The sequence below is a fragment of the Variovorax sp. Varisp41 genome (assembly GCF_047325085.1).
Taxonomy (GTDB): Bacteria; Pseudomonadota; Gammaproteobacteria; order Burkholderiales; family Burkholderiaceae_C; genus Variovorax.
Genome location: NZ_CP168540.1, coordinates 560,870 through 617,235, shown reverse-complemented (window position 1 = coordinate 617,235; position 56,366 = coordinate 560,870). Strand labels below are relative to the sequence as shown.

At 70.6% G+C, this 56,366-nt stretch carries 46 protein-coding genes and 1 riboswitch (2 of these 47 running past the window's edge); of the genes, 27 read left to right on the top strand and 19 right to left on the bottom strand.

Going from position 1 to position 56,366, the window contains the following annotated elements:
• The 3 genes from ACEN9J_RS02660 to ACEN9J_RS02650 all read right to left on the bottom strand — a co-directional run.
• Positions 1–1,139 carry the 5' portion of a flavin-dependent oxidoreductase gene (locus tag ACEN9J_RS02660; protein ID WP_413763216.1) on the bottom strand. 157 nt of this gene lie to the left of the window's left edge, so 1,139 of the gene's 1,296 nt are visible here — the first part of the coding sequence; its start codon is at positions 1,137–1,139; its stop codon lies beyond the left edge, outside the window.
• Positions 1,140–1,242: 103 nt separating this feature from the next.
• A complete protein-coding gene (locus ACEN9J_RS02655) occupies positions 1,243–4,101 on the bottom strand; it encodes a DUF349 domain-containing protein (protein WP_413763215.1) in 2,859 nt (952 codons plus the stop codon).
• A gap of 225 nt (positions 4,102–4,326) precedes the next feature.
• On the bottom strand, positions 4,327–8,199 hold the full coding sequence (locus tag ACEN9J_RS02650) for a DUF748 domain-containing protein (RefSeq protein WP_413764536.1): 3,873 nt from the start codon (positions 8,197–8,199) through the stop codon (positions 4,327–4,329).
• Positions 8,200–8,797: 598 nt separating this feature from the next.
• On the opposite strand from ACEN9J_RS02650, the gene ACEN9J_RS02645 reads away from it, so the two are divergent.
• The 3 genes from ACEN9J_RS02645 to nrdR all read left to right on the top strand — a co-directional run bounded on the left by ACEN9J_RS02645 (position 8,798) and on the right by nrdR (position 11,597).
• Entirely contained in the window at positions 8,798–9,664 is an 867-nt protein-coding gene (locus ACEN9J_RS02645) for a lytic transglycosylase domain-containing protein (RefSeq protein ID WP_057594473.1), read from the top strand.
• A 44-nt stretch (positions 9,665–9,708) separates the two neighbouring features.
• Positions 9,709–9,843: riboswitch (ZMP/ZTP riboswitch) on the top strand.
• A 41-nt stretch (positions 9,844–9,884) separates the two neighbouring features.
• A complete protein-coding gene (gene glyA / locus ACEN9J_RS02640) occupies positions 9,885–11,129 on the top strand; it encodes a serine hydroxymethyltransferase (protein WP_057594474.1) in 1,245 nt (414 codons plus the stop codon).
• Between the two features lie 24 nt (positions 11,130–11,153).
• The gene (nrdR, locus tag ACEN9J_RS02635) at positions 11,154–11,597 is read left to right on the top strand and encodes a transcriptional regulator NrdR (RefSeq protein ID WP_057594475.1); all 444 of its coding nucleotides are present in this window, start codon (positions 11,154–11,156) and stop codon (positions 11,595–11,597) included.
• Positions 11,598–11,615: 18 nt separating this feature from the next.
• On the opposite strand, the gene ACEN9J_RS02630 is transcribed toward nrdR, so the two are convergent.
• The 6 genes from ACEN9J_RS02630 to pilV all read right to left on the bottom strand — a co-directional run bounded on the left by ACEN9J_RS02630 (position 11,616) and on the right by pilV (position 18,421).
• Entirely contained in the window at positions 11,616–12,164 is a 549-nt protein-coding gene (locus ACEN9J_RS02630; RefSeq protein ID WP_413764535.1) for a GspH/FimT family pseudopilin, read from the bottom strand.
• Complete coding sequence (locus tag ACEN9J_RS02625; protein ID WP_261212816.1) at positions 12,161–12,589, bottom strand: type IV pilin protein; 429 nt, start codon at positions 12,587–12,589, stop codon at positions 12,161–12,163. Before ACEN9J_RS02625 ends, ACEN9J_RS02630 begins: the two co-directional genes overlap by 4 nt.
• On the bottom strand, positions 12,586–16,149 hold the full coding sequence (locus tag ACEN9J_RS02620) for a pilus assembly protein (protein ID WP_413763214.1): 3,564 nt from the start codon (positions 16,147–16,149) through the stop codon (positions 12,586–12,588). The genes ACEN9J_RS02625 and ACEN9J_RS02620 overlap by 4 nt, the downstream gene beginning before the upstream one ends.
• Before the next feature lie 112 nt (positions 16,150–16,261).
• Positions 16,262–16,912 (bottom strand): pilus assembly protein, encoded by a 651-nt coding sequence (locus tag ACEN9J_RS02615; protein ID WP_413763213.1) that lies wholly within the window; start codon positions 16,910–16,912, stop codon positions 16,262–16,264.
• Positions 16,909–17,823 carry a PilW family protein gene (locus ACEN9J_RS02610; protein ID WP_413763212.1) on the bottom strand — a complete coding sequence of 305 codons (915 nt, stop codon included), beginning with the start codon at positions 17,821–17,823 and terminating at the stop codon, positions 16,909–16,911. The genes ACEN9J_RS02615 and ACEN9J_RS02610 overlap by 4 nt, the downstream gene beginning before the upstream one ends.
• Positions 17,816–18,421: a type IV pilus modification protein PilV gene (pilV, locus tag ACEN9J_RS02605; RefSeq protein ID WP_413763211.1), complete on the bottom strand. Its 606-nt coding sequence runs from the start codon at positions 18,419–18,421 to the stop codon at positions 17,816–17,818. Before pilV ends, ACEN9J_RS02610 begins: the two co-directional genes overlap by 8 nt.
• A 159-nt stretch (positions 18,422–18,580) precedes the next feature.
• Between pilV and ribD the strand changes: the two genes are divergently transcribed.
• The 6 genes from ribD to ACEN9J_RS02575 all read left to right on the top strand — a co-directional run bounded on the left by ribD (position 18,581) and on the right by ACEN9J_RS02575 (position 23,934).
• Positions 18,581–19,708 (top strand): bifunctional diaminohydroxyphosphoribosylaminopyrimidine deaminase/5-amino-6-(5-phosphoribosylamino)uracil reductase RibD, encoded by a 1,128-nt coding sequence (gene ribD / locus ACEN9J_RS02600; protein WP_413763210.1) that lies wholly within the window; start codon positions 18,581–18,583, stop codon positions 19,706–19,708.
• 110 nt (positions 19,709–19,818) lie between these two features.
• A complete protein-coding gene (locus ACEN9J_RS02595; RefSeq protein ID WP_057594483.1) occupies positions 19,819–20,466 on the top strand; it encodes a riboflavin synthase in 648 nt (215 codons plus the stop codon).
• A 37-nt stretch (positions 20,467–20,503) separates the two neighbouring features.
• Positions 20,504–21,658 (top strand): bifunctional 3,4-dihydroxy-2-butanone-4-phosphate synthase/GTP cyclohydrolase II, encoded by a 1,155-nt coding sequence (gene ribBA / locus ACEN9J_RS02590; RefSeq protein ID WP_057594484.1) that lies wholly within the window; start codon positions 20,504–20,506, stop codon positions 21,656–21,658.
• A 5-nt stretch (positions 21,659–21,663) separates the two neighbouring features.
• The gene (gene ribH, locus ACEN9J_RS02585) at positions 21,664–22,140 is read left to right on the top strand and encodes a 6,7-dimethyl-8-ribityllumazine synthase (protein ID WP_413763209.1); all 477 of its coding nucleotides are present in this window, start codon (positions 21,664–21,666) and stop codon (positions 22,138–22,140) included.
• The gene (gene nusB / locus ACEN9J_RS02580) at positions 22,137–22,706 is read left to right on the top strand and encodes a transcription antitermination factor NusB (RefSeq protein ID WP_057594486.1); all 570 of its coding nucleotides are present in this window, start codon (positions 22,137–22,139) and stop codon (positions 22,704–22,706) included. The genes ribH and nusB overlap by 4 nt, the downstream gene beginning before the upstream one ends.
• Before the next feature lie 43 nt (positions 22,707–22,749).
• A complete protein-coding gene (locus ACEN9J_RS02575) occupies positions 22,750–23,934 on the top strand; it encodes a pyridoxal phosphate-dependent aminotransferase (protein ID WP_057594487.1) in 1,185 nt (394 codons plus the stop codon).
• A 655-nt stretch (positions 23,935–24,589) separates the two neighbouring features.
• Here the strand turns inward: ACEN9J_RS02575 and ACEN9J_RS02570 are convergent.
• Positions 24,590–25,720, bottom strand: coding sequence for an IS481 family transposase (locus ACEN9J_RS02570; protein WP_413762712.1), 1,131 nt, complete (start codon positions 25,718–25,720; stop codon positions 24,590–24,592).
• A gap of 144 nt (positions 25,721–25,864) precedes the next feature.
• Here ACEN9J_RS02570 and ybgC point away from each other — a divergent pair, with 144 nt between their 5' ends.
• The 7 genes from ybgC (at position 25,865) to ACEN9J_RS02535 (ending at position 36,846) form a co-directional block, all read left to right on the top strand.
• Complete coding sequence (gene ybgC / locus ACEN9J_RS02565; RefSeq protein ID WP_093344330.1) at positions 25,865–26,314, top strand: tol-pal system-associated acyl-CoA thioesterase; 450 nt, start codon at positions 25,865–25,867, stop codon at positions 26,312–26,314.
• Positions 26,311–27,030: a protein TolQ gene (gene tolQ / locus ACEN9J_RS02560; protein WP_057594489.1), complete on the top strand. Its 720-nt coding sequence runs from the start codon at positions 26,311–26,313 to the stop codon at positions 27,028–27,030. The genes ybgC and tolQ overlap by 4 nt, the downstream gene beginning before the upstream one ends.
• Positions 27,031–27,046: 16 nt before the next feature.
• Positions 27,047–27,484: an ExbD/TolR family protein gene (locus ACEN9J_RS02555; RefSeq protein WP_413763208.1), complete on the top strand. Its 438-nt coding sequence runs from the start codon at positions 27,047–27,049 to the stop codon at positions 27,482–27,484.
• Between the two features lie 22 nt (positions 27,485–27,506).
• On the top strand, positions 27,507–28,460 hold the full coding sequence (tolA, locus tag ACEN9J_RS02550; RefSeq protein ID WP_413763207.1) for a cell envelope integrity protein TolA: 954 nt from the start codon (positions 27,507–27,509) through the stop codon (positions 28,458–28,460).
• Positions 28,461–28,617: 157 nt separating this feature from the next.
• Positions 28,618–30,348, top strand: coding sequence for a peptidoglycan D,D-transpeptidase FtsI family protein (locus ACEN9J_RS02545; protein WP_261207401.1), 1,731 nt, complete (start codon positions 28,618–28,620; stop codon positions 30,346–30,348).
• A 67-nt stretch (positions 30,349–30,415) separates the two neighbouring features.
• On the top strand, positions 30,416–31,642 hold the full coding sequence (locus ACEN9J_RS02540) for a M48 family metalloprotease (RefSeq protein WP_413763206.1): 1,227 nt from the start codon (positions 30,416–30,418) through the stop codon (positions 31,640–31,642).
• Complete coding sequence (locus ACEN9J_RS02535; protein WP_413763205.1) at positions 31,639–36,846, top strand: DUF4011 domain-containing protein; 5,208 nt, start codon at positions 31,639–31,641, stop codon at positions 36,844–36,846. The genes ACEN9J_RS02540 and ACEN9J_RS02535 overlap by 4 nt, the downstream gene beginning before the upstream one ends.
• Here ACEN9J_RS02535 and ACEN9J_RS02530 read toward each other — a convergent pair.
• On the bottom strand, positions 36,821–37,216 hold the full coding sequence (locus ACEN9J_RS02530) for a YgiW/YdeI family stress tolerance OB fold protein (protein ID WP_082321843.1): 396 nt from the start codon (positions 37,214–37,216) through the stop codon (positions 36,821–36,823). The genes ACEN9J_RS02535 and ACEN9J_RS02530 overlap by 26 nt on opposite strands.
• 124 nt (positions 37,217–37,340) lie before the next feature.
• Entirely contained in the window at positions 37,341–40,859 is a 3,519-nt protein-coding gene (gene dnaE, locus ACEN9J_RS02525; protein WP_413763204.1) for a DNA polymerase III subunit alpha, read from the bottom strand.
• A 129-nt stretch (positions 40,860–40,988) separates the two neighbouring features.
• Between dnaE and ACEN9J_RS02520 the strand changes: the two genes are divergently transcribed.
• The 5 genes from ACEN9J_RS02520 to ACEN9J_RS02500 all read left to right on the top strand — a co-directional run bounded on the left by ACEN9J_RS02520 (position 40,989) and on the right by ACEN9J_RS02500 (position 46,212).
• Positions 40,989–41,783: a sulfurtransferase gene (locus tag ACEN9J_RS02520; RefSeq protein WP_413763203.1), complete on the top strand. Its 795-nt coding sequence runs from the start codon at positions 40,989–40,991 to the stop codon at positions 41,781–41,783.
• Positions 41,784–41,798: 15 nt separating this feature from the next.
• Positions 41,799–42,506, top strand: coding sequence for a response regulator (locus tag ACEN9J_RS02515; RefSeq protein ID WP_413763202.1), 708 nt, complete (start codon positions 41,799–41,801; stop codon positions 42,504–42,506).
• On the top strand, positions 42,466–44,025 hold the full coding sequence (locus tag ACEN9J_RS02510; protein ID WP_413763201.1) for a sensor histidine kinase: 1,560 nt from the start codon (positions 42,466–42,468) through the stop codon (positions 44,023–44,025). The genes ACEN9J_RS02515 and ACEN9J_RS02510 overlap by 41 nt, the downstream gene beginning before the upstream one ends.
• Before the next feature lie 101 nt (positions 44,026–44,126).
• Positions 44,127–44,648, top strand: a complete 522-nt coding sequence (locus ACEN9J_RS02505; RefSeq protein WP_261207303.1) for a tripartite tricarboxylate transporter TctB family protein — start codon at positions 44,127–44,129, stop codon at positions 44,646–44,648.
• Between the two features lie 4 nt (positions 44,649–44,652).
• On the top strand, positions 44,653–46,212 hold the full coding sequence (locus ACEN9J_RS02500) for a tripartite tricarboxylate transporter permease (protein WP_057596755.1): 1,560 nt from the start codon (positions 44,653–44,655) through the stop codon (positions 46,210–46,212).
• 2 nt (positions 46,213–46,214) lie between these two features.
• Here the strand turns inward: ACEN9J_RS02500 and ACEN9J_RS02495 are convergent, their stop codons facing one another.
• Positions 46,215–46,628 (bottom strand): hypothetical protein, encoded by a 414-nt coding sequence (locus tag ACEN9J_RS02495; RefSeq protein WP_057596754.1) that lies wholly within the window; start codon positions 46,626–46,628, stop codon positions 46,215–46,217.
• A gap of 142 nt (positions 46,629–46,770) precedes the next feature.
• On the opposite strand from ACEN9J_RS02495, the gene ACEN9J_RS02490 reads away from it, so the two are divergent.
• A complete protein-coding gene (locus tag ACEN9J_RS02490) occupies positions 46,771–47,238 on the top strand; it encodes a GNAT family N-acetyltransferase (protein ID WP_261207279.1) in 468 nt (155 codons plus the stop codon).
• A 3-nt stretch (positions 47,239–47,241) separates the two neighbouring features.
• Here ACEN9J_RS02490 and ACEN9J_RS02485 read toward each other — a convergent pair whose 3' ends face one another.
• The 4 genes from ACEN9J_RS02485 to ACEN9J_RS02470 all read right to left on the bottom strand — a co-directional run bounded on the left by ACEN9J_RS02485 (position 47,242) and on the right by ACEN9J_RS02470 (position 50,016).
• Positions 47,242–48,171, bottom strand: a complete 930-nt coding sequence (locus tag ACEN9J_RS02485; RefSeq protein WP_413763200.1) for a pirin family protein — start codon at positions 48,169–48,171, stop codon at positions 47,242–47,244.
• Positions 48,172–48,223: 52 nt separating this feature from the next.
• Positions 48,224–48,775: a flavodoxin family protein gene (locus ACEN9J_RS02480; RefSeq protein WP_057596751.1), complete on the bottom strand. Its 552-nt coding sequence runs from the start codon at positions 48,773–48,775 to the stop codon at positions 48,224–48,226.
• Positions 48,776–48,812: 37 nt separating this feature from the next.
• The gene (locus tag ACEN9J_RS02475; protein ID WP_057596750.1) at positions 48,813–49,229 is read right to left on the bottom strand and encodes a DoxX family protein; all 417 of its coding nucleotides are present in this window, start codon (positions 49,227–49,229) and stop codon (positions 48,813–48,815) included.
• Between the two features lie 85 nt (positions 49,230–49,314).
• Positions 49,315–50,016: a pirin family protein gene (locus ACEN9J_RS02470; RefSeq protein WP_413763199.1), complete on the bottom strand. Its 702-nt coding sequence runs from the start codon at positions 50,014–50,016 to the stop codon at positions 49,315–49,317.
• A gap of 161 nt (positions 50,017–50,177) precedes the next feature.
• On the opposite strand from ACEN9J_RS02470, the gene ACEN9J_RS02465 reads away from it, so the two are divergent.
• The 4 genes from ACEN9J_RS02465 (at position 50,178) to trmB (ending at position 54,045) form a co-directional block, all read left to right on the top strand.
• Positions 50,178–51,131 (top strand): LysR family transcriptional regulator, encoded by a 954-nt coding sequence (locus ACEN9J_RS02465; protein WP_057596748.1) that lies wholly within the window; start codon positions 50,178–50,180, stop codon positions 51,129–51,131.
• Positions 51,132–51,354: 223 nt separating this feature from the next.
• Entirely contained in the window at positions 51,355–52,353 is a 999-nt protein-coding gene (locus ACEN9J_RS02460) for an NAD(P)/FAD-dependent oxidoreductase (protein ID WP_057598143.1), read from the top strand.
• A 40-nt stretch (positions 52,354–52,393) separates the two neighbouring features.
• A complete protein-coding gene (gene gluQRS, locus ACEN9J_RS02455; protein ID WP_413763198.1) occupies positions 52,394–53,308 on the top strand; it encodes a tRNA glutamyl-Q(34) synthetase GluQRS in 915 nt (304 codons plus the stop codon).
• Positions 53,305–54,045 carry a tRNA (guanosine(46)-N7)-methyltransferase TrmB gene (gene trmB / locus ACEN9J_RS02450; protein WP_261207227.1) on the top strand — a complete coding sequence of 247 codons (741 nt, stop codon included), beginning with the start codon at positions 53,305–53,307 and terminating at the stop codon, positions 54,043–54,045. The genes gluQRS and trmB overlap by 4 nt, the downstream gene beginning before the upstream one ends.
• A 12-nt stretch (positions 54,046–54,057) precedes the next feature.
• On the opposite strand, the gene ACEN9J_RS02445 is transcribed toward trmB, so the two are convergent.
• The gene (locus tag ACEN9J_RS02445; protein ID WP_413763197.1) at positions 54,058–54,537 is read right to left on the bottom strand and encodes an energy transducer TonB; all 480 of its coding nucleotides are present in this window, start codon (positions 54,535–54,537) and stop codon (positions 54,058–54,060) included.
• 83 nt (positions 54,538–54,620) lie between these two features.
• Between ACEN9J_RS02445 and ACEN9J_RS02440 the strand changes: the two genes are divergently transcribed.
• Positions 54,621–55,787, top strand: a complete 1,167-nt coding sequence (locus ACEN9J_RS02440; RefSeq protein ID WP_057597525.1) for an ABC transporter substrate-binding protein — start codon at positions 54,621–54,623, stop codon at positions 55,785–55,787.
• A 4-nt stretch (positions 55,788–55,791) separates the two neighbouring features.
• On the opposite strand, the gene ACEN9J_RS02435 is transcribed toward ACEN9J_RS02440, so the two are convergent.
• Positions 55,792–56,366 carry the 3' portion of a helix-turn-helix domain-containing protein gene (locus ACEN9J_RS02435; RefSeq protein ID WP_057597524.1) on the bottom strand. The gene runs 37 nt beyond the window's last position, so 575 of the gene's 612 nt are visible here — the last part of the coding sequence; its start codon lies off the right edge, out of view — the gene reads right to left on this strand; the stop codon is at positions 55,792–55,794.

Below are 56,366 nucleotides of genomic sequence, written 5' to 3'. Positions count from 1 at the left end.
TCGTCGACCAGGCCCAGCAGGCCGAACGGACCGGCTCCGCGGTTGCGCAGCACCAGCGCCGAGATGTCGGCGCACAGGCGCTCGTCGTAGGCGCGCAGCGCGGCCGGCGTCACGCCGTGCGAGAGCATGGAGGCGCCGAGCACGCGCGCATCGACGATGGCCTGGCTCGCGCCGTTGGAACCCACCGGGTACATCACGTGCGCGGCGTCGCCGAGCAGCGCGACATGGCCGTCGACCCAGGTCGGCACCGGGTCGCGGTCGATCATCGGGTACTCGAAGACCTCCTTCGCGCCGCGCAGCATCGAGGGCACGTCGAGCCAGCCGAAGTCCCAGCCCTCGAAGTGGTGGGCGAAGTCGCTCAGTTCGACGCGCCGGTTCCAGTCGCCCTGCGTCCAGCCCTCGGCGTTGTCGACCGTGATCTCGGCGATCCAGTTGATGGTGGCCAGGCCCGTGGCGGGATCGGGCGGCGAGATCGGATAGAGCACCACGCGATGCCGCAGCGAGCCGACGCCGACGAAGGACGCGCCGCTGCGCACCGGCACGCCCGGCGTGGTGCCGCGCCACATGATGGCGCCGCCCCACTGGATCGGCGGCTGCCGCGGATGCATCTGCGCGCGCACCGCCGAATGCAGGCCGTCGGCCGCCACCAGCAGGCGGCCCTCGACCTCGCTGCGCTGGCCGTCGCGCGACTCGACCAGCGCGGTCACGCCCTGCTCGCCGTTGCGATAGCCCGTGACCCGCTGGCCGAGCTGGATCGCATCCGGCCCGAGCCGCTCGAGCGCCGTGCGATACAGCAGCATCTGCAGCTCGCCGCGATGCAGCGAGTACTGCGGCCAACGGTAGCCCGCGCGCAGTCCGCGCGGCTCGGCATAGACCTCGTTGCCGTTGCGCCCGACCAGCGCCCATTCGCGCGCCTGGATGCCGATGCGGTCGAGCAGGTCGTTGCCGATGCCGAGCTCGTGCAGTTCGCGCACCGCGTTGGGCTGCAGGTTGATGCCCACGCCCAGCGGCTGCAGCGCGGGCACCGCTTCGAGCACGCGGCAGGGCACGCCGATCTGGTGCAGGGTCAGCGCGAGCGAAAGACCGCCGATGCCGCCACCGGCGATCAGTACGGGAGATGCGTCAGGAGTGGAGGCCATGCGGCGATCGTCGGAAGTCGGAAAAAGGAAAGGCCGCACGAAGCGGCCCGAGGAATGCCGGGCTCGCCACGGGCGCCCGGGCCCGCGGCGGCGCCTCGGCCGCTTACTTGCGCAGCAGCGCCTTCAGCGCGTTCTGCAGGCGCCGCGCGCTGGTCACGTCGTGCGCAGCGGCCAGCACCTTGCCGGCATCCTGGCCCCAGGTCTGGGCCGGCGCCGGATCGCCGCGCTTGGTCAGCAGCTTGAGCTGCAACGCACGGCGTGCTTCGAGCTGCTCGGCGGGCGTGGGCACTTCGGCGGCCATCTCGAGGCGCAGCAGCGCTTCGGCGGCCTCGTCGGCACGCGCGGCCGGCGAAGCGCCGATTGCCTGCGACCAGCTGCTGCGCACCGCGGGCGTGACCGCGCGGCCGAGTTCCTGCACGCTCGGCAGGCGCGCGGCATCGCGCTGCTCCCAGGCGCCGAGCACCTGGGTCAGCGCTTCGCCGTGGGCCTGGGCCGCCAGCTTGCGCAGTGCCATGTCGGCACGCTCGAGCGCCTCGCGCTGGGCACGGAAGGCGGTGTCGCCCAGGCGAGGACCGCGGTCCTCGCGCGGCGGGTAGTCGCCGAAGCGGCCGCCCGGTGCGCCACGGTCGCCGCGATCGCCACGGCCATCGGGGCGCGGACCGCCACGGTCGCCGCCCGGACGGCCAGGACCGCCGGGTCCGCGCCGGTCGCCGAAGCGGCCAGCGCCACGGGCCGCGGGTGCCGCGGGTTCGGACTTGCGGTTGCCCGGACGGTCGTCGCCGCGCACGGCCACCACCGGACGGGGCGCGGGCTTGGGCGGCGCGGCCGGCGCCGGGGGTTCGGCCGCGGCGGCTTCGCCGGCATCGTGCGCCGCGCTGTCGGCACGCGCCGAGGCGTCGGCACCGTCGGCCGGAGCCACCAGGTCGGGCGCGGCGGCGGATTCATGGGCCGGCACGGCCGCGGGCGAAGCCTCGGCATCGCCGGGCGACGGCGCCTGCTCGGCGCTCTCGCCGAATTCGGCGGCCGCCTGGTCCGGTCCAGCCACCTCGGTCGCGCCGACTGCCGGGCCGTCGCCCGATGCGGCCCGTTGCGGCGCCGGTGCCGGAGGCGGCACCTCGCCGCGCAGCGCGGCTTCGAGCTGGGCGATGGCGGCGCGGATCTTCTGCGCGTCGCCGCTGGCATTGGCCGCATCGAGCGCCTTCGAGGCGTTGAGCACGTGGCGATCGCGTTCGCTCATCGCGGCGGACGCCTTCTCGCGCTCGGCCGACTTGCGGTTGAAGGCTTCGTCGATGGGCGCGCGGAAGGCGTCCCAGAGCTTCTGTTCCTGGCGGCGGTCGAGCGGCACGCCCTGCGCCTCGGCCTGCCAGCGCTGCTGCAGCGCCTTGACGGCGTCGATGCGCAGCACGGGCTGGGCGCCCAGTTCGGTGGCTTCGGCGATCATGGCCTGGCGGCGTTCGATGCTGGCCTTCTGGGCGGTCTCGAACGGCGCGCGGGCGGCGCCGAAAGCTTCGTTCCATTGCGGCTGAAGCTCGGCGAACACCTTCTCGCCCACGTGGCCGGCGTCGCGCCAGCGGTCGGCGAACTGGTGCAGCGCGCGGTTGTGCGCCTTCAGGTCGGTGGCGCCCGCGTGTTCGGCGGCCCAGGCCTTGACCTCCTCGATCAGGGCCACGCGCAGCGCGCGGTGCTCGGCCGCGTCGGCGCGCACCTTCTCGAGCCAGGCCTCGACCACCTTGTGGGCCTCGTTGCAGGCTTCGTCGAAGCGCTTCCACAGCGCATGGTTCGGCACGCCGCCCTGGTCGGCCTGCTTCCACTGGTCGCGCAGGGTGCGCAGGGTTTCCTGCATCTTGCGGCCGCCCAGGGCCTGGCCTTCGGGGCGCTTGAGCAGGCCCTCGGCTTTGGCCACGAGGTCCTCGCGCACCTTGTCGGCGCTCCAGCGCTGCCAGCCTTCGAGCTCGCCGGCCGCCACCAGCGCGGCATGCACGCGCGCCTCGAGCGGGGCCTCGACCAGCTTGCCGTGTTCCTTCAGCACCGCGCGCAGCGCGGCGGCGGCGCCGGCGCTGGCCTTGCCATGGCCTTCGGCGGTTTCCTGCTCGAGCTTGGCCAGCGCGGCCTGCACGGCCTCCTGCGCGGCGGCGCGCACCGCGGGATCGATCTTGGGTGCCGGCGGACGCGCGGGTGCCGCGGCCTTGGGCGCGACGGCCTCGCCGCGCGCGGCGCGCAGTTCGTCGGCCCAGACGGGCACCGGCGGCAGCGGCGCGGCGGCATCGGCCGCGGCGGCGATGGCCTGCGCCAGCGCGCTGTGGAAGGCGTCCGACACCACGAGCAGCTGTGCCTTCGAGGCTTCGAGCTGCGGCGCGAATTTGGCGTCGAGGCTGGTCCAGTTGGCGTCGGCGGCGATGTCGGCGGCCTGCTGCTGCCAGTGCGTCACGTCGGTGCGCAGCGATTCCTCGGCGACCTGCGCATCCTTCCAGCCCTTGGTCGACAGCACCTCGAAGCGCTGCGCCAGCAGCACGGCGGCCTCGCGGTGGACCTGGGCGCGGTGCTGCAGGTCCTCGATGCCCTTGATGCGCTCGGCCAGCCGTGCCTTGAGGCCGGCCAGCGGCTCGCGCGACAGCGGCGCGCCGGCCTTGGCGGCATCGCGCTGCCAGGCGAGCGCGTCGGCGATGTTGAGCTTGGACTGGCCCAGCAGGCCCTCTGCCTTCTGCGCCCATTCGGCGGCGATGGCCTCCTGCCCCTTGGCGCGCTTGAGCTCGTCGAGTTTCTCGCGCAGCAGGCGGGCGGCGCCCTTGTCGCGGCCGCTCAATTCCTTGAAGACTTCCTGCATCTGCTCGGGTGCCGGATTGCTCGCGAGCCAGTCGCGGATGCGCGAGGCACGTTCGCCCGAAGTCGGCGCGGTGAAGGCGCCGCCGGTCAGCGAATCGAGGGCCTGAAGGTCGTGTGGCTTGGAAGAATTAGAGGTCACGTGCGCGAGATCGTTGTCTGAAGAGAGAAAGCGAAGGCGCCGGCAGAGGCCGGCGCAGACCGCCATTTTGACCCACTTGCCGCGCGCCGTCGAAATCCGCCTTGCGACGCGACCCGGCGATGCGGCGAAACGACGCCGGGGCCGGGGGCGCCGCGGGGGAAAACGGTGCCTGCATATATAGCAATGCACCGCAGAAAACCAAGGGCCCCGGGGCCCCGCCGGCGCTCAGCGCATCGCGAGCTTGAGCTCGGCGCCCGGCTTCCAGTCGTCGCCGCTGGCCGTGGTGCGCACCGCGCCGAGGAACAGGCGCTCGCTCGTCAGCTTCTGCGAGAGCAGATAGTCGCGCACGGCGGCCCCGCGCTCCACCGCCAGCTGGCGCATCGACTCCTCGTCGACCGGCACGCTCGCGAGCAGCAGGTTCTCCATCTCCTTGAGCGGCAGGTCCTTGGCCAGGCCGACCATGTTGCGCGGCTTGGTGATGTCGGCGCGCTTGTAGACGGCGGTCAGCAGCGCGGGGTACTCGGCGTCGGTGACCGGCGGCACGTCGGTGCCGGCCTGGCCGCCGCGCACCGCGGCGCGGCGCTTTTCGGCCAGGGCCATCTGGCGCACGCGCTGGCGCTGGTAGGCATCGCGCTCCTTCTCGAGGCTGGAGGTGCCGATCACGGTCATCTCGAGCGTCGGCCGGTCGACCAGCGCCTTCACGACCTTGTCGAGGCTCTCCTTGGCCGAGGCGCTCAGCACCGAGCTGCCGGCCTCGAAAGTGATGGTGCTCGACTCGCCGCTGCCGCCGCCGCCCAGGCCGCCGGTCAGCAGGCTGAACGGCGCGGTGACGGCCTTCACGATCAGATTGACCACCGCCTTGAAGATCAGCGGCCCGATGCTGAACTGCGGATCGTTGAGCGAGCCGCGCAGCGGCAGGTCGACGTCGATCACGCCGTTGCGGTCGGCCAGCAGCGCCACCGCGAGCTTGACCGGCAGGCTGTTGGGCGCGCCGGCGACCTCCTCGCCGAACTGCAGCTGGTTGAGCACCAGCTTGTTGGTGGCGGTGAGCTGGCCGTCGGGCGCGATCTTGTAGTTGACGTCCATGCTCATCTTGCCGCGCTCGATGCCGTGGCCGGCGTAGCGCACCGAGTACGGCGACAGCGGCGCGAGGTCGAGGTCGCGCATCTTCGCGGTGATGTCGAGCTCGAGCGGCTTGGCCAGCGGATTGAGCTTGCCGGTGATCTCGAGCGCCGCGGTCTGCTGCGCCTTGCCGCGCAGCTCGAGCTCGGCGAGTGCCGGCCGGCCGCCCTGCCCGTTCGGCGGATTGGACGAGAAGGAACTGAGCTTGCCGGTCAGCTCGCTGAGGTCGGCCGAGTAGTTGGGCTTGACGAACAGGTCGGTGAAGTCGATCTTGCCGTTGACCAGGCTCATCGGGCCGAAGTTGATGACGGGCGCCGGGCCGCTCGGTGCTGCGGGCGCGGCCTGGGCCACCGCGGCGGGCGCGGAAGCCGGTGCCGCCGGCGTCGAAGGCCCGCCGACCATCAGCTCGGCCGGCACCGGTGCGCCGCCACCCGCGGGCCGCTCGGATCCGCGCGTGGTGGTGGTCATGCCGCCCAGGCTGCGGCGCGAACGGGTCTCGGCCGTCGTGGCGGCGGCGGCCTTGGACTCGGCCTCGCCCTTCTTCGTGAGGCTCAGCAGGTTGAGCTGGCCGCTGGGATCGATGATGACCCGGGCGAAGAAGTCGGTCAGCGTGGTCTCGCGCACGTCGACCGTGGGCGCCGCGTTGGGCTCCAGGCCCACCTGCAGGCCGCGCAGGCTCAGCGTCTTCCAGCTCAGCAACTGGTTGTCGTTGCGGTCGAAACCCGGCGACTGGGTCAGCGACACGCTGTTGGCGCGGAAGTCGTCGAGCGCCGTGTCGCCCGCGAGCTTCACGCTCATGCCGGCCGGGGCGCTCGCGTAGTTCACGCTGCCGCGGTAGCTGACGAAGGCCCGGCGGATGTCGACGTTGAGCGCGTCGGCGTAATAGGCCTTGAACGCATGGGCCGGGAACGAAGCCACCTCGAGCCGGCCTTCGGCGGCCAGCGGCTTGAGCACGACATGGCCCTTGTAGTCGAAGCGGCCCGGATCGGCGCGGCGGCCCGAGCCGATGCGGCCCGACACCTGCAGCGGCGACTTGGTGGCGGTTTCGGGGGCGAGCTTCTGGGCATTGAGCTTGAAGGCCGTGATCTCGACCGCGACCGGCGTGGCCCCGGCCTTGTCGGCGTAAGAGAGGCTGCCGTTGTCGACCGCGAGCGTGCCGACCGTGAGTGCCCAGGGCCTGGTGTTGGTGCCCGGCGGCGCCGATTCGGGGCCGCTGCCGGCCGGCTTGGGTGCCGCCACCTTGGCTTCGGCTTCGGGCTTGCCGCTCGCGCCGGCCGGCGTCTTGAGCCAACGCTCGAACATCCAGCGCTTCTCGCTGTCCCGCTCGATGCTGAGCTTGGGATTGGTGGCGGTGAAGGTGCCCACGGCCAGCGTGTGCTTCGCCATGTCGACCTCGGTATCGAGCAGCTCGAAGCGGCCGACGCTCGCGAGCGCGGTCTTGGCCTGGGTCAGCGCGAGGTTGTCGGCCGCCACCCGCCTGGCCTTGAAACGCAGGTCCGGCGGGGCCCAGGCGATGTCGATCTGGCCGCTGAGCTTGCCGTCGAGCGTGGGCTCGAGGCTGTGGGCCAGGTACGGCGCGGCCAGCGACAGCGGCAGCGCCTCGACCTCGGTCTGCACGTCGGCCGCCTTGTCGGTACCGCTGCCCTTGAACTTGAGCGTGGCGCCGCCGACCGCGGTGCTGCCGCTGAACTGGGCCGGCTTCTCCATCGGCCAGGTGATGGCGGTGACGTCGAGGCCCAGATCGGTGACGTCGATGGAAGCGCCGGGCTGCACGGTCTCGTCGCGCCAGCCGATGCGCCCGCCGCTGAGGGCGACCTTGTCTACCTGGACCTTGAGCACGGGCTTGGGCGCCGCCGCGCCCGCGGCACCGCTGGCGGCACTGGCAGATGAAGCGGGCGGTGCCGGCGGCTTGGCCGCGACCACCTTCTCGGTCTGGCCGGTGGCCGGATCGCGCGCCATCAGGTTGAGCTGGCCCGAGGCATCGCGCGCCACCACCAGTTGCGGGCTCGCCAGCGCGACCTCGCTGAGGTGGAACACCGACTCGAGCGGCCGCACGTCGGCCAGCGCGAGCTTGAGCGAGTCGAAGGCCAGCAGGTCGCGCCCGCGCGCGTCGGCCAGCTTGGCGCCGTGCGCCTCGACCGTGCCGGTGACCTTGAGGCCCACCGTGGCGGCCTGCTGGAAGTCGATCTTCAGGTCGGCGTCGAGGCTGCCGGCCTGCAGTTGCACCGGCATGCCGCCCGGGATGTAGCCCAGGTAGGGCACGAGATCGAGCCCCTTGAACTGCACGTGGGCATCGGTCTTGCGGCTGGCGGCGAAGGGGGTCGACTGCGCGGCCGAGTCGAACTTGCTGCCGTTGAGCGCGAAGGCCAGCTTGGGCTCGGTATTGACCTCGCGCTGCGAGGCCAGGTTGCTGAGGAACGGCACCTTGAGCACGAAGTCGCGCAGCTCATGGCGGCGCTTGACGGTCTGGTCGTCGAAGTCGACCGCGCCCTCGGTGATCGCGATGTTGTAGATGGCGAAGCGCGCGGGCTCGGCCTTGGGGTCGGGCGGCGGGCCGGAGGCCAGCTTGGCGAGGATGTCGTCGATGTCGTACTTGCCGTCGGCCTGGTGGGTCAGCAGGATGGCCGGCGCCTCCACGCTCACCGCATCGATCACGGGCGCGAGGCGAAAGATCGACTGCAGCTCGGCATCGGCATAGATGCGCCGCACGGCGAGCTGGGTGCCCTTGCCGTCCGCGGTGGCGATGCGCAGGTTGTTGAGCGTGAGCTCGAGGGTCCAGGGCTTGAAGCCGATGCGCTCCACCGTGACCTGGCGGCCCAGCTTCTCGCTCGCGATCTTCTGCAGCTGGCTCTTGGCGATCGGCGGCACCGCCAGCCAGGCCAGGACCCAGAGGCCCAGAAGCACCAGCGGTGCAACGATTCCGCGTCGCACCCATTTGTTCTTCCTTAAGCTTTGTATCGAGGCGGCTGCATTCATTCGCGCGAGTGTGCCCCAAACAGATGCCAAGCCAGAAACAAGAAAGCCCGGCGACGCGACGAATGTCATGTCACCGGGCTTGATGGCGGGCATACGACCCATTGCCATCGTTTCGCTCGACCGGAAGTCGATGGTTCCTGTCGTGCTGGCGGCAAGAGATTGCCGCCGTGGTTCCTCCGCCGTGCGGCCCCGGCTCGCACCGTGACCGGCTGGCTTCGGAAAGCACCTGAAAACCTCAGGCCCGTTCAGCTTAGGCGGCCTTCCCCGGCTTTTCAAACCCGATGTTGCAAGGGATTTCCCTTAAGAAAGACGCCGTCTCGCGGGTCGGTTTGAAACATTTGTTCGACAGTTTTAAGAATTAAGACGGAATTCCTTATGCTTGACCGGGTATTTAGCAACGATAGAATCCCGCCTGCTCCGGACGCCCGACGCGACGGAGCCACCCTGTATCCGCTGCCGACTCCCCCCGGCTTGATCAGGCGGCCGCGCACCTTATCCCCCGAGCGCGGAACCTGATTGGTACCAATCCAAGCGCCGCTGCCTCCATCCCATCGCCCTTCCCGGCGCTGCGACAGGTGCCGCACAGAAAGGAAGAGCGATGAACAAGGCGTTTGATGCCACGGCCCGCGGGCTGAGGACATTCGTGTCCGATGTGGCAGACGGCTTTTTTGAAATCACGCACAACGGTTTCGCCCTGCTGGGCCTGGCCATCGTGTTCGCGGCCCTCGCCCTCGTGGCGCGGCCCGACCTGCGCCATCAAGGCGAGGAACAGCTCATGGGCTGGCTGCAGTCGCGCAAACCCGCGCCCGAAGCCACCGACCTCGAGCCGACCGCGATCGAGCGCACGACGGCCGCGAGCCCCGGCGACCTGCCCAAGCAGCAGGCCGCCGTGGCCTACTGGCTCAGCAAGAAGTACCGCGTCGCGGCCGAGCCGCTGAGCGTGCTCGTGGCCGAGGCCTACAACATCGGCAAGCACACCAAGCTCGACCCGACGCTGATCCTCGCGATCATGGCGGTCGAGTCCAGCTTCAACCCGTTCGCGCAGAGCCAGGTCGGCGCGCAGGGGCTGATGCAGGTCATGACCCGCGTGCACGGCGACAAGTACGAGCCGGCCGGCGGCACGCTGACCGCCTTCGACCCCGTCACCAACATGCGGGTCGGCGTGAAGGTGCTGCAGGAATGCATCGCCCGCGCCGGTTCGCTCGAAGGCGGCCTGCGCTACTACGTGGGCGCGGCCAACCTCGAGGACGACGGCGGCTACGCCGGCAAGGTGATGGCCGAGCGCGAGCGCCTGCTGCAGGTGGCCAGCGGCCGCGCGCCCTCGCCGTTCGCGCCGACGCCGCCGGTGCTGCGCCCGCAGCCGCTGCCGATACCGGTGGTAGCCCCGGCCAAGCCCGACGAGACGACCGAGCCGGCCAACGGCCCGACGCCGCCCAAGGTGGCGCTGCTGTCCGCCGTCTCCTGAATCTCCTTTCGCGCGCCGCCGGGCCAGCCCGATCCGCTACACTCGGCCCGGTACGCGACTGGCGATAGGCGCGGTGCCGACGAGGCACCCGCGCTGACGTGGACTACCACTGGGAAGCGTACCGCCCGCGACGTCGCTCCAGACGCACGGGCGATCAGCCGTTCGCCTGGGCAGCCCTTGTTTGGTTGAAGAACAAGGACCTCGTCTTCAAAGGACTGCCATGTACCAACGCAACATCCTGGTCGAACAGACCGATCCCGAAATCTGGGCTGCCATCCAGGCCGAAAACGCGCGCCAGGAACACCACATCGAGCTGATCGCGAGCGAGAACTACGCCTCGCCGGCCGTCATGGCCGCGCAGGGCTCGCAGCTCACCAACAAGTACGCCGAGGGCTACCCGGGCAAGCGCTACTACGGCGGCTGCGAGCACGTCGACGTGGCCGAGCAGCTGGCCATCGACCGCGTGAAGCAGATCTTCGGCGCCGAAGCCGCCAACGTGCAGCCCCATTGCGGCGCCTCGGCCAACGAGGCCGTGCTGCTGGCCTTCCTGAAGCCCGGCGACACCATCATGGGCATGAGCCTGGCCGAAGGCGGCCACCTGACCCATGGCATGCCCCTCAACATGAGCGGCAAGTGGTTCAACGTGGTGAGCTACGGCCTGGATGCCAACGAAGCCATCGACTACGACGCGATGGAGCGCAAGGCGCACGAGCACCAGCCCAAGCTGATCATCGCGGGCGCCTCGGCCTACTCGCTGCGCATCGACTTCGAGCGCTTCGCCAAGGTGGCCAAGGACGTGGGCGCGATCTTCATGGTCGACATCGCCCACTACGCCGGCCTGGTGGCCGCGGGCGTCTACCCGAACCCGGTGCCGCACGCCGACATCGTGACCTCGACCACCCACAAGAGCCTGCGCGGCCCGCGCGGCGGCATCATCCTGATGAAGTCGCAGCACGAGAAGGCGATCAACAGCGCGATCTTCCCGGGCCTGCAAGGCGGCCCGCTGATGCACGTGATCGCCGCCAAGGCGGTGGCCTTCAAGGAAGCCCTCTCGCCCGAATTCAAGGCCTACCAGCAACAGGTGGTCAAGAACGCCCAGATCGTGGCCGAAACGCTCACGCAGCGCGGCCTGCGCATCGTGAGCGGACGCACCGAGAGCCACGTGATGCTGGTCGACCTGCGCGCCAAGGGCATCACCGGCAAGGAAGCCGAGGCCGTGCTGGGCAGCGCCCACATGACCATCAACAAGAACGCGATCCCCAACGACCCCGAGAAGCCGATGGTGACCAGCGGCGTGCGTGTCGGCACGCCGGCCATGACCACGCGAGGCTTCAAGGACGAAGAGGCCCGCATCACCGCGAACCTGATCGCCGACGTGCTCGAGAACCCGCGCGATGCCGCGAACATCGAGGCCGTGCGCGCCAAGGTCCATGCGCTGACCAGCCGTTTCCCGGTCTACCGCTGATCTCGAAGAAGAAGCCCTGACCGCATGAAATGCCCTTTTTGCGGTCATCTCGAAACGCAGGTCGTCGAGACCCGCGTTTCGGAAGACGCCGACTTCGTGCGCAGGCGCCGCCAGTGCGGTGCCTGCGACAAGCGCTTCACCACCTACGAGCGTCCCGACGTCAATTTCCCGGTCGTGGTGAAGAAGGACGGCAGCCGCGCCGACTTCGACTCGACCAAGGTCCGCGCCTCGATGATGCTGGCGCTGCGCAAGCGGCCGGTGAGCATCGAGCAGATCGACAACGCGCTGCTGCGCATCGAACAGAAGCTGCTCGCCAGCGGCCTGCGCGAGATCGAGTCGACCAAGGTCGGCGAACTCGTGATGCGCGAACTCAAGAAGCTCGACAAGGTGGCCTATGTGCGCTTCGCCTCGGTCTACCGCAGCTTCGAGGACGTGGACGAGTTCCGGCAGCTGCTGCGCGACATCTGAGCCGTGGCCGGCGAAGGCCTACCCGCCGCCCCGCCCGCACACCCCCGTTCCGCATTCCCCCGCCTGGTCGGGATTGCAGCTGCGCGCGCGCCCCGACGCCGAGAGGACGATGGCCGCGCGCCGTCTTGTCTCGGCCTTGAACACCAGGCAGCCCGCGCCGAAGCCCGCATTGCGCGCGCGCCGCGAGAAGCCGTTGCCGTCGTAGTGCACGCCCTGCACCAAGCCGTCGCCCAACCCCGGGTCGACGGCGATGCCCGGCGGCAGCCTGTCGAAGCGGCGCAGGACTCGCGGCGCGCCTTTGCCGTCCGGGTCAGCGACGACCGCCCAGCCCCCGTTCCACCCGGCGCCGCCTTCCGCCAGCACGCTGACCGGCTCGCCGCGCCGGATCGCTTCGACCCGTGCCATCCCGAGCGCGGCGACGAAGGCCTGCGAGGCGGCCTCCAGCCGCTGGTGGAGCAGCAGCGCGCGAAAGCCCGGCACGCCGACGGCGGCCAGGATGGCGACGATGGCGATCACGGTGAGCAGCTCGATCAGCGTGAGCCCGCGTGCCCGTCCCGCGCGCTTCATTGCCAGCACCGCTCACGCTGCGCGCCGTCGCAGCCGCGGCCGCCCGTGCTGTCCAGCCACAGGTTGCCGACCGGCGGGTCCGAGAAGCCGGGCTTGAGCCGCGCCGAGAGCCGCAGGCAGTCGTCGAGGCTGCGCTGGCCGTCGCAGTGCTCGCTGCGCACGAGGTACTTGCCGCCCTGCCCGTTCTCGGCGGAATCGCCTTCGTAGCGCCGGTAGCGGCCATCGACGGTGAAGTGGCGCTCCTGCTGCTGCATCTGCGCGAGCAGCGCCGAACGCGCCTCGGCGCGCCAACTGCGATGCGCCGCATCGAGGTACGAGGGGAAGGCGATGGCCGCGAGGATCGCGACGATCGCGAGCGCGATCAGCAACTCGATCAGGCTCCAGCCGAGGGCCGCGCCCGCTCGGTGGCAGCGGCGGGAGATCATGGCCGCGTCCTTTGCGGGTCCGGCACCTGCCGCCAGCTGAGGCGGCCGGCCCGCCGCGCTGCCGTGGCGTCCTCGAGCGGCTGGGCCACCGACACCGCCTTGTCCCGGCGGGTACCGGGGCTCAGGACCGCGAGCCGCCGGGTCTCGGTCCTGCGCCCGGTCGGATCGGCGGCGCCGTACGAAGCATCGCCCTGCTGGACCACCAAGGGCGCTCCGAGCAACCCCGCCTCGGAAGGCACGCAGGTACCGCCCTTCGACAGGCCGGTCATCGCATCCACGGCACAGCTGCGGCCCCCGCCGTCGTCGCAGGCCGCCCGCGGCGGGATCAGCGTGTTGAAGAACAGGCGGCCGTCGGCGAGCACCGGCCGCTCGACCTGGCGCTCGCCCTGGTCGCGCGACGCGGGCAGGTCGAGGTACCAGCCACGCCGCTGCGCCGTCGTGCGATCGAAAGCGCCATAGACGAATGGCGGGCCTTCGATGGCCGTCAGCCCGCCCTCGACGGAACGCGCCCGCCGCGGCGCCAATTGCCCCCGCGCCTCGCCCGCGCGGATCGGCGTGCCCGTGTCCTGCACCGCGTACACGGTCTGGAGGCCGCGGCGCGAGGCACCGAGGTCCGTCGGCTCGACGAACTTGCCGGTGCCGAACAGCACGATGCCGCCGCCGCCCGGACCGAGCCCCACCTCCGGCGGCACCGTGATCGGCTGGCGCCGGCTGCCCGCGTCGCCGTCCGTCGCGACCATCAGCGGCACGCCGCCGAAGCCCAGCGCCTGGGCCTCGCTCCACGGTGCATCGCGCTCGAAGTCGAACTTCCACAGGTTGCCCTGGGTATCGCCCGCATAGAGCCAGCGAACCGTTCCGTCGTCGGCCGCATGGTCGCCGGGCGCGCTCGCGAGTGCATTGACGAGGCTGGCGTCCGCGGGCCGGGGCAACAGGATCTTGTGATAGTCGAGGCCGCGCCGCCAGGGCGTGCCGGCCGGCTTGTCGAGCGACAGCAGGAACAGCGCGGCCCGCTTCTCGGGGTTGCGGTTGTTGAAGCCCGAGGGCACGACCGCGAACCAGGCGTGGGTGGCCGGATGGCCCATGGTCGCGGCCCTGGTGCGGAACTTCAGGATGCGCGGCGGCTGCATCAGGTGGCCCATGTCGGGGTCGTCGGCAGCGCCGAACTCCCACAGCACCTTGTCGGCCGAGAAGGCGCCCGGATCGCTGACCTCGAGCGCGAAGACCCCTGCAGCGCCCGCGCCCAGGCCCGAGACCAGCACGCTTTTCCACTGACCGCTGGCCATGCGTGCCTCGGCCACGGCGGGCGTGCCGTCGACATGGGCGCGATGCGGGCCACCGGCCAGTGCGAGCGTGCCGAGCACCGGGAACAGCAGGCGCGGGACATAGCCGAACAGCTCCTCGCCCGTGCGCGCCGAGAAGGCATGCAGCATGCCGTCGTTGGCGCCCAGATAGACGGCGGGCTCGCGCTGGCGGTAGGTGGCGAGGAAAGCCGGGTAGCCAGCCTCGCGCGAAGCGGGATCGGGTGCGCCCACGTACACCGGCGCCGCATGCGCGATGTCGCCCATCACCGAGTCGCGCACGCGCAAGCGGCCGCCCGCGAACGAGGCTTCGTTCCGGCGCTCGCCGCGCAGGTAGTTCAGGCGATCGCGGGCCAGGGTCTCGACCGATGCCGCCGACGCGGGCTCGGCCGCCGGATCTGGATCCGCGCGCAGCGAGCGCCGCAAGGGCTCGTCGAGCGCCTCCCATTCGAAGGGGATGCCGAGGCCGGCGGTCGACAGCGTGAAGAGCCTCCGCGAGGCCGCCGCACCGGGCTTCTCCAGGCGCGCGTCGAGCAAGGCACCCGCATCCCACGACGGCTGGTCGGCCACGCGCAAGGCGCCGGTCTCCGGCGCCACGAACAGGCGAAACGACTGCAAGGTGCCGGACCAGCGCCGGCTGTCGGAACGAGAGCGGTAGAGGCTCGCGCCGGCCGCTCCCACCGTGTCCGAGGAGATCGCGGCCGTGGCATTCGCGCCCAGCGACGGCGCGGTGGCACGGCGCAGCACGCCGCGCAACGCATCCGCCGTCGATCGCGCATCGCTGGCCAGGAAGTAGTTGGCCGGCATCGGCCGCCCGTCGTTGTCGAGCCCTTCCGCCCATTCGGCGTTACCGAACCATGCCGGCTGGCCCGCCGCGTCCGGGGCGCCGAAAAGCGCGGTGCTGCGGAACGGATCGCCATCGCCGTTGCGGTCCACGAATCCGCCGTACTTCGCGGCCAGGTAGAGCGCGCTGCCGCGCTGGCGCGCGCCCACCGAGGCACCGCGGCCGGCATCGAGGTCGATCGCGAAGGTCTGCACGCGCGCATCGGGATGGTCGGCGCGGATGCGCTGGATGTGCGCCCAATAGGCGAGTCCCGCCATGCCGAAGGAACCATGGGCCGCGCCGACATCCCGGTTCTCGAACGCAGCGACGCGGTGGGCCCCGTACGCGATATCGGGCTCGAAGGCCGCGCCCGGCCATGGACGTTCCTCGCGGGCATCGAGGCCGCCTATGCTCAGGACATGGTTGCGCTGGCAGTTGCCAAGCACCGGATCCACGGCTGCCGGCGGCTTGGCCTGCAGATAGCGCAGCGATGCATGGAACAGCTCGCCCGCGGCATCGGCGCGCGCGTACTCGCCCGAACGTCCGAAGCGGTTCACCGCCGCGACGATGCCCTGCGCGGTGCCCGCGGGGTCGTCGCGAAACACGCCCGTGCGCGCATCCCACTCGGCCCGCGGGTTCGCAACCCGATCGAAGCCGACATCGGTCTTCTCCGGCCCGATGGACTTCATCGCTTCGCGCGGCACGCCGCCATGGCGCCCGGGATCGCCGCCGAACACGGCGAAGCGCGCATCGCCCGCGTTGACCTGCAGGGCTCCCACCGGTTTGTGGTGCCCGCCGGGATACGCGACGCACAGATCGCGGCGCACGACCGCCTCGTCGGCGGCGCAGACCTCGACGCGCGCGAAGTGGATATCGGCCCCGGCCGCCGAGACGCAGCCACGGTCCGCATCGGCGCGGGCGTCCGCATCGACGACCAGCCGATCCCCGCAGTTGCGGATGCGCAGCGTCCCGTTCGCGCGAAGCCTGCCGGGCGGAACCAGCCACTCGAGATGCCCGCGCACGGTCTTGACGGGAAGCTCGAGGCCGGCCTCGATCGGCCAGGTCGCGCGCTGCAGCACGGTCCGCTCCGGCGTGTCCGCCACGCGGTCGCCGCCGGTCAGCGCCATGCGCAGATGGTCGAGCGGCGATGCCGTGGCCCAGTTCAGCAGATTGCCGCTCCATTGCCCGTTGCAGACGAGCTCGCCGCCGGCGAGCGTGGTGGCCGTTGCCGTGCGACGGAAATGGCCTTCGACGCGCAGGTAGTCGTAGCAGCCCTTCGCATCCCAGTAGCCGCCGTAGACCCTGGCGGGTTCGAAGCTGCCGAGGTACGCCGGTCCCGCGTTCCGGCCCCGAATCGACAGGTCGATCACGACGTTGGGGTCGGGCTGGCCCGCCAGCGCGTGAAGCGGCACGCTGGTCAGCAGCGCATCGGGCGGCATGGCGGACGGTATGGCGGACGACGCGCCGGCCCATGCCGGCCCCCTCCATGTCGTGCAGCAAAGCAGGACGATGCACACGATGAATGTTCGAAGCGAGGGCATGGCGGTCCGATCAGGAAGAAGGAGAAGAAGCGACGGAACAACCGGGACTCGCCGATGGCTTGGCCAGCGTGGTCTGCAGCAGCACCCGTGTCTCCTCGCGCGGCCCGTAGCCGATGGCGGTGATGCGGAAGACATGCGGCGCCGCGGCGGCCGCGCTCGCGCTGTGCAGCACGCCCTGCGCCCCGCCACCGCGGCTGCGCAACGCTTCGACGACATAGCGCGGCGCGCGTGCCGACAGCCCACCGGCACCGGTGGCATAGACCTGCCCCGTGAAGCGGCCATAGGCGACCGACCGGCCGGCATCGGGTGCGAAATCGACCCGCATCCACGCCGGCTCGGCGCCCACCGGCGCGGCCGCGCAAAGCCCCAGCCGTGCACCGGTGCCGGCGCAATCGGCAACGAAGGCCGAGACATCGCGGCCATCGAACAGGCACAGCCGCCGGGCCGCATGGTCGTTGGGCCCGAGCACATCGCGCTCGGCATCGAGCAGCGCGGCCTCGGCGGCCTGGAACGCCACCTCGGCATCGCGCTCGTTGCGCACGATCCGCTCGCCGACCAGCGCGTTCTGCGCCGCGGCCAGGCCGAGCACCGACACGACGAGCAGCAGCATCAGCACGACGATCAGCGAGAAACCCCGCGAGACGCGCGCGCTTCGGTTCATGGCGCGTCCTCGCGCTGGCTGTTGCGCAGCGCCACCGTGAAGCTCATCACACGCCGCAGCCGCCCATCGGCAGCGGGCCGGAAGCGGGCCGAAGGGAACTCGGGGCCGAGCGGATGAAGCTGCGCCTCCTCGGGCGGTGGCCAACGGCCCGGCCGCGCGCTGCGCGCCACCATCCCGATGCGCAGCGCCACCACCTGGCGCCAGGCCGCGTGGCCCAGCGACGAGGCCGAGGCCAATGCGTCGAGCTGCGCGGCATCGAGCCACTGCTCGGGCGTGCCATCGCCGTCGAGGTCGCGCCCGAACAGCACGCGAAACACCTCGATGCCGCGCGCCAGCGGTTCGGACCGGAAGCTGCCACCCCGGTCCCCGCGGTACTTGCAATAGAGCTCGGGCTCCCCGTCGGCGGCCTCGGCCACGTGGAAGATGCTCCAGGCGCGGTCGGCCGGCGTGGCGTTGCCGGCGCCCGGCGCGGACTGCGCGAAGCCCATGCAGTCGACCATGGTGCCGTCGGCCTCCGTGGCGTTGCCGTCGTCGTCGGTGCGCGAGCTGCCGGCAAAGCGCACGAGCAGCGAATCGCTGTCGTTCACGCCACGGGCGCCGTGCCTCCCGTAGCTCTCGCCGCTGGCGCCGACGCGCGTGTTGCGCGCGCCGACGATGTCGAGGTCGAAGGGGTCGTTCCCGGCGGCCACGGCCGAATCGCCGGCCGCGCGATCGGCATAGCCGGCCTGCCGCACCGTGCGCCGCACGACGAAGGCCGCGAAGCGCAGCGACTCCTCCACCGTGCGGGCCTCGGACTCGGCCACGAACAACTGCCGGTTGCCGCCGAAGGCCAGCATGGCCATGAGCACGACCACCAGGCCGAGCGCCAGCGCGACCATCAGTTCGACCAGCGAGATGCCGCGCTCAGCCACCGCGCGCGCCCTCGACCGCCTGCACGGGCATCAGCGGCAGCGCGAGCCGCGGCGCTGCCGATGCCCCCGCGCGGCGCTGCGCCTCGCTCGCGTTGCGCGGCAACCAGCCGAGCTTGACGACCAGCAACGGTCCGTCGGCCTCGCAGGCCCAGGCATGGGCGCCCGATGCGTCGTTCCATGGATTGCCGTCGAAGCAGACCGTGGCGCGCGCGCCGGGCAAGGCCTTCGCGGCGCGGCGCTTCCACGCCTGCATGTCCCAGCGCGCGAGGTCCTCGGGCTTGCAGGCGGCGGAGGCCGCCGCGCAATCGGGACCGCCGGTCTCGCCCGTGGCGGAGGCCGCGGTCCAGCTCGCCACGAGGTAGCCATTGGCCGCATCGCGCCGCGCCGCCACGCTCCGGTTGAGCCGCGTCTTCTCCGACAGCTCGCGCACCAGGTTCAGTGCCGCGCCGAAGTTCGCGGCCTCGCCGCTCGCGCGCACCGCGTGCAGCAGCATCGCCGCCGCGCCGAGCAGCCCGAGGCTCAGCAGCGCGATGGAGACCAGCACTTCCACGAGCGAAAAACCCGAGGCGGCGCGCGCCGATCGATTCGACCTTTTCATGTCCGTCCCTCCCCCGTTCTCTTCTTGTGTCGCGTGTCTCGCGATCGAACGGCAAGCGTACGAGCGCCCCATGCGCGGACGCCGCGCCGTCCATCCGCATTCGCGCGCCGCTCGTATGATCCCGGCGCACCCCTGTCAACTTTTCCTCGCGAAGCCTCCATGCCCTCCCCCCAACACGACGCGCAGCACATGGCGAGCGCCCTGCGCCTGGCCGCGTCGGCGCTGCTGATCACCGACCCGAACCCGCGCGTGGGCTGCGTGATCGCCGATGCGCAGGGCCGCGTGCTCGGCCAGGGCCACACGCAGAAGGCCGGCGGCCCGCATGCCGAGGTGATGGCGCTGCGCGACGCGGCGGCACAGGGGCATTCGGTCGCGGGCGCCAGCGCCTACGTCACGCTCGAACCCTGCGCCCACCATGGCCGCACCGGCCCGTGCTGCGATGCGCTGATCGCGGCCGGCATCGGCCGTGTCGTCGCCTCGCTCGCCGATCCCAATCCGCTGGTCGCGGGCCAGGGCTTCGAGCGGCTGCGCGCGGCGGGCGTGGCGGTCGAGGTGGGCCCAGGCGCCGAGGAAGCGCGCGAGCTCAACCTCGGCTTCCTCTCGCGCATGGTCCGCAAGACCCCCTGGGTGCGCATGAAGGTCGCGGCCTCGCTCGACGGCCGCACCGGCCTCGCCAACGGCGTGAGCCAATGGATCACGGCCGAGGCCGCGCGCGCCGACGGCCACACCTGGCGCGCCCGGGCCAGCGCGGTGCTGACGGGCGTCGGCACGGTGCTCGAGGACAACCCGCGGCTGGACGTGCGGCTGGTCGAGACGCCGCGCCAGCCGCACCTGGTGATCGTCGACAGCCACCTACAGACGCCGCCTGACGCTCACCTTTTCATAGCAGGCCGCGCGGTCTGGATCTACGCGGCGGTGCGCGACGAAGCCCGCGCCGCGGCGCTCGAGGCGCGCGGCGCCACGGTCAGTTGCCTGCCGAATGCCCACGGCAAGGTCGACCTGGAGGCGATGCTGCGCGACCTCGCGGCGCGCGGCGTCAACGAACTTCACGTGGAATCGGGCCACAAGCTCAACGGCTCGCTGCTGCGCGAGGGCTGCGTCGACGAGCTGCTCGTCTACCTCGCGCCCAAGCTGATCGGCAGCGGCCTCGACATCGCGAGCCAGATCCACGCCGGCGGCCCGCTGGTCTCGCTGGCCGGGGCACTGCCGCTGGCATTCCGCTCGGTCGACATGATCGGGCCCGACCTGCGGATCGTGGCGCGCGTGGCCGGCCGGGACGCTTTCTGACGCCGCCCGCGGCGCGCCGGCCGCCGTCCAGAGCCGCCCACGCGACCGCGCCAGCGGTCCCGAAGTGCCAGGAAATGCCGCGGGCCTTCCGGACCTGCGAAAATGCGCGGATGTTCACCGGAATCATCACCGGCGTGGGGCGCATCGCCGCCATCCACGACCTCGGCTCCTCCTCCTCCCACGGCAAGAGACTCGGCATCGCGGCGCCCGACGGCTACCTCGACGACGTCGGCCTCGGCGACAGCATCGCGCTCAACGGCGCCTGCATGACCGTCACCAGTTTCGACCCCGCGCAGAGGCTCTTCACCATCGACATCTCCGCCGAATCGCTCGATAAAACGGCGGGCCTGACCGAGGAAGGTGCGCGCATCAACCTCGAGAAGGCGCTGCGCGCGAGCGACCGCCTCGGCGGCCACATCGTCTCGGGCCACGTCGACGGCATCGGCACCGTGAGCCGCTTCGAGCCCGTGGGCGAGAGCTGGGAGCTGCGCGTGGTCGCGCCGCAGGCGCTGGCGCGCTTCCTGGCCTACAAGGGCTCGATCACCATCAACGGCGTGAGCCTGACGGTCAACACCGTCGCCGACGCGGCCGACGGCAGCAGCGAGATCAGCATCAACCTGATCCCGCACACCGTGCAGAACACCTCGCTGGGCGACCTGCGCGCCGGCTCGCGCGTGAACCTCGAAATCGACACCGTGGCGCGCTACGTGGAGCGCATGCTCCAGGCGGGCGTGCTGCAGCCGGCCCGGCCGGCCTGACACCGACATTCCCCGCATCCAAGGACCCCGCCCCATCATGAACGCATCCGTCACGCCGATCGGCGCCTCGCGCGCCAATCGGACGCCCGCGCCGATCTCCCCGGTCGAGGAGATCGTGGCCGAACTGGCCGCCGGCCGCATGGTCATCCTCGTCGACGAGGAAGACCGCGAGAACGAGGGCGACATCGTGGTCGCCGCCGACCACATCACGCCCGAGGCCATCAACTTCATGGCCCGCCATGCGCGCGGCCTGATCTGCCTCACGCTGTCGCGCGAGATGTGCGAACGCCTGCAGCTGCCGCCGATGGTGGCGCGCAACGGCACCAAGCACGCGACCGCCTTCACGGTCTCGATCGAGGCCGCCGAGGGCGTGACCACCGGCATCTCGGCCGCCGACCGGGCCCGCACCGTGCAGGCCGCGGTGGCGCGCAACGCCGTGGCCGCCGACCTGGTGCAGCCCGGCCACATCTTCCCGCTGCAGGCGGTCGACGGCGGCGTACTGATGCGCGCCGGCCATACCGAGGCCGGCTGCGACCTCGCCGCCATGGCCGGCTGCTCGCCCGCCTCGGTGATCTGCGAGGTGATGAACGAGGACGGCACGATGGCGCGCCTGCCCGACCTGCAGCTGTTCGCGGCCGAGCACGGCCTCAAGATCGGCACCATCGCGGCGCTGATCGAGCACCGCAGCCGCACCGAATCGCTGATCAAGAAGGTCGGCTGCCGCGAGATCCAGACCGCCTGGGGCGCGTTCACCGCCCATGCCTTCGTCGACCAGCCCAGCGGCGGCGTGCACCTCGCGCTGGTGCGCGGCAAGTGGGCGCCCGAGGACACGGTCGACGTGCGCGTGCACGAGCCGCTGTCGGTGCTCGACGCGCTCGAGATCAACCGCTCGCTGCACTCGTGGAGCCTGGACGCCAGCCTCTCGCACATCGCGCAGCTCGACCGGGGCGTGGCCGTGCTGCTGAACTGCGGCGAGACGGCGCACGAGCTGCTGGCCCAGTTCGACGGCACCGCGCGCCCCGCGCAGGCGCCCGAGCGCGGCCGCATGGACCTGCGCAGCTACGGCATCGGCGCGCAGATCCTGCGCGAATGCGGCGTGCAGAAGATGAGATTGCTCGGCACGCCGCGGCGCATGCCGAGCATGGCGGCCGGCTACGGCCTCGAGATCGCCGGCTATCTGGCAAAGGACTGAACGACATGCAAGGTGCAAACCAGGGCGCGACCGACAAGCCGCTGGACGGCAACAGCGGCAAGGGACTGCGCATCGGCATCGTGCAGGCACGCTTCAATGCCGACATCACCGATGCGCTCGCCAGCGCCTGCCTCGACGAGTTCGCGGCGCTGGGCGTGGCCGCCAACGACATCCACCACGTGCGCGTGCCCGGCGCGCTCGAAGTGCCGGTCGCGCTGCAGGCGCTGGCCGAGCGCGGCGGCTACCACGCGCTGGTCGCGCTGGGCTGCATCATCCGCGGCGAGACCTACCACTTCGAACTGGTGGCCAACGAATCGGGCGCGAGCGTGAGCCGCGTGGCGCTCGACTACAAGCTGCCCATCGCCAACGCCATCCTCACCACCGAGAACCTCGAGCAGGCCGTCGCCCGCCAGACCGACAAGGGCCGCGACGCGGCCCGCGTGGCGGTCGAAATGGCGCGACTGCTGGCCGACCTTTCATGACCGACGACACCAACCAAGAAGACCAGGGAGGCGCTGCGCCGCAGCGTTCCGCACGACCGGACAAGGCGCGAGCGACGCGCACCGGCCTGACCGCCACCGGCGCGCGCAAGGCCTCGGCCAAGTCCAACCGCACCCGCGCGCGCGAGTTCGCGCTGCAGGCGCTCTACCAGCACCTGGTGGGCCGCAACGAGCCGGCCGCCATCGACAGCTTCACGCGCGACCTCGCGGGCTTCCACAAGGCCGATGCCGCGCACTACGACGCGCTGCTGCACGGCTCGATCGAAGGCGCCGAGCAGCTCGACGCGCTGATCGTGCCGCTGCTCGACCGCAAGCTGGCCGAGATCTCGCCGATCGAGCATGCCGTGATGTGGATCGGCGTCTACGAGTTCCAGCATTGCCTCGACGTGCCGTGGCGCGTGGTGCTCAACGAATGCATCGAGCTCGCCAAGGAGTTCGGCGGCACCGACGGCCACAAGTACGTGAACGCGGTGCTCAACGGCCTCGCGCCCCAGCTGCGTCCGCTCGAGGTCGAGGCCGACCGCGCGACCGGCAAGGCGCGGCCCTGATCCCTTCCCCTCTTCCTCCTTCTTCTTTCGCGAAGCACCCCGCATGAGGATTTCGACCCGGGCCGAGCGCATCGAGCCCTTCTACGTGATGGAAGTGGCCAAGGCCGCCGGCAAGCTGGCGCGCGAGGTGGCCCACACCGACCGGCCGATGATCTTCCTGAACATCGGCGAGCCCGACTTCACCGCGCCGCCGCTGGTGCAGGAAGCCGCGGCACGCGCGGTGCGCGCCGGTGCCACGCAATACACCCAGGCCACCGGCCTCGACCATCTGCGCGAACGCATCAGCCAGTGGTATCGCGACCGCTTCGGCGTCGACGTGCCGGCGCGCCGCATCGTGGTCACGGCCGGCGCCTCGGCCGCGCTGCAGCTGGCCTGCCTCACGCTGATCGAAGCCGGCGACGAGATCCTGCTGCCCGACCCCAGCTATCCCTGCAACCGCCACTTCGTGAGCGCGGCCGAGGGCAAGGCGGTGCTGATCCCGACCACCGCCGAGGAGCGTTTCCAGCTCAGCGCCGACAAGGTCGAGGCCGCGTGGACCGACAAGACCCGCGGCGTGCTGCTGGCCTCGCCGTCGAACCCGACCGGCACCTCGATCGCGCGCGACGAGCTGCGGCGCATCCACGAGGTGGTGAGTTCGCGCGGCGGCATCACGCTGATCGACGAGATCTACCTGGGGCTGTCCTACGACGATGCCTACGGGCAGACGGCACTGGCGATCGACGACAACGTGATCAGCATCAACAGCTTCAGCAAGTACTTCAACATGACGGGGTGGCGGCTGGGGTGGCTGGTGGTGCCCGATGTGCTGGTGCCCGTGGTCGAACGGCTGGCGCAGAACCTGTTCATCTGCGCGAGCACGGTGGCTCAGTACGCGGCGCTGGCTTGCTTCGAGGCGGAGAGCATTGCGGAGTACGAGCGGCGACGCGGCGAGTTCAAGGCGCGGCGCGACTGGTTCATTCCGCAGCTCGAGGCGTTGGGGCTACCGGTTCCGGTGGTTCCGGATGGCGCTTTCTACGCCTGGGCCGATTGTTCTGGGCTGGCTGCTCGGCTCGGGATTTCGGGGAGCTGGGATTTTGCGTTCGAGGCGATGAAGCGGGCGCATGTGGCCGTGACTCCGGGGCGCGACTTCGGGACTGCTGATACTGCTCGCTTTGTTCGGTTCTCTACGGCTAGTTCGATGGCGCATCTTGAGGAAGCTATTGGTCGGTTGCGTGGTTTGGCTGGATGAGGGGTTCGGCTTTCTGGTTTGAAGCTGCTTTTTTGTTGAGGCCGTTGGCCGGGATTTCGCCCCGGCGGGCGACCTACTTTCTTTTGCTTCGCCAAAAGAAAGTAGGCAAAGAAAAGGCGACCCCGCTGTCTGTGTCCCTCCGCTTCGCTACGGGCAACCTGCGGTGCTCGGGGAAAGCGGGGGTCCGCAGAACTCGCTCCACTTCGTTGCGCTCAGACAGCTGCGGCCCTGATCCCGCTTTCTCCTGCGCTCCTCGGCACAGCCAGAGGGGACTAGGGTCAACGCGCCGTGGCGCGTCCTTGTGTGGGGTGCTGGAATGCGTAGGCACTGGATCTTTCACTGAGGCCGAGCAACGCGAAGGCCCGAAGGGCTTGCTTGGCCGAGCGCAGCGATGGCCCGACCCACCCCTCTGGCTGCGCCGAGGAGCGCAGCGTTTCGCGGATAAGGGCTCGCAGCTGTTTGAGCGCAACGAAGTGGAGCGAGTTCTGCGAGACCCCGCGAAACGCGAGCACCGCAGGTTGCCCCGTAGCGAAGCGAAGGGGACGCAGACAGTGGGTCGCCTTTTCTTTGGTTACTTTCTTTTGGCGAAGTGTATGGACCGGAGACATGGGTGACACATGTGCGAGGACATGGTGGACACATTCTGCATGGTGGCTCAGGCCTCGCGCAGGTCGATCTCGCGCAGCTTGTGGTGCACGAAGTAGACGTCGTAGCAGCCCTCTCGCCCGGGCTGCGCGCGCAGCGCGATCTCGTGGTCCTTGAGTGCTGCGGACACCTTGAAGCGCTTGCTCTTGAAGCGCACCTCCCCCAGCCAGCCGACCTTCACCACCGTGTCGTTCGGGCCGTACTCGAGCGGTGGCAGCGTCCTCGGATAGGCCCTCTCGCTGGCGCGATACCGGCTCGCCGGGGTGTTCATGCCCAGCGCCTGGTGCGGGCGCTCATGGTTGTAGATACGCCTCCAGCGATCGAACTGCTGCTGTGCCTGAGCCAGATCCTGGAAGCTGCGCCCGGCCAGCAACTCCGCCTTCAGGCTGCGATGGAAGCGCTCGTCCTTGCCGTTGGTCTGCGGGTGATAGGGGCTGCTGAAGCTCACCCGCACGCCCAGGCGGATGAGCCACAGCGCGAGTTCGCTGAGCTGGCCCGGCTCGCGCGGACTGCCCCAGGGTGCGCCGTTGTCCGCATTGATGCGCACCGGCAGGCCGTAGCGGGAGAAGACGTCCTGCAACTGCTCCTTCACGCTGGCCGTTTGCTGGCGGGCACAGGCGCGCAGGGCCAGGTTGTAGCGAGAGTGGTCGTCCAGCAGCGTCAGCGGATGGCAGGGCCCCGCTGCGGTGGACACGTAGCCCTTGAAGTCGATCTGCCAGAGGCTGTTGGGCGCCTCGTGCTCGAAGCGCTGCCAGGCGGTGGCCGCACTGCTGGCCTGGGCGCTGATGAGGCCGTGGCGCTTGAGGATGGAGTTGACGGTGCTCGGAGCCAGGCAACCCTGTCCGAGGTCGCTCAGGCGCCGTGCGAGCTTGCGTGCGCCCCAGGCAGGGTGCTGCTGGCGCAGCGAGACGATGGATTGTTGAAGTTCGGGCGAGGTCTCGCCGGGGCTGTGGTGCGGGCGGCGACTGGCATCGCCCAGGCCGGCGGCACCCAGCGTGGCGCTGCGTGCGAGCCATTTGTAGCCGGTCTGCGGGCTGATGCCGAAGCGCCGGCACAGCTCACGCCGATTGGCACCTTCCTGGCGTGCCAGGGCAACGAACTCTTCTCTCAGGCTCATGGTGTCTCGGGTGCTCCAGGGCATGGTCGTCTTCCGATCGGGCGATACGCCCGATGGTGTCCACCATGTCCTCGCACACCTGTCCACCATGTGCCCGGTCCATACAGCGAAGCAAAAGAAAGTGACTCGCCCGCCGGGGCGAGACCCGGCCAACAGCCTCAAAAAAGAATGACCTACGAGTTCCCCCTACGCGTCTATTGGGAAGACACCGACGCCGGCGGCATCGTCTTCTACGCCAACTACCTCAAGTTCATGGAACGCGGCCGCACCGAATGGCTGCGCTCCCTGGGCGTCGAGCAGAACAAGCTGCGCAACGAAACAGGCGGCCAGTTCGTCGTCAGCGAGACCCAGATCAAATACCACCGCCCCGCCCGCCTCGACGATCAGCTCATCGTCACCGCCGACCTGCGCCAGATGGGCTCCGCCTCACTGATAATCGCGCAGACCGTGCTGCTGAAGCCGGAGCAGGCGGGCGCCACCCCCACCCTCCTGTGCGAAGGCACGATCCGCATCGGCTGGGTCGACGCCGCCAGCCTGCGCCCGGCACGGATTCCGGCGCAGGTTTCGGGAACCCTCGAACGCTATCGCGGCTCCATGACTCAACCCTTCAAGCCATGAATCAAGATCTCTCCATCATCAATCTCCTGCTCCATGCCAGCTTCATGGTGCAAGCGGTCGTGCTCCTCCTGGTGATCGTCTCGATCGCGAGCTGGGCCGCGATCATCCGCAAGTACTTCGCGCTCAAGCGCATGCGCGCGCTCAACGACGACTTCGAACGCGAGTTCTGGTCGGGCACCAGCCTCAACGAGCTGTTCGCCTCGGCGGCGCAGAACGCCAAGTTCGCCGGGCCCATGGAACGCATCTTCGCCTCGGGCATGCGCGAATACCAGAAGCTGCGCGAACGCCACGTGAGCGACGCCGCCACGCTGCTCGACGGCGCCCGCCGCGCGATGCGCGCGAGCTTCCAGCGCGAACTCGACGCGGCCGAACAGAACCTGTCCTTCCTCGCGACCGTGGGCTCGGTCTCGCCCTACGTCGGCCTGTTCGGCACGGTCTGGGGGATCATGCATGCCTTCACCGGCCTGGCCGCGCTGACCCAGGTCACGCTCGCCACCGTGGCACCCGGCATCGCCGAAGCGCTGGTGGCCACCGCCATCGGCCTGTTCGCCGCCATCCCGGCCGTGGTGGGCTACAACCGCTTCGCGCGCGAGATCGACAAGATCGCGATCGCCCTGGAGACCTACATCGAGGAGTTCTCGAACATCCTCCAGCGCAACCTGTCCTCCAACCCGTCCGCGGCGGCCCCGGCGGGCCCCTCGGCCACCAACCGCTGAACCGGAGCGCGCACGCATGCCCGCCGTTTCGTCCCGCGGCCGCGGTCGCCGCACGATCAACGAGATCAACATGGTCCCGTTCATCGACGTGATGCTGGTGCTGCTGATCATCTTCATGGTCACCGCGCCGCTGATCACGCCGAGCGTGATCAACCTGCCCTCGGTCGACCGCGCCAACAAGCAGCCCGACAAGCCGATCGAGATCGTCATCAAGAACGACGACGAGGTCCAGGTCAAGAAGGATCCCTCCCAGGGCACCGGTGGCGCCTCGGTGCCGATGACGCAGATCGGCAGCATCGCCAAGGCCGCGCAGAACGGCGACGACCAGCGCCCGGTGGTCATCAGCGCCGACAAGTCGGTCAAGTACGAGACCGTGGTGAAGGCCATGAACCAGCTCAAGCGCGCCGGCATCGAGCGCGTGGGCCTGTCGGTCCAGACCACCAACGCCAAGTAGCGCCAGCCGGACCCGAGAACGCATGTCACTCGCCCTCGATCGCCCCGAGTTCGCGCCGCCGCCGCAGCGCGGCACGCCGCGTGCCGTGGTGCTCGCACTGATCGCGCACGCGTTGCTGATCGCCGCCCTGACCTGGGGCGTGCGCTGGAAGAGCGAAAGCGACGACGACGCGGTGGAAGCCGAGCTGTGGTCGCCCACGCAGCAGGTGGCCGCGCCGCGCATCGCCAATCCGCCGCCGGCCCCCGAGCCCACGCCCGCACCGCCGCCTCCCCCGCCCCCGCCGCCTCCTCCGCAGGCCGTGCGGACCGATCCCACGCCGGCGCCCAAGGCACCCGACATCGCGCTCGAGCGCGAGAAAAAACTGCGCGAGGAAAAGGAACAGCGCGAGCGCGAACAGGAACAGCAGCGCCAGCAGGAAAAGAAGCGCCAGGAAGCGCAGGCCAAGAAGGAGAAGGACCAGCTCGAGGCCAGGAAGCGCGAGGAAGAGCGCCAGAAGGAACTGCAGCAGCAGAAGCAGGCCGAGCAGCAGAAGCTCGCGGAACAGAAGAAGCGCGACGACGCCAAGAAGCTCGAGCAGCAGAAGGCGCAGCTCGACAAGGACCGCCAGGACAACCTGCGCCGCCTGATGGGCCAGGCCGGCTCCACGGCCGAGCAGACCACCGGTCCGCGCTCGGGCAAGGGCGCAGGCAGCGGCGGCCCCTCGAGCGGCTATGGCGGACGCGTGGCGGCCCTGATCCGGCGCAACGTGGCCTTCGACAACACGACGATCGCCGGCAATCCCACCGCCGAGATCCAGATCCAGACCTCGCCCGACGGCACGATCGTCGGCACGCCGAGGCTCGTAAAGTCCAGCGGCAACGCGAGCTGGGACGAGGCGGCGCTGCGCGCCGTGCAGAAGACCGAAGTGATGCCGCGCGACATCGACGGCCGGGTGCCGAACCCGTTCCCGCCGATCGTGATGCAGCCCAAGCAGTAGCGGCACCGGAGAGCGCGCGCGACCTGCCCGGTGCAGCAGGCGCGCCGCCGCACTCTTAGCGCCGAATGAGCGCGCGCGCCGGCCCGGAACTCGCGGCCTCCGGGCCCCTCTACCGCCCACAACAACACGGCGGGAAGAGCGCTCCCTCACAAGAACGATGAAGCCCAACGGACACATCCGGTATGGCAGCAGCCCCCTGCTCGCGAGCAGGACACCGGTCTGGCGCAGCAAGCTCATCGTCGCGGCCGTGGCCTTCGGCTTCCTGCTGCTCGCGGTGCGCGCGGCCTACGTGCAGGTCTTCGACAACGACTTCTTCCAGCACCAGGGCGAGGTGCGCTACCTGCGCACGCTCGAGCTGCCGGCCAACCGCGGCCGCATCCTCGACCGCAACGGACTGATCCTGGCCTCCGACATTCCCGCGCCCAGCATCTGGGCCATTCCCGAGGACATCGAGCGCGACGACCCCGCCGTGCAGGCCCGGCTGCACGAGGCGGCACGGCTGCTCGGCATGCCGCAGAAGGACTTCGACAAGAAGCTCGAGGACGAGGACAAGAGCTTCGTCTGGATCCGGCGCCAGGTCGACGAGTCGGTCGCCAAGCAGGTGGCGGCGCTCGGCATCAAGGGCCTCTACCTGCGCCGCGACTACCGCCGCCAGTACCCCGAGGGCGAGGCCGCGGCCCACCTGGCCGGCTTCACCAACGTCGAGGACATCGGCCAGGAAGGCGTGGAGCTGGCCTTCGACAAGGACCTGGCCGGCAAGGCCGGCTCGCGCCACGTGCTCAAGGACCGGCTCGGCCACATCGTCGAGGACACCGAGGACCAGGTGCCGCCGACCGACGGGCGCGACATCCAGCTGAGCATCGACGACCGCGTGCAATCGGTGGCCTACGAGAAGATCCGCGACGCCGTGGTCGCGAACAAGGCCCGTGCCGGCAGCGTGGTGGTGGTCGACGCGCGCACCGGCGAGCTGCTGGCGATGGCCAACTACCCGAGCTACAACCCCAACGACCGGCGCAACCTCAGCGGCGAGCAGTTGCGCAACCGCGCCATGACCGACGTCTTCGAGCCCGGCTCGACCATGAAGCCGATCACCATCGCGACCGCGCTGCAGCTCGGCCGCGTCACGCCCAAGACCATCATCGACACCAACCCGGGACGCATCACCGTCTCGGGCGCCACCATCCACGACGACGAGAACTTCGGCGTGCTCACGGTCGAGGGCGTGATCCAGAAGTCGAGCAACGTCGGCGCCACCAAGATCTCGCAGCGCATGTCGGCGCAGGAGATGTGGAACTCGCTGACCGCGGTCGGCCTGGGCCAGAAGCCGCAGACCGTGTTCCCGGGCGCGGTGACCGGCCGGCTGCGGCCGTGGAAGTCGTGGCGGCCGATCGAGCAGGCCACCATGTCCTATGGCTACGGCCTGTCGGCCTCGCTGTTCCAGATCGCCCATGCCTACACCGCCTTCGCGCACGACGGCGAGGTGATCCCGGTCAGCCTGCTGAAGAACGACGGCACGCCGCCCACGGGCGTGCAGGTGTTCTCGCCGCTGGTGGCCAGCGAGGTGCGCCAGATGATGCACCTGGCGGCCGCGCCCGGCGGCACCGCGCCGCTGGCCCAGACCATGGGCTATTCGGTCGGCGGCAAGACCGGCACCGCCCACAAGCAGGTCGGCAAGGGCTATGCCTCCGACAAGTACCGCGCCTGGTACACCGGCATGTCGCCGATCGACAAGCCGCGCATCATCGTCGCGGTGATGGTCGACGAGCCCGGCGCCGGCAAGTACTTCGGCGGGCTGGTGGCCGCGCCGGTGTTCAGCCAGGTGGTGCAGGAGACCCTGCGCATCATGAACGTGCTGCCCGACCTCGCGGTCGCGCCGATGGCGCACTGACGAAGGACGGCGCCGCCACGGTGCTCGTTTAGGATCGTCGGCAACTCTTGTTACCGGCGATCCCGACATGGTCGACTCCTCTCCCGTCGCGCTCGGCGACCTCGTTCCACTGCCCTACCAGCAGGCGCTGGCCGCCCACCTGCAGGCGAACGAGCCCGAGGCCTGGCGCTGGGCCGCCTCGGCCGAGGCGCGCGAGGAGCATGCGGCCGCCGTGCGTGCCGAGCTGCTGCGCCAGTCGTACCGGCTCGACGCCGACGCGCATCCCGAGCTGCACGCGCATGCCGCGCTGGTCGCTCAACGGCTCGGCGTCACGGTGCCCATCACCCTCTACCAAGGACAGGACGGCGCGATGAACGCCGCCATCCACACGCTGCCGGGCGAGGCCCACATCGTGCTCTCGGGCCCGCTGCTCGAGCGGCTGCAGGGGCCCGAGCTGCAGGCCGTGCTCGGCCACGAACTGGCCCACCACCTGCTGTGGACGCGCGACGAAGGCCGCCACCTGGCGGTCGACCGGCTGCTGCAGGCGACCGCGGCCGATCCGCGCGCCGACGCGAGCCACCTGCAGACCGCGCGGCGCCACAGCCTCTACACCGAGGCCTTCGCGGATCGCGGCGCCTGCGTGGGCTGCGGCGCCCTCGAGCCCGCGGTGAGCGCGCTGGTCAAGGTGCAGACCGGCCTCGCGCAGGTCCACGCCGCGAGCTACCTGCGCCAGGCCGACGAGATCAGCGCCGGGCCCGAGGCGGCCACGCGCGGCACCAGCCATCCCGAGGTCTTCGTGCGCGCCCGCGCGCTGCGGCTGTGGAGCGAGCGCGATCCGCAGGCCGATGCCTGGCTGGCCGGCGCGCTCGAAGGCCCGCTCGACCTCGCCACGCTCGACGTGCTGGGCCAGGAACGCGTGGGTGGCCTGACGCGCGCCGTGGTCGCGCGGCTGCTGCGCGAGCCCTTCATGCAGTCCGAGGCGCTGCTTGCGCATGCGCGGCGCTTCTTCCCGGGCTTCGTGCCCTCGCTGCCGCAGGCCGTGGCGCCGCCGCCGCCCGATCCGCTGCCCGCCGGGCTGCACGACTACATGGCCAGCGTGCTGGTCGATTTCGTCGCGGCCGATCCCGAGCTCGACGATGCCGCGCTGGCCGCGGCGCTCGCGCTGGCCGAGCCGCTGGGCTGCGCCGCGCCCTTCGAACAGCGGCTCGCGCAGGACCTCAAGCTGGCCAGGCGCACGCTCGCGCGCGTCAAGCGCGACGCCGCCAGCGTGCTCGACAAGGCCCGGGCCCAGCACGCACGGAGCGCCACGGCATGACGGGCATCGCACCGCTGTTGCAGTTGCTCGACACCGCCGATGCGCACGGCGGCCTGCAGACCGACGACGTGCTGGCCCTCGCCTTGCCGCTGCTGCGCGAGGTCTCGGCGCTGCACGAGCAGGGCCGGGTCGCCGCGCTGGGCCATGCGATGGCCTACCGCGTGAACGAGGTGCCCGCGCTGGAACTGGCCCAGCCCGCGGGCGCCGAGCCGAAGCGCAACCCGCAGGCGATCGCGCCGCTCGAGCGCCCGATGGCCTCGGTGCTGCGCGTGGTGGGCGAGGAGCGCGTCACCGTCGAAGGCGGCATCGGCGTCGCGCGCGAGAACCTCGAGGTGCTGCCCGAGGCCACGCCCGACACCGTGCCGCAGCGCCCGGCCTACCTGCCCGGCTACGGCGCCTGGGAGCAGCGTTTCGCGCACCACGACGCGCTCAGCGACATGCTGTGCCTGGGCCAGGTGCTGGCCAGCCTGGCCTGCGGGCTCGACTTCACGCAGGGCGAGGAGCTCGCGCGCTTCGCCGAGCACCGCGGCAACCTGTTCGAGATCAACCGCCGGCTGCACCCGGTGCTGGCCGCGGTGATCGTCGAGATGACGGCGCTCGACCGCCACGAGCGCGCGCGCGACCTGCCCTCGGTGATCCGCCGCCTCGAGACCTACCGCGACCAGCCGCTGGACCTGGGCCTGGAACGCCTCGCGAACCCGAAGGACGGCGCGGGCCAGCGCCGCCAGGCGATCCAGCTGCACCTGCGCGACCGGCTGTTCGACCTCTCGCGGCGCAACCGGCTGCTGTACTTCAAGCCCACGCAGGCGCACGTCAACCTCACGGTGGCCAGCGTGCCGCTGGTGGTCGACCTGCAGAGCATCCGCGTCGACCAGCTCTGCGTGTGGGACGGCCGCTTCGCCGCCGAGGTCGCGAGCGGCGACCCGGTGCCGCTCGCGCGCTGGCTGCGCTTCGAGGACCAGCCCTACCTGCCCGGTGCGCTCGACCGCATCCTGCAGGAAGCGCGGCGCGACCGCGCCGAGTACGGCCTGTCGCAACTGTCGCTGGTGATCGCCTTCCTGCGCTGGCACAACCTCAAGGAGGACGCCGACGAGCGCATCGTCTCGCCGCTCCTGATGCTGCCGGTGGACCTCTCGCGCAAGAAGGGCGTGCGCGACCAGTACCTGCTCGAGGCCGCAGGCCCCGAGGCCCAGGTCAACCCGACGCTGCGGCATCACCTGCGCCAGCTCTACGGCATCGTGCTGCCCGAGAGCATCGACCTGCGCGAGACCTCGATCGAGCAGTTCCATGCCGAGCTGGCCGCGCAGATCGCGCGCACCGAGCCCGGCGTGCAGTTGCGGCTGCTGCGGCAACCCGAGATCGCGCTGATCCACCAGCGCGCGCGCCAGCGGCTCGAGCAGTTCAAGCGGCGCGTGCGCGAACGCGCGCCCTCGGCCGCGCCCATCGCGGCCACCGACTACAGCTACGCGCAGGACGATTTCCGCCCGCGCGGGCTGCAGCTGTTCCATGCCCGCGTGCAGCGCGTGCCGTTGCCGCTGGCCGGCGCGGTGGGGGCGCGCCCGACGCCACGCGCACCACAGATGGCGCCCGCCGAGGCCGAGCGCCAGACCTTCGCATTGCGCGAGAACGCCGGCAATCCCTACCAGTGGGACGTGGACCTCACGGCCGTGACGCTCGGCAACTTCAACCACCGCAAGATGTCGCTGGTGCGCGACTACAGCGGGCTGGTCGAATCGGACATGGCGAGCGAGGCCTTCGACCGCGTGTTCTCGCTGCAGCCGCGCCAGGTCGACACCGAGACGCCTGCCGTGCTGCCGCTGGCCGAGCAATGGCCGGTGGTGCAGGCCGACGCGACCCAGACCGCCGCCGTGGCGCTGGCGCGCACCGGGGCCAGCTACATCATCCAGGGGCCGCCGGGCACCGGCAAGTCGCAGACCATCACCAACCTGATCGCCGACTACGTGGGGCGCGGCCGCCGCGTGCTCTTCGTCTGCGAGAAGCGCGCCGCGATCGACGTGGTGTTCCACCGCCTGCGCCAGCAGGGGCTGGACGAGCTGTGCTGCATGATCCACGACTCGCAGGGCGACAAGAAGGCCTTCGTGCAGAACCTGCGCCAGACCTATGAGCAGTGGCTCGAGGCGCCCTCCACGCTCGAGGCCGAGGGCGGCGAACGCACGCGGCTGCTCGATGCGATGGACCTCGACCTGCGCGCGCTCGAGCGCTTCGATGCCGCGATGCGCGAGGTGCCCGCGCACCTGGCCGTCACGCTGCGCGAACTGGTGGCGCGGCTGGTCGCGCTCAAGGCCGTCGATCCGAAGCTCACGCCGCTGCAGGCCGAGGCCCTGCCCGACTATGCGGCATGGCGCCGCCATGCCGAGCTGGCCGCGCGGTTGCACTTGGCCGTCATCGAGAGCCTGGACGCACCCACGCTCGCGCAGCATCCGTTCGCGCTGCTCGCGCCCGCGCTGCTGCGCCAGCCCAAGCCGCTGGCCGCGCTGGTCGAAGGCTCGGAACGCGCCGCGGCGCAAAGCGGGGCCTGCCGCGATGCGCTGGTCGAGGCCTGGCCGCCGCTGGCCGAAGCCGGCGTGACATGGCGCGACGCGCTCGCGCTGGTGGCCGATGCGCGCCGCGTCGCGACGCTGGCCGCGCGCGGGCAGCTCGCGCTGCTCGATGCATCCCATCCCGCGAGCCAGGCGCTGAATGCCGCGCTGGCCGAACGCCGCGGCCTGCAGCAGGCGCTCGACGAGAAGCTGCAGCGCACGGCCCATTGGCGCGACAGGCTATCGCCCGCCGACACCGAGGCCGGTCTCGCGCAGGCCCGCGCGCAGCAGCACTCGCTGCTGCGCTTCCTCCAGCCTTCGTGGTGGCGGCTCACGGGCGAACTCAAGCGCCGCTACGACTTCGCCGCGCATGCGGTGCGGCCCAAGCCCGCGCAGCTGCTCGAGGAACTGCTGGCCGAACACACGGCCCGCGCCGCGCTGCGGAAGCAGGCCGCGCAGCTCGAAGCCGACTACGGCTGCACCGATCCCGAGGCCTATGCGCAACAGATGCAGGTGCTGCGCGGCCTGGACGATGCCGGCAGCCTGCGCGTGGCCTTCCAGGCCCATCTGCGCAGCGCACCCGGCGCGAGCCGCGACGTCGAACGCCTGGTCGCCACCGGCTCACGCTGCGACGCGCTCGATGCGCTGTGGCGCGACCTGGTCCACGACCCGGCGAGCCTGCCGCTGGCCACGCTCGAAGAGCTCGCGCGCACGCTGCACGACCAGGCCGATGCCCTGCCCGCGGTGCTCGCGCCGCTGCAGGAACTCGCCGATGCCGACCCGGCCGTGGCCGCCGCGCTGCGCGGCCTGCCGCTCGCGCCCGAGGCGATCGAGTTCGCGGTCGCGCGCGAGGGCCTCGAGCGCGTCTACCGCACCGAGCGCTGGCTGCCGCGCTTCGATGCAGCCACGCTCGCGCGCCATGCGCAGCGCCTGGGCGATGCCGAGCGCCAGTTGCTCGGCCGCAATGCGCGCACGCTGGCCGCCGCCGTCCGCCAGCGCTTCCGCGACCATGTGCACAAGAGCGCCCTGCCCGCGAGCCAGCTCGATGCCGAGGGCAAGGTTTTCAAGAAGAGCTACAACGCCGGGCGCCGCGAACTCGAGCACGAGTTCGGCAAGACCATGCGCTACAAGGCGATCCGCGAACTCGCGAGCGGCGAGACCGGCCAGGTGGTGCGCGACATGAAGCCGATCTGGCTCATGAGCCCGCTGTCGGTGTCCGACACGCTGCCGCTCGCGGCCGACCTGTTCGACGTGGTGATCTTCGACGAGGCGAGCCAGATCCCGGTCGAGGAAGCGGTGCCCGCGCTCTACCGCGCGCCGCAGATCATCGTGGTGGGCGACGAGATGCAGCTGCCGCCGACCAGCTTCTTCTCGTCGGGCCGCGATGCCGAGGACCAGACCGTGTCGGTCGAGGACGAGGACAACGAGGGCGACCGCATCGCGGTGGTGCTCGATGCCGACAGCCTGCTGAACCAGGGCGCTCGCAACCTGCCGGCCACCCTGCTGGCCTGGCACTACCGCAGCCGCTACGAGTCGCTGATCGGCTTCTCGAACGCGGCCTTCTACGCGGGCAACCTCTACACCATCCCCGACCGCAGCCTGCCGAGCGAGACGCGCGCCGAGATCCTGGTGCGGTCGGGCGCCGCCTCGGCCGAGTCGGTGGCCGCACAGGCCGATGCGCTGCTCTCGCGCGCCATCAGCTTCCACCGCGTGACCGACGCGGTCTACGACAGCCGCCGCAACAGCGGCGAGGCGCGCCACATCGCGCAGCTGGTGCGCGAGCTGCTGCGCCGCGGCACCGGGCGCAGCCTCGGCATCGTGGCCTTCTCGGAAGCGCAGCAGGGCGAGATCGAGGCCGAGCTCGACAGCCTCGCCGCGACCGACGCCGAGTTCGCGGCACGGCTCGAGGCCGAGTACGTGCGCGAGGAGGACGACCAGTTCTGCGGCCTGTTCATCAAGAACCTCGAGAACGTGCAGGGCGACGAGCGCGACATCATCCTGCTGAGCATCTGCTACGGCCCGAATGCCGAGGGCCGCATGCTGATGAACTTCGGGCCGATCAACCAGCGCGGCGGCGAGAAGCGGCTCAACGTGATCTTCAGCCGCGCGCGCCACCACATGGCGGTGGTCTCGACGATCCGCCACGAGGCGATCACCAACGACCACAACGAGGGCGCCGCGGCGCTGAAGAATTTCCTGCGCTATGCCGAGTGCCTGTCGCGCGGCGACGATGCGACCGCCACGCGCGTGCTCGAGGGCATGAACCCGCTGACGCGCGGCGCGGCGCGGGCAGGCCACGTGCCGGCCGACGCGGTGAGCGTGCAGCTCGCGGCCGCGCTGCGCGCGCGCGGCCATGCGGTGGACGAGCAGGTGGGCCAGTCGCGCTTTCGCTGCGACCTGGCGATCCGTGCCGCCGGCACGGGTTCAGATGCGGGGGACAGCCACTACGCGCTCGGCATCCTCGTGGACACGGCGGCCCACTACGAGAACCGCAACGTGCTCGAGCGCTATGTCTCGCGCCCGCGGATTCTCGATGCCTTCGGCTGGGAGGTGCGGCAGGTGCTCGCGAAGGACTGGCTGCACGCACCGGAGGCGGTGCTCGACGGGATCGAGCACGCGCTGGCCGGGAAAGGTGCGCTCAGCGCACCACGACCAGCTGCTTGACGTCGAGCTCGACCTTGTTGCCCACGAGGTCCTTGTCGAACTCGCCGGTGATCTCGACGCGCACCTTGTCGTCGATCTTCACGCCGGGCGGAAAGTGCTTGGCGTCGATCTCGACCTTCATGCGGCCGGTGTCGTCGGCGAAGGTGTAGCGCTCGCCGCCGTCGTGCGAGACGATGAAGCCGCGCAAGGTGGCGTGCTGGTCGTCCTTGCCGGTGTCGAGCAATTGCTTGACGGTCATGGCGGGCACCGAACTCGGGCCGCTGTACTGGGCCAGGCTGCTCAGGGGCAGCGACAGCGCCAGCGCGGCGGCGGCCAGGAAGGCCTGCTTGATGGATGCGTTGCGGGTGCCGGTTGCGGTCTTGTGTGGCATGGCGAATGTTCCTCCTCGAACTGCCGGTTGAAAACGCGCAGGCGCGAAGCCTGCCCCCGGTAAGAAGGCCCAGGCCGCGCGGAGTTCCCCATATCGCTTTTTGCCGCCCCTGCGCGGCGCGCGGTTATTCGTAGATGACCGCGGCCTTGCCCGCCTCGGCCTGCGCGGTCCAGCTCGCGAGCGCCGCATCGGTCGGGAAGAACTTCGCGCGCTCGCCGAGCTGCAGCTCGACCTGCGCGCCGCCGCGCGCCATCGACAGGCGCACCGGCAGGCCCTGCACCAGCTCGCCATGCTCGCTCTGCTCGGTGCGCGCCGGGAAGTCCTTGAGCAGGCGCGCGATGTCGGGCGCCTTGCCGTTGACCGCCACGCGCAAGAACTTGCCGAAGCGGCAACGCGCGCCGGCCAGGTCCCAGACCTGCTGCACCTGGAAGCGCGCCTCGAAGCCGCCGCGCGCGGGCTGCAGCCGGCCCGAGACGATCACCAGCTCGTCGTCCTTGAGCGTGTTGCGGTTGGCGTTCATCAGCGCCTCGTCGGCGGTGGCGTCGATCGAGTCGGACTTGTCGTCGAGCTTGAAGATCGCGAGCCGCCCGCGCTGGCCGTTGATGACGCGGAAGTCGCTCACGATGCCCGCGATCACCTGCTGGTCGCGGCTGTCGAGCAGGTCGGTGATCTCGCGCTTGCAGAAGCGCCGCACCTCGTGCGAGACCTCGTCGAACAGGTGGCCCGACAGGTAGAAGCCGACCGCCGTCTTCTCGAAGGTCAGCCGTTCCTTCACGCCCCAGGGCGTGGCATCGACCAGATCGGGCTCGGCCGCGGCCGAACCGTGCTCGCTGTCGCCGAAGATGTCGACCTGCGCGGCATTGGCCGCGGTCGCGTTGGCGAATTCGAAGGCCCGGTCGACCGAGGCGATCAGCGAGGCGCGGTTCTGCTGGATGGCATCGAAGGCACCGGCCTTGATCAGCGCCTCGACCGTGCGCTTGTTGATGCGCTGGCGATCGATGCGCACGCAGAAGTCGTACAGGCTCTTGAACGGACCGCCCTCCTCTCGCGCGCGCACCACGGCCTCGACCGCGAGCTGGCCCGTGCCCTTGACGGCGCCCAGGCCGTAGCGGATGACCTTGTCGGTGACCGGCTCGAAGCGGTAGTTGCCGCGGTTCACGTCCGGCGGCTCGAAGGTCAGGCCGAAGTTCTTCTGCGCGTCCTCGAACAGCACCTTGAGCTTGTCGGTGTCGTCCATTTCCACCGTCATGTTGGCGCAGAAGAATTCGGCCGTGTAGTGGACCTTGAGCCAGCCCGTGTGATAGGCCAGCAGCGAGTAGGCGGCGGCGTGCGACTTGTTGAAGCCGTAGCCCGCGAACTTCTCCATCAGGTCGAAGATTTCGTCGGCCTTGTCCTGCGCGATGCCGTGCGTGCTCAGGGCGCCCGCTCGGAATTTCTCGCGGTGCTCGGCCATCTCCTCGAGCTTCTTCTTGCCCATCGCGCGGCGCAGCAGGTCGGCGCCGCCGAGCGAATAGCCGCCCAGGATCTGCGCGGTCTGCATCACCTGCTCCTGGTAGACCATGATCCCGTAGGTCTCCGAGAGCATCTGGGCCACCGCCGGATGCGGATACTCCACGTCCTCGCGGCCGTGCTTGCGCGCCACGAAGCTGGGGATCAGGTCCATCGGGCCCGGGCGGTACAGCGCGTTGAGCGCGATCAGGTCCTCGAGCCGGGTCGGCCGCGCGTCTTTCAGCATGCCCTGCATGCCGCGCGATTCGAACTGGAACACGGCCTCGGTCTTGCCCTCGGAGAACAGCCGGTAGGTCGGCGCGTCGTTGAGCGGAATGTTCTCGTAGGCGAAGTTCTCGCGGCCCTTGTGCCGCTTCATGATGAATTCGCGCGCGATCTCGAGGATCGTCAGCGTGGCCAGGCCCAGAAAGTCGAACTTCACGAGGCCGATGGCCTCCACGTCGTCCTTGTCGTACTGGCTCACGGCCGAGTCGCTGCCGGGCTGCTGGTAGAGCGGGCAGAAGTCGGTGAGCTTGCCGGGCGCGATCAGCACGCCGCCGGCGTGCATGCCGATGTTGCGGGTCATGCCTTCGAGCTTCTGCGCCAGCTCGACCACGGTCTTGACCTCTTCCTCCTTCTCGAGCCGCTCCGCGAGCTGCGGCTCCATCTCGAGCGCGTAGTTGTTCTTGTCGCCCTCGATCTTCTGCGCCGGCGGGTACTGCAGCGTGACCGACATGCCGGGCTTGTTCGGGATCAGCTTGCTGATGCCGTCGCAGAACATGTAGCTCATGTCGAGCACCCGGCCCACGTCGCGGATGGCCGCGCGCGCGGCCATGGTGCCGAAGGTCGCGATCTGGCTCACGGCGTTGCGGCCGTACTTGTCCTTCACGTAGTCGATCACGCGGTCGCGGTTGCCCTGGCAGAAGTCGATGTCGAAGTCGGGCATCGAGACGCGCTCGGGATTCAGGAAGCGTTCGAACAGCAGGTTGTATTCGAGCGGATCGAGGTCGGTGATCTTCAGCGCATAGGCCACCAGCGAGCCCGCGCCCGAGCCCCGGCCCGGGCCGACCGGGCAGCCGTTCTGCTTGGCCCAGTTGATGAAGTCGCCCACGATCAGGAAGTAGCCCGGGAACCCCATCTTCAGGATGGTGTTGATCTCGAACTCGAGCCGCTCGACGTAGCGCGGCCGCTGCGCGTCGCGCTTGGCCACGTCGGGGAACAGGTGTTCGAGGCGCTTCTCGAGCCCCTCGAACGATTCCTGGCGGAAGAACTCGTCGATCGGCATGCGCACGCCTTCGCTCACGAAGGGCGTGGGGAAGTCGGGCAGCTGCGGCTTGCCGAGCACCAGCGTCAGGCTGCAGCGCTTGGCGATCTCGACCGTGTTGGCCAGCGCGCTCGGGATGTCGGCGAACAGCGCCTGCATCTCGGCGCTCGACTTGAAGTACTGCTCGGGCGTGAAGCGGCGCACGCGCCGCGGGTTGCCGAGGATCTCGCCCTCGGAGATGCACACGCGCGCCTCGTGCGCCTCGTAGTCCTCGCGCGCGGCGAACTGCACCGGGTGCGTGGCCACCACCGGCAGCCCCAGTCGCGCGGCCAGCTGCACCGCGGCCAGCACGTGCGGCTCGTCCTCGGGACGGCCGGCGCGCTGCAGCTCGATGTAGAAGCGGTGCGGGAAGATGCCCGCGAGGCGCAGCGCGAGCTCGGCCGCGCGTTCGCCCTGCCCCGCGGCCAGCGGCGCGCCGAGCGGACCGGCCTGCGCGCCCGACAGCGCGATCAGCCCGCCCTGCAGTTCCTCCACCCATTCGAGCTTGCAGGCCGCCTGGGCCTGGCCGCGGCCGACGTTCTGCGTCCAGGCGCGCGCCAGCAGTTCCGAGAGGTTGAGGTAGCCCTGCTTGTTCTGTACCAGCAGCACGATGCGCGTGAGCGTCGCGGCATCCTTGCCCATGCCCTCGAGGAAGATCTCGGCGCCGATCACGGGCTTGACGCCCTTGCCGCGCGCTTCCTTGTAGAACTTGATCCCGCCGAACAGGTTGTTGAGATCGGTGATGGCCATCGCGGGCTGCTTGTCGGCAGCGGCGGCCTTGACGACTTCGTCGATGCGGTTGGTGCCGTCGACGACGGAGAACTCGGTGTGCAGACGCAGGTGAACGAACATCCGTCCATTGTAGGAAGGCGGGCCTCCACGATGTGAGTTGGCGCGGCCCCTATTGACACCCGGGCCGCCCCTCGTTCGAGAGTGCCCGAGTCAGGAACGGGTCAACCAGCGGCGCCTAGAATTCCCGCCGTGCAAGAGACCCAAGAGATATTGAACATCGCGGCCTACAAGTTCGTGGCCATCGAGGACGGCCCCGCGCTGCGCGAACGCCTGCTGGAACGCAGCCGCGCGCTGGGACTGATGGGCACGATCCTGATCGCGCCCGAGGGTATCAACATGTTTCTGGCCGGCGAGCCCGGCGCGATGGCGGACTTCCTGGGCGGCGTGCGCGCCGACGTGCGCTTCGCCGACCTCGAGACCAAGGACAGCTGGTCGGCCGCCCAGCCGTTCCGGCGCATGCTCGTGAAGCTCAAGCGCGAGATCATCCGCATGGACCACCCCGCGATCCAGCCCGCGGCCGGCCGCGCGCCGGGCGTGGATGCGCCCACGCTCAAGCGCTGGCTCGACCAGGGCCACGACGACGCGGGCCGCGAGATCGCGCTGCTCGACACGCGCAACGCCTTCGAGGTCGACCACGGCAGCTTCGAGGGCGCGATCGACTGGCGCATCGAGAAGTTCACCGAGTTCCCGCCCGCGCTGCGCGAGCACCGCGCCGAGTTCGCGGGCAAGACGGTGGTGAGCTTCTGCACCGGCGGCATCCGCTGCGAGAAGGCCGCGATCCTGATGCGCGAGGAAGGCGTCGACAACGTGCTGCAGCTCGAGGGCGGCATCCTCAAGTACTTCGAGCTGGTAGGCGGCGCCCACTACCAGGGCGACTGCTTCGTGTTCGATGGCCGCGAGGCGCTTGCGCCCGACCTCAGCGCCCGCGCGGCCAAGGCCAGCGCGCGCGCCGCCGAAGACCCCGATCTCCACAAGAAACGATAGGCCGACCTCCCCGCGATGCGCATCCTGCTGGTGGAAGACGAACTGGACATGGCCTCCTGGCTGGTGCGCGCGCTCACGCAGGGCGGCTTCGTCACCGACCATGCGCCCGATGCGCGCACAGCCGAGGCCTTCATGGCCGGCACCGAGTACGACGCGGTGGTGCTCGACCTGCGGCTGCCCGACAAGCACGGCCTCGCGGTGCTGGCCGACATGCGCAATGCCGACGACCGCACGCCGGTGCTGATCCTCACCGCGCAGGGCGCGCTGCAGGACCGGGTGCGCGGGCTGCATCTGGGCGCCGACGATTTCCTCACCAAGCCCTTCGAGCTGGTCGAGCTCGAGGCGCGGCTGACCGCGCTGGTGCGGCGCCGCCGCGGCCGCCAGCATCCGCGGCTGCAGTGCGCCTCGCTGGCCTACGACGGCGAGAGCCATGCCTTCACGCTGCGCGGCACGCTGCTGGCGCTCACGCCGCGCGAGCACGCGGCCCTGAGCGCGCTGCTCATGCGCAGCGGCTCGCCGGTCGGCAAGTCGCAGCTGTTCGGCAAGGTGTTCACCAACGACAGCACCGCCGGGCCCGATGCGATCGAGGTGGTGCTGCACCGGCTGCGGCGCAAGCTCGCCGACAGCGATGTGCGCATCGTCACCGTGCGCGGGCTGGGCTACATGCTCGAAGGCATCGCCGATGGACCCGCACGCGCCGGCACCGTCGCCCTCCCCCACTGACAGCTGGCGCTTCGGCATCCGCGCGCGCCTGCTGGCGCTGCTGCTGCCGGGCATGGTCGCGCTGCTCGCGCTCGACAGCTGGAGCGACTACCAGGCGCTGACCGAGAGCCTGGTCGACGCCTACGACCAGAGCCTGCTCGAGCCCGTGCAGGCGCTGGCCAACGGCATCGTGGTGGCGAGCGACGGCAGCGTGCGCGTGCAGGAGGCCTTCTCGGTGCAGGCGATGTTCGAGTCGACCCACCTGCGCTACAAGTACCTGCACGTGGGCGCGGCGCCGGTGGTCCGGGGCGAGACCGGCACCGAGCAGACGCTGATGGGCGTGCCCGACCTGCCCGCGCCGCCGCCGAGGAGCGGCGGCCCCGAGGGCGCGCCGGTGTTCTACGACGCCACCTACCAGCAGCATCCGGTGCGCGTGGCCGCGCTGCGCCAGACGGTCTACAACAGCCACGCGGGCAGCGCCTACACCGTGCTGATCCAGGCCGCCGAAGGCACCGGCCCGCGCCGGCGCGCGCAGGACGAATCGCTGCGCCAGGAGCTGCTGCGCGCCGCGCGCATGGTGGTGGTGATGGCGCTTCTGGTGTGGCTGGGCGTGGCCTGGACCCTGCGCCCGCTCGAGCGGCTGCGCCGGTCGCTGCGCGAACGCGCGCGCGACGACATCCAGCCGCTCGATCCGGCCGGCGTGCCGCAGGAGGTGGTGCCGCTGGTCGACGCGGTCAACCACCACATCGGGCGCCATCGCCGCATGGTGGCCGAGCATTCGCAGTTCCTCGCCGATGCCTCGCACCAGCTGCGCACGCCGCTGGGCATCCTGTCGATCCAGGCCGGCTACGCGGTGCGCGAGACCGACCCCGAGCGCATGCGCGAATCGCTGCATGCGATCGTCGCGCAGCTCGCGCGCACGCGGCGCCTGAGCGAGCAGCTGCTGGCGCTCGCGCATGCCACGCACGAGGGCGAGACCGAGGCCGCCGCGCCCGCGATCGTCGACCTCAACGCGATCGCGCGCGCGGTGGTGCTGCAGTACCTGCCGCTCGCGCGCGAGCACGACCAGGACCTGGGCTGGGTCGACGCGCGCGGCGACACCGCGACCGAGGGCCTCGCCGCGCCCGACGAGGAGGAGGACGCGGCCTCGCCCGTGCTCCCGGTGCGCGCGAACCCCGCCGAGCTGCACGAGCTGCTCGCGAACCTGGTGCACAACGCGATCAAGTACACGCCGCGCGGCGGCAACATCACGGTGACGGTGCGGCGCGATGCCTCGCAGGCGCTGGCCGAGGTCTGCGACAGCGGCCCGGGCATCGCGCCCGAACGGCGCGCCAGCGTGTTCGAGCGCTTCCAGCGCGACCCGGCCTCGCAGGGCCCGGGCGCACCCGCGATGCAGGGTGCCGGCCTCGGCCTCACCATCGCGCGCGGCTATGCGCGGCGCAACGGCGGCGAGATCCTGCTGGACAGCGCCGACATGCCCGAGAGCGCCAACGGCGGCGGGCTGCGCGCGATCCTCCGATTGCCGCTCGCTCGTACGTGATAACACGTATTTTGGGCCCCGAAGGCCCTTGCAAGCGTGTTGCGAAAGGGGATTGAAAGCCCCGCTTCCTAGACTGCATCGCTTCAGCCCGAAGGAGACATATGCAGCACAGCACGGGTGGTGGCGCGGCCTCGCAGGCATCGCGCGCCCCATCGACATTCAAGAAAGACTACTACGGCGGGGCCCTGATGGTGATCGTCGGACTGGCCGCCGCCTACGCCGGCTACGGCTACCGCGTCGGCGAACTCGCGCACATGGGACCGGGCTTCTTCCCGGTCGCGCTCGGGCTGCTGCTGGCCTTCATCGGCCTCTTGATGGTGATCTCGGCGCGCGGCCAGCAGCCGGCGCCCGAGGCCGCGGGCTCGCACGGCCATCCCGCCGGCCTGCCCGACCTGCGCGGCTGCGTCTGCATCGTGCTGGGCATCCTCTCGTTCCTGCTGCTCGGCGAATACGGCGGGCTCTTGCCCGCGACCTTCGCGATCGTGTTCATCTCGGCGCTCGGCGACCGCGACAACACGCTGCGCGAGGCCTTCCTGCTCGCGCTCGCGATGATGGTCATCGCGGTGGTGGTGTTCTGGTGGGCGCTGAGCCTGCAACTGCCGCTGTTCCAGTGGGGAGGCTGAGACCATGATCGGACAATCGCTCCACGACCTCTGGTTCGGCTTCGGCGTCGCGTTCCAGGGCTCCAACCTGCTGTGGTCCTTCTTCGGCGTGCTGGTGGGCAACCTCATCGGCGTGCTGCCCGGCATGGGCGCGCTGCAGGCCATCTCGATCCTGCTGCCGCTCACCTACGTGATGCACCCGGTGCCCGCCATCCTGATGCTGGCCGGCATCTTCTACGGCTCGCAGTACGGCGGCGCGATCGGCGCCATCCTGATGAACATGCCCTCGCACCCGCCGCACGCGGTGACCTGCCTCGACGGCTATCCGCTGACGAAGAAGGGCAAGGGCGGCGTGGCACTCGGCGTGACGATGATCTCCTCGTTCTTCGCCGCCTCGGTGGGCATCGTGGTGATGATCTTCGCCTCGCCGCTGCTGGTGCAGATCGCGTTCAAGTTCGGCCCGACCGAGATCTTCTCGATCATGATGCTGGGCCTGCTCGCGGGCTCGACCATGTCGCGCGGCTCGGCGCTCAAGGGCGTGGCGATGACGGTCTTCGGCCTGCTGTGCGGCGTGGTCGGCACCGACGTCAACAGCGGCAGCTTCCGCTTCGCCTTCGACCTGCCCGAGCTCAGCGACGGCCTCGAGCTGGTCGCGATCTCGATGGGCCTGTTCGGCGTGGCCGACTTCCTGCTCAACGTGAACCGCATGAAGAGCATCGGCGACACCGGCACGCTCAAGCTCAGCGACATGCGCCCGAGCAAGGAAGAGCTCAAGCGCGCCTTCCCCGCCATGATCCGCGGCACCGTCGTGGGCACGATCTTCGGCGCGATGCCGGGCACCGGCCCGACCATCACCACCTTCATCGCCTATGCGCTCGAGCGCAAGGTGTCGAAGACGCCCGCGGCCTTCGGCACCGGCATGATCGAAGGCGTGGCCGGGCCCGAGGCCTCTGCGCATTCGAAGACGCAGGTCGACTTCATCCCGACCATGAGCCTGGGCATCCCGGGCGACGCGGTGATGGCGCTGATCCTCGGCGCGCTGCTGATCCAGGGCATCCAGCCCGGCCCGCAGCTGATCACCGAGCACCCGGACATCTTCTGGGGCCTGATCGCCAGCTTCTGGATCGGCAACGTGATCCTGGTGGTGCTCAACGTGCCGCTGATCGGGGTCTGGGTGAAGCTCCTGAAGGTGCCCTACAAGTACCTGTTCCCGGCGGCGATGTTCTTCATCGCGGTGGGCGTCTTCAGCACGCAGAACAGCCTGTTCCAGATCTGGGAGGTGCTGGTGTTCGGCATCATCGGCGCGCTGCTGATGTCGCTCGAGTTCTCGGTCGCGCCGATCCTGCTGGGCTTCGTGCTCGGGCCGATGGTGGAGGAGAACTTCCGCCGCGCGCTGCTGCTCTCGCGCGGCGACATGTCGGTGTTCGTCACGCGCCCGATCAGCGGCACCTTCATCGGGCTGTGCGTGCTGCTGCTGATCGGCGTGGGCTACTCGGCCTGGCGCGGTTCGCGCCGCAAGTCGCAGCTGCTGCCCGACGCGCCCGACGGTGCGCCACCGGCCGAAGCGGTGACGCTGGGCAAGTAGTTTCAGAGGCCTTCGGCGAAGGCCAGCACGCGGCGCCCGTCGGCCTCGGTGTAGACCGCGGCCGGCGTGAGCCCCACGTAGCGGCCGCCCTCGTGCGGCCGCGCTTCCACCAGCTGGAAGCCCACCACCTCGCCCGACTTCACGTAGCGGGTCTCGATGTAGATGCCGGTCTGGCCGGCCTTGTTGACCGGCAGCTGCGCGACCGCCGCATAGTCCTCGGCCTTGAGCAGTGCCGTGAGGCGGTCCTTGAGGTGGAAGTCGTACCAGGCCTGCTTGTAGACCTGCGACTCGCCGGTCTTCACGTGCTTGAGCATCACCAGCAGCTTGCGCTGGAACAGCTTGAGCTCCTTCATCAGGAACTCGAACAGGTCGCCGTATTCGCCCGGTGCCGTTTCCGGTGTCTTCTGAATCGCCATCTCGCCTCGCTCGCTTTCTTCAACGTCGTTGTGATTGTGGGTCGCGGGGCCGGTGTTCCCTCCCTCGCGGCGGGCGCACTTTACTATCGGGCGATGACGTTTCGCGCCAACTGGCGCGCGACGATGCAACAGAGTTTCACAAGTGAACCCAATAGTTTTCAGAACCGCGACGCGCACCGACCTGGCCGCCATCGTCGCCCTGCTCGCCGACGATCCGCTGGGCCGCGAACGCGAGGCCGCGGGTGCTTCACCCGCTGCCGTCGATGCGCGCTACGTCGCCGCCTTCGAGGCCATCGCGGCCGATGCGAACCAGCAGCTCGTGGTGGTGACCGAGGGCGACACGGTGGTCGGCACGCTGCAGCTCTCGTTCATTCCGGGCATCGCGCGCCAGGGTGCATGGCGCGGCCAGATCGAGGCCGTGCGCATCGCGGCGCAGCGGCGCGATGCGGGGCTGGGCCAGCGGATGTTCGAGTGGGCGATCGCGCGCTGCCGCGAGCGGGGCTGCACCCTGGTGCAGCTCACGACCGACAAGCGCCGGCCCGATGCCCATCGCTTCTACGAGCGGCTGGGCTTCGTGGCGAGCCACGAGGGCTACAAGCTCGCGCTGTAGAACTCAGGTGGGCGTGCTGCCCGTGTCGGGCTCGCGCACGCCGAAGGGCTTGCCCGGCAGCGGGATGAACTCGGTCTCGCCGGGCACGTGGCCCATGCGCTGCGCGGCCCAGTCCTCGCCGGCCTGCAGGATGCGTTCGCGCCGGCTCGAGACGAAGTTCCAGGTGATGTAGCGCGGCCCGTCGAGCGGTTCGCCGCCGATCACCACCAGCCGCACCGGCGCGGTCACGGGAGCCGTGAGGTTGGCGCCCTGCCCGTCGGCCAGCACGGCCATGGTGTGCATCGGCACGGCCACGCCGTCGAGGCCGATGTCGCCATCGATCGGGTAGACCGCGAGCTCGGGCGCCAGCGCGGGCAGCGCGAAGCTCGCGCCGGCCGGCAGCGCGATGTCGAGGTAGACGGTCCGCGAGAAGGTCGTGACGGGCGAGCGCGCGCCGAAGGCCTCGCCCACCAGCACGCGCACGCCCACGCCCTGCTCGAACAGCGCGGGGATCGCATCGGCCGCGGTGTGCTCGAAGGCGGGCTCCACTTCCTCATGGGCCTGCGGCAGCGCGGCCCACAGCTGCAGGCCGTGATTGACGAAGGTCTCGGCCAGCAGGCGTTCGGGCTTGCGTTCGGAGTGCACGATGCCGCGGCCCGCGGTCATCCAGTTGATGGCGCCCGGCAGGATCTCCTGCACGCTGCCGATGCTGTCGCGATGCATCATCGCGCCCTCGAACAGGTAGGTGACGGTGGCCAGGCCGATGTGCGGATGCGGGCGCACGTCGTGCGCATGGCCCGGCTGCTCGGTGGCCGGGCCGAAATGGTCGAAGAACACGAAAGGGCCGACCGAGCGGCGCACGGCCGCGGGCAGCAGGCGCCGCACGTTGAAGCCGCCCCCCAGGTCCTTGTCGTGCGGTTGCAGCAAACGGGTGGTGGGGGTGGCTTCGGTCATCGTGTTCTCTCCGTGGGTGCCCCGGGCCGGGGGCGGCCCGCTCAGGCGATGGTCAGCCGCGCGATCTTGCCACCGCGGCCACGCGCTCGCCGAAAGACCGCGCGGTGTCGAGGTCACCGCGGGGAATCTCGGCCGGGCTCGCGTCCGAGGGCGACTGCGTCAGCAGGCCGCCGTAGCCGCCGATGTAGTTGGTCGAATCGCGCGTGGCGGCCTTGTTGTTGGTCGGCAGGATGCCCATGCTGACCCAGATGCCGCTGTGCTGCATCGCGAGCGTCCACAGGTAGGTCATGGTCGTGACCTTGTCGCCGTTGATGGTGGCGCTGTTGGTGAAGCCCGCGAAGAGCTTGTCCTTCCAGCCCTGCGTGTACCAGACCTTCGACGATGCATCGGCGAATTTCTTGAACTGCCAGCTAACGCCGCCCATGTAGGTGGGCGAGCCCAGGATGATGGCGTCGGCCGCGGCCAGGGTCTCCCAGCCGCCCTCGGGCAGGTTGCCGTCCGCGTCGATGGCGAGCAGCTGCGCGCCCGCGCCGTCGGCCACGGCTTGCGCCACGCGCTGGGTATGGCCGTAGCCGGAATGGAAGACGACGACGATGTTGCTCATGTTCGGTGGCTCCTTGCGATGGGAATGGATGCGGGGATCAGCGCTTGTCGATGCTGAAGCGGCCGGGACCGAAGGCGGCGAAGGCGAGCAGGCCGCCGGCGATCGCGATGTTCTTGTTGAAGTTGATCTGCTGCGCCATCTTCATCGCGTCGGGCACGGCCCAGTACTTGTGGAAGAACAGCGCGGTCGCGACCGTGAAGATGGCCATGGCGATCGCGGTCCAGCGGGTCTTGAAGCCCAGCAGCAGCGCGATGCCCAGGCCGAGCTCGACCACGATCGCGATCGCCGCCGCCACCTCGGGCAAGGGCAGGCCGGCCGAGGTGATGTAGCCCACGGTGCCGCCGAAGCCCATGAGCTTGCCGATGCCGGCCGGGATGAACAGGTAGGCGATCAGGATGCGGCCGATCAGCGCCAGCGTGTCCTGCGCGCCGTTGGGGGTGGTGGTGGTTGCCATGGTTCGAACTCCTCGGTTGTGTTGAATGGAATGAAGGGAACGGGTCGCGAAAAAAGGCCGGGCCCTCGCCCGGCCCGGGAACACATCAGGCGGCGAGGTCGAACACCAGCACCTCGGCATCCTTGCCGCCGGCCAGCGTCAGCCGCGATTCGCCTTCGAGCAGCGCGGCGTCGCCGCCCGCGAGCTTCTGGCCATTGACCTCGAGCTCGCCGCGCACCAGGTGCACGTAGCCCTTGCGCTTCGGATCGAGCGCGAGGCTCGCGCTCTCGTCGCCGTCGAGCAGACCCGCGAACAGGCGCGCGTCGGCATGCATCGTGACCGAGCCGTCGGCGCCGTCGGGCGAGGCCACCAGGCGCAGCTTGCCGCGCTTCTCGGCGGCATCGAACTTCTTCTGCTCGTAGCCGGGCTCGATGCCGCGCACGTTGGGCTGGATCCAGATCTGCACGAAGTGCGTGGTCTCGTCGGCCTTGTGGTTGAACTCGCTGTGCATCACGCCGCGGCCGGCACTCATGCGCTGCACGTCGCCGGGCGGGATCGATTCCACGTTGCCCATGCTGTCCTTGTGCGCCAGCTCGCCCGAGAGCACGTAGCTGATGATCTCCATGTCCTTGTGGCCATGGGTGCCGAAGCCGGCACCGGCGGCCACGCGGTCCTCGTTGATCACGCGCAGGTTGCCGAAGCCCATGTGGGCCGGGTCGTAGTAGTTGGCGAAGGAAAAGCTGTGGAACGAGCGCAGCCAGCCGTGGTCGGCATAACCGCGTTCCTGGGATTTACGGACTTGCAACATCGTCGGACTCCTTGGGCCGGTCCCGTGGGGATCATCGGCCTTCTTCGTATGCCGCGCCGGATGCGCAGCGGATGGGAAGAACTTTAGGCCCGCGCCCCCGAGGGAAAAGCGCCGCGCTTTGATGGCATCATTCAAATTTTTTGATCAATGGAGCCGCGACCATGCCCAGCCCCCGCGACGTGCTGACCCCCGATGCGCTCGCCATGCTGCAGACCGTGGCCCACACCGGCAGCTTCGCCGCCGCGGCGCGCGCGCTCGACCTCGTGCCCAGCGCGCTGAGCTACCGCGTGCGCCAGATCGAGGATGCGCTCGACGTGCTCTTGTTCGACCGCAGCGCGCGGCAGGCGAAATTGACCGAGGCCGGCGCCGAGCTGCTGCGCGAGGCGGCGCGACTGCTCGGCGAGATCGACGCCGTGGCCAACCGCGTGAAGCGCGTGGCCACCGGCTGGGAGCCGATGCTCACGATCGCGGTCGACAGCGTGATCGCGCGCGATCCGCTGCTCGACCTCGCCACCGCCTTCTTCGCGCTCGAGCCGCCGACCCGCCTGAAGCTGCGCGACGAGACCCTGCTGGGCACCATCGAGGCGCTGACCAGCGGCGAGGCCGACCTCGCGATCGGCGCGGTGCTCGATGCCGCCAGCCTGGCGTTCACCGCCACCGGCCTGCGCAGCCTGCCGCTGGGCGAGCTGCGCTTCATCTACGCGGTGGCGCCGCACCATCCGCTGGCGCGGCTCGAAGAACCGCTGAGCGACGCCGTGCTGCGCCAGTACCGCGCGGTGGCCGCGGCCGACTCGGCGCGCAGCAGTCCCGGCATGACGGTCAACCTGGTCGGCGGACAGGACGTGCTGACCGTGCCGACCATGCAGGCCAAGCTCGCGGCGCAGCTGCACGGCCTGGGCGGCGGCTTCCTGCCCGAGCCGATGGCACGGCCCTACATCGAGGCCGGCCACCTGGTCGAGCGCCGCACCGAGCGCCAGCCGCCGCTGGGCAGCATGCACTGCGCCTGGCGCGTGCGCGCGGCCGGCAAGCCCGGGCGCGCGCTCGAGTGGTGGCTCGCCCAGTTCGAGCACGAGGGCACGCGGCGCGCGCTGCTCGAACGGCACCGCGGTCGTTGATGCCCGCGGGACGCGCATCGTCGTTTGCCCCAGGGTGGCTGCGGCACGCGCGCAGACCGGGTTAGAGTCGGCGCAGCATCCACCGTCTTCACCTCGTCACAAGAAAAGGGTCCAGCATGACCACTCGTCCTCGCGCCAAGGCAGACCGCCACCGAACCCCGGCCCCTCCCCCGATACCGCACCCCCCGCCGCGCCGCGCCACTACGCCGTCGTCGGGGCCCGCCTGGCCGGCGTGGCCTGCGCGCGCACGCTGGTGCAGGCCGGCCACCGCGTCACGCTGTTCGAGCGCGGCGACGGGGCGGGCGGCCGCATGGCCAGCGTCGACACCGCCTTCGGCCGCTTCGACAGCGGCGCGCAGTACTTCACCGTGCGCGACGCGCGCTTCGCGCAGGCACTCGAAACCGTGCCCGGCCTGTGCCGGCGCTGGAGCGCCAACCTCGTGCGCGTGCTCGATGCCCACGGCCGCGTGGCCGAGGCCGCGCTGCCCTCGCTCGAATCGCACTGGGTGGCCCAGCCCGGCATGGACTCGCTGGTGGCGCAATGGGCGCGGCCGCTGGGCGACAGCCTGGTCACCGGCACGCAGGTCACGCGCATCGAGCCCGACGCGCTCGATGCCGCGCGCTGGCAGCTGCGCACCGCCGGTGCCGGCGATTCGCAGCGCGTGTATTCGGGCTTCGACGCGGTGCTGCTCGCGGTGCCGCCCTCGCGCGCCCGCGCGCTGCTCGAGGACGGCAAGCTGTCCCGCAGCATCAGCCGCGCGGTCGAGCCAGTGCGCATCGCGCCGTGCTGGACGCTGATGATCGCCTTCCCGCAGGCCAACCAGCCGACCATGTCGCACCTGGGCCCGCAATGGAACGCCGCGCGCAGCACGCACCACCGCGTGGCCTGGCTGGCGCGCGAATCGTCCAAGCCCGGCCGCGAACGCATCGAGCGCTGGACCCTGCAGGCCAGCGCCACCTGGTCGCAGGAACACCTGCGCGACGACGCGCCGCGCATCGAGGCCAAGCTGCTGCGCGCCTTCTCCGAGATCACCGGCATCCATGCCACGCCGGCCCATGCGCAGGCGCTGTGCTGGGCCGAGGCCCAGACCCAGGTGCCGGTGGGCCAGAGCCACCTGTGGGACGCCAAGGCGCGCATCGGCGTGGCCGGCGACTGGTGCATCGGCCACCGCGTCGAGGACGCCTTCGTCTCGGGCCTGTCGCTCGCGCTCGCGGCGCTGTAGTTCGCGTTCCGGGGCCGGCCGCGGCCCCCTGCCGTTTTCCATGCCTCCCGTCGGCCGCTTCGCTCCCTCGCCCACCGGCCCGCTGCATGCGGGCTCGCTGGTCGCCGCGCTCGCGAGCTGGCTCGACGTGCGCGCGCAAGGCCCGCGGGCGCGCTGGCTGGTGCGCATCGAGGACGCCGACACCGAGCGCTGCCTGCCGGGCATGGGCGAGCGCATCCTGCGCCAGCTTGCCGACTGCGCGCTGATCCCCGACGAAGAGCCCGTGTGGCAGACCGCGCGCACCGCGCGCTACGAGGCTGCGCTGGCTCGCCTGCGCGAACGCGGCCTCGCCTACCCCTGCGGCTGCTCGCGCAAGGACATCGACGAAGCGCTCGCGCGGCTCGGCCGGCAGCACGAGCGCCATGGCGAGCGCGTCTACCCCGGCACCTGCCGCGACGGCCTGCGTGGCAAGCCCGCGCGCGCCTGGCGCTTCGCCACGCAGAAGTTCGAGGCCGCGGCGCCGGGCGAACTCCACTGGACCGATCGCCGCCTCGGCGCGCAAGGCCAGGACGTCGCCCGCGAGGTCGGCGACTTCGTGCTGCGCCGCGCCGACGGCCCCTGGGCCTATCAGCTCGCGGTGGTGGTCGACGATGCCGACCAGGGCGTGAGCGACGTGGTGCGCGGCGAGGACCTGGCCGACAACACCGCGCGCCAGATCCTGCTGCAGCGCGCGCTCGGGCTGCCGACGCCGCGCTACCTGCACACGCCGCTGGTGCGCGGCGCCGACGGCCACAAGCTCTCGAAGCAGAACGGCGCGGCGGCCTTCGACACCGCCACCCCCGAGGCCGCGCGCGCCGCGCTCGAGGCGGCGGCACGCGTGCTCGGCCTGGGCCCGGCCGCGGGCGCTTCCTGCGCCGAGGCGCTGGCCGGCTGGGTGCCCGCATGGCGCGCTCTCTACAATTCGCGGCCGCAATGACCTTTCCCGATACCGTGTCCCACGACCTTCCGCCCGCCGACGACGCAGGCGACAGCACTACGCCCCATCCGCTGCACCGCCGCCTCAAGAGCTTCGTGAAGCGCGGCGGCCGCACCACCGACGGCCAGGCGCGCGCCTTCGCCGAGCTGGGCCCGCTGTTCCTGCTGCCCTACCGCGAGCAGACGCTGGACCTGGCCGCCGCCTTCGGCCGCGAGGCGCCGACCGTGCTCGAGATCGGCTTCGGCATGGGCGAGGCCACGGCCCACATCGCGACCGTGCGGCCCGACACCGACTTCCTCTGCTGCGAGGTGCACGAGCCCGGCGTGGGCGCGCTGCTCAAGCGCATCGGCGAGCAGAGCATCCCGAACATCCGCATCTGCGCGCACGATGCCGTCGAGGTGCTCGACCACATGCTGCAGCCCGCCACGCTGGCCGGCGTGCACGTGTTCTTTCCCGATCCCTGGCACAAGAAGCGCCACAACAAGCGCCGGCTGATCCAGGCCGAGTTCGTGACCAAGCTCGCGCAGCACCTGCGCCCCGGCGGCTACATCCATTGCGCCACCGACTGGCAGCCCTATGCCGAGCAGATGCTCGAGGTGCTGTCGGCCGAGCCGCTGCTGCGCAACACCGCCGCCGACTACGCGCCCAAGCCCGACTACCGGCCGCTGACCAAGTTCGAGAACCGCGGCCTCAAGCTGGGCCACGGGGTCTGGGACCTGGTGTTCGAACGCGCCTGAGCGCGCCCTGCGTCAGTCTTCGACGACGAAGCGGAACGGCAACCGCATCGCGCTGCGCAGGCCCTGGCCGTTCGCGTCGCGCGCCGGCTCGAAACGCCAGGCCTGGAGCGACTTCGTCACCGCCTGCGACAGCAGCGGATGCGGCGAGCTGAGGATCCGGATGCGATCGGCGCGCCCCTCGGGGTCGACGTCGAAGGCCGCGACCACCGTGCCCGCCACGCCCTGCTCGGCCAGTTGCGAGGGATAGGGCGGGATCGAGCGCTGCAGCACGCGCGCGTCGGACACCGGCGCTGGCCGCCGCGCCGGTGTGGGATCGGCCATCGGCGCGGGCGCGGGCGCGATCGTGGGGGGCGCGGCGATCTCCAGCGCCGGCGTCCCGGTCCCGCCCTGCGAGAAGCCGGCCTCCGGTGCCTCCGGCGCCCTGTTCCGGGCCAGGTCGGTGCAACCGGCCAACACGGCACATCCCAGTGCCAGCACAGCGATCTTGTTCATGCGGGCGATTCTGCATGGGCAAAACTTCCCGTCGGGCATCCAAATTGCTACACTTTTTTACTATTTTTAGCAAAAGGTGTCCGATGAACGACGCACGCAGACAGTGGCTGATGAAGACCGGCGCCCTGCTGACCCTGGGCACGGCCCTGCCCCGCGCGTTCGCGCAGGCCACCCGCGCGGCCGCGCCCGCCGGCGCCCGCGTGGTGCTGCTCGGCCAGTCGGTGCCGCTGACCGGCACGGCCGGCGAGATCGGCCTGGCCTTCGCGGCCGGCAGCCGGCTCGCGGTGAGCGACTTCAACGAGCGCAATGCCGCCAGCGGCCTGCAGCTCAAGCTGCTGCAGCTCGACGACGGCTACGACGCCGCCCGCGCGGCGGCCAACGCCCGCACCCTGCTGTCGCGCGACAAGGCCGACATGCTGTTCGGCTTCGTCGGCACCGCCAGCAGCAATGCCGGCGCCGAGGTCGCCACCCAGCAGGGCAGCCTGCTGTTCGCGCCCTTCGCGGCCTCGGACACCCTGCGCGGCCCCGCGCATCCCAACGTGTTCCATGTGCGCCCCGGCATGATCGACGAGGCGCTGAAGATCGTGCGCCAGTGCGCCACCGTGGGGCAGACCCGCATCGCGCTGGTGGGCGACGACGACGCGATGGGCCATGCCGGCCTCGCGGCGGTGCAGCAGGCCGTGAGCGAACTCAAGCTGCCGCCGCTGGTCGCCACCGCGCTGGTGCCCGCGGGTGGCGGCAAGCCGCTCGAGGAGGCGCTCAAGGCCGTGCAGAAGCCCTCGCCGCAGGCCATCGTGCTGGTGTCGCTCTCTGGCACCACGGCCAATGCCATCCGCGCGCTGCGCAAGAGCGGCTACACCGGCAGCTTCATGGCCTTCTCGATCGTGGGCATCGACCCGCTCTACGCCGAGCTCGGCAAGGACATCGGCGGCATCGTGATCTCGCAGGTCGTTCCCTCGCCGCGGCCTTCGGCGATCCCGATCGTCAAGGAGTACCGTGCCGCGGTCGACAACTCCGACCAGGCGCCTTCGTACGAAGGCCTCGAGGGCTTCATCGCCGCCAAGACCGTGGGCGAGGCGGTGCGCCGCGCGGGCCGCGGCTTCACGCCGCAGAGCCTGCAGCGCGTGATGGGCGCGATGACCGACTACGACGTCGGCGGCTTCCGCATCAACCTGCGCCCGGGCCTGCGCGACAACGTGCGCAGCATCGACCTGATCAGCATCTCTTCGGACGGCCGCGTGCTGCGCTGAAGCTTCAGGCCAGGTTCGGGTGGTAGCCCACGGGCGAATAGATCACCACCAGCGCCGTGGCCGGCCCCGCGAGCGCATGCCCGCGGTGCGGGATGCGCGCGTCGAAATGCAGCGTGTCGCCGGGTTCGAGGATGAACTTGTCGCCCCCGACCTGCCACTCCACGCGGCCCGTGAGCACGTGCATCATCTCCTCGCCCTCGTGCTCGAAGAACACGAACTTGTCGACCTTGTCGGGGAAGGTGAACAGGAAGGGCTGCAGCGCGCGGTCGGTGGTGGCGTCGGTCAGCGCGAAGTAGTCGTAGCCGAAGGCGCTGCCGCCCATCACGGTCGGGCGCTTGTCGGCATGCCGCACCAGGCTCACGCCGCGCCAGCTCTGCTGCGCATGCGCGTTGTCGGTGAGCAGGCTCGCGGCCTCGATGCCCAGCACGCTCGCGATGCGCGCCAGCGAGCCGATCGGCGGCACCTTCTGGCCGCTCTCGATGCGCGAGAGGTAGGCCTTGCCGAAGCCGGCCTGCTCGGCCAGCGCCGCGAGCGTGAGGCCCGCCTCGAGGCGCCGCTGCTTGAGGCGCACGCCGAGGT

What these genes read in the sequence shown, in the direction of transcription:
- ACEN9J_RS02650 (WP_413764536.1), bottom strand. Translation starts at nt 8,199, where the DNA reads ATGAATGCAGCCGCCTCGATACAAAGCTTAAGGAAGAACAAATGGGTG.
- ACEN9J_RS02645 (WP_057594473.1), top strand. Translation starts at nt 8,798, where the DNA reads ATGAACAAGGCGTTTGATGCCACGGCCCGCGGGCTGAGGACATTCGTG.
- glyA (WP_057594474.1), top strand. Translation starts at nt 9,885, where the DNA reads ATGTACCAACGCAACATCCTGGTCGAACAGACCGATCCCGAAATCTGG.
- nrdR (WP_057594475.1), top strand. Translation starts at nt 11,154, where the DNA reads ATGAAATGCCCTTTTTGCGGTCATCTCGAAACGCAGGTCGTCGAGACC.
- ACEN9J_RS02630 (WP_413764535.1), bottom strand. Translation starts at nt 12,164, where the DNA reads ATGAAGCGCGCGGGACGGGCACGCGGGCTCACGCTGATCGAGCTGCTC.
- ACEN9J_RS02625 (WP_261212816.1), bottom strand. Translation starts at nt 12,589, where the DNA reads ATGATCTCCCGCCGCTGCCACCGAGCGGGCGCGGCCCTCGGCTGGAGC.
- ACEN9J_RS02620 (WP_413763214.1), bottom strand. Translation starts at nt 16,149, where the DNA reads ATGCCGCCCGATGCGCTGCTGACCAGCGTGCCGCTTCACGCGCTGGCG.
- ACEN9J_RS02615 (WP_413763213.1), bottom strand. Translation starts at nt 16,912, where the DNA reads ATGAACCGAAGCGCGCGCGTCTCGCGGGGTTTCTCGCTGATCGTCGTG.
- pilV (WP_413763211.1), bottom strand. Translation starts at nt 18,421, where the DNA reads ATGAAAAGGTCGAATCGATCGGCGCGCGCCGCCTCGGGTTTTTCGCTC.
- ribD (WP_413763210.1), top strand. Translation starts at nt 18,581, where the DNA reads ATGCCCTCCCCCCAACACGACGCGCAGCACATGGCGAGCGCCCTGCGC.
- ACEN9J_RS02595 (WP_057594483.1), top strand. Translation starts at nt 19,819, where the DNA reads ATGTTCACCGGAATCATCACCGGCGTGGGGCGCATCGCCGCCATCCAC.
- ribBA (WP_057594484.1), top strand. Translation starts at nt 20,504, where the DNA reads ATGAACGCATCCGTCACGCCGATCGGCGCCTCGCGCGCCAATCGGACG.
- ribH (WP_413763209.1), top strand. Translation starts at nt 21,664, where the DNA reads ATGCAAGGTGCAAACCAGGGCGCGACCGACAAGCCGCTGGACGGCAAC.
- nusB (WP_057594486.1), top strand. Translation starts at nt 22,137, where the DNA reads ATGACCGACGACACCAACCAAGAAGACCAGGGAGGCGCTGCGCCGCAG.
- ACEN9J_RS02575 (WP_057594487.1), top strand. Translation starts at nt 22,750, where the DNA reads ATGAGGATTTCGACCCGGGCCGAGCGCATCGAGCCCTTCTACGTGATG.
- ACEN9J_RS02570 (WP_413762712.1), bottom strand. Translation starts at nt 25,720, where the DNA reads ATGCCCTGGAGCACCCGAGACACCATGAGCCTGAGAGAAGAGTTCGTT.
- ybgC (WP_093344330.1), top strand. Translation starts at nt 25,865, where the DNA reads ATGACCTACGAGTTCCCCCTACGCGTCTATTGGGAAGACACCGACGCC.
- tolQ (WP_057594489.1), top strand. Translation starts at nt 26,311, where the DNA reads ATGAATCAAGATCTCTCCATCATCAATCTCCTGCTCCATGCCAGCTTC.
- ACEN9J_RS02555 (WP_413763208.1), top strand. Translation starts at nt 27,047, where the DNA reads ATGCCCGCCGTTTCGTCCCGCGGCCGCGGTCGCCGCACGATCAACGAG.
- tolA (WP_413763207.1), top strand. Translation starts at nt 27,507, where the DNA reads ATGTCACTCGCCCTCGATCGCCCCGAGTTCGCGCCGCCGCCGCAGCGC.
- ACEN9J_RS02545 (WP_261207401.1), top strand. Translation starts at nt 28,618, where the DNA reads ATGAAGCCCAACGGACACATCCGGTATGGCAGCAGCCCCCTGCTCGCG.
- ACEN9J_RS02540 (WP_413763206.1), top strand. Translation starts at nt 30,416, where the DNA reads ATGGTCGACTCCTCTCCCGTCGCGCTCGGCGACCTCGTTCCACTGCCC.
- ACEN9J_RS02535 (WP_413763205.1), top strand. Translation starts at nt 31,639, where the DNA reads ATGACGGGCATCGCACCGCTGTTGCAGTTGCTCGACACCGCCGATGCG.
- ACEN9J_RS02530 (WP_082321843.1), bottom strand. Translation starts at nt 37,216, where the DNA reads ATGCCACACAAGACCGCAACCGGCACCCGCAACGCATCCATCAAGCAG.
- dnaE (WP_413763204.1), bottom strand. Translation starts at nt 40,859, where the DNA reads ATGTTCGTTCACCTGCGTCTGCACACCGAGTTCTCCGTCGTCGACGGC.
- ACEN9J_RS02515 (WP_413763202.1), top strand. Translation starts at nt 41,799, where the DNA reads ATGCGCATCCTGCTGGTGGAAGACGAACTGGACATGGCCTCCTGGCTG.
- ACEN9J_RS02510 (WP_413763201.1), top strand. Translation starts at nt 42,466, where the DNA reads ATGGACCCGCACGCGCCGGCACCGTCGCCCTCCCCCACTGACAGCTGG.
- ACEN9J_RS02505 (WP_261207303.1), top strand. Translation starts at nt 44,127, where the DNA reads ATGCAGCACAGCACGGGTGGTGGCGCGGCCTCGCAGGCATCGCGCGCC.
- ACEN9J_RS02500 (WP_057596755.1), top strand. Translation starts at nt 44,653, where the DNA reads ATGATCGGACAATCGCTCCACGACCTCTGGTTCGGCTTCGGCGTCGCG.
- ACEN9J_RS02495 (WP_057596754.1), bottom strand. Translation starts at nt 46,628, where the DNA reads ATGGCGATTCAGAAGACACCGGAAACGGCACCGGGCGAATACGGCGAC.
- ACEN9J_RS02485 (WP_413763200.1), bottom strand. Translation starts at nt 48,171, where the DNA reads ATGACCGAAGCCACCCCCACCACCCGTTTGCTGCAACCGCACGACAAG.
- ACEN9J_RS02480 (WP_057596751.1), bottom strand. Translation starts at nt 48,775, where the DNA reads ATGAGCAACATCGTCGTCGTCTTCCATTCCGGCTACGGCCATACCCAG.
- ACEN9J_RS02475 (WP_057596750.1), bottom strand. Translation starts at nt 49,229, where the DNA reads ATGGCAACCACCACCACCCCCAACGGCGCGCAGGACACGCTGGCGCTG.
- ACEN9J_RS02470 (WP_413763199.1), bottom strand. Translation starts at nt 50,016, where the DNA reads ATGTTGCAAGTCCGTAAATCCCAGGAACGCGGTTATGCCGACCACGGC.
- ACEN9J_RS02465 (WP_057596748.1), top strand. Translation starts at nt 50,178, where the DNA reads ATGCCCAGCCCCCGCGACGTGCTGACCCCCGATGCGCTCGCCATGCTG.
- gluQRS (WP_413763198.1), top strand. Translation starts at nt 52,394, where the DNA reads ATGCCTCCCGTCGGCCGCTTCGCTCCCTCGCCCACCGGCCCGCTGCAT.
- trmB (WP_261207227.1), top strand. Translation starts at nt 53,305, where the DNA reads ATGACCTTTCCCGATACCGTGTCCCACGACCTTCCGCCCGCCGACGAC.
- ACEN9J_RS02445 (WP_413763197.1), bottom strand. Translation starts at nt 54,537, where the DNA reads ATGAACAAGATCGCTGTGCTGGCACTGGGATGTGCCGTGTTGGCCGGT.
- ACEN9J_RS02440 (WP_057597525.1), top strand. Translation starts at nt 54,621, where the DNA reads ATGAACGACGCACGCAGACAGTGGCTGATGAAGACCGGCGCCCTGCTG.